A 57,246-nucleotide genomic window follows, 5' to 3' on the forward strand; every position below is an offset into this window, starting at 1 on the left:
CGTCCAGCGGCGTGAAGCGCGCGGGCGGGCGCGCCGCCGTGGTGAAAATCCCGACCTGGCGGCCGATTTCGTAGGCACTGCGGGAAATCACCTGGTTCTCGGCGATGGCGGTGACGGTGGCGCCGCTAATCGCATCCAGGCCGACGCTGCCGTCGCCGCCGCGGCCGATTTCCAGCTTGGCGTCGCCGCGCCGGCCGACATACTGGTCGATGAATGTGAGCAGCGCCGATTCCGGAATGCCGGCCAGCAGTATCGGTTCGGAATGCTTGACCACGCGCACGCCGGTGATGACGCCCTTGGTGTCCATGCCGATCAGCGTGATGACCGGCTTGCCGGAATAGGCCGGAATGTCGACCACGTCGGTGGAGAGGAAAACGTAGCCGACCACCTTGCCGTCGGCGTCCAGCGCCTGCACGTATTGGGGCGAGCCCATGCGCTTGGAGAAGCGCTGCGCCAGCGGCATCACATCGCCGCAGGCGGCGTGGGCGCACAGGTCGGAACCGTGCAGCAGTTCTTTTGGCAGTTCGGCGTCGTAGACGGTGGCGCCAGCCAGTGGCGCCGTCAGCGCGGCCAGCAGCATGGCCAGCCCTGCCAGCAGGGATTGTGAAGTAAAACGTCATGATGGGGCGCCCGGCGGCTGACGCATCAGCCGGCCGGGACTTAAGCTACAACTCAGGCTTCAACCAGGAAACGGCTGCGCATTTCCAGGTGCAGGGCGTGGCAGAAGTGCGTGCAATACAACCAGAACGCACCCGCGTGATCGGCCTTGAACGTCACCGATTTGGTTTCCTGCGGATTGACGATGAAGTTGATGTTGTAGGTTGGAATCGCGCAGCCGTGCGTCAGGTCTTCCACCTTGTCGTAGTTGGTCAGCGTCAGCGTGACCTCATCGCCTTTCCTGACCTTGATGACCGGCAGGCTGTACGCCGGCGCCTGCGACATCAGCCGCACATGGACCTTGTTGCCCTTGCGCTCGATACCGGCGGTTTCCGGCGTGACGGCGTTGGGGAAGTCGGCCATGTTGTGGATCTGGCGCGTTTTCACCACGTCGCGGCGGACGATGATGCCGTCGTGCGGTTCCGAGTAGGCGGTGTGGTCCGCGACCAGCTTCATGCTGGCGCCGCTGATGTCGATCAGCTGTTCGGTTTCCGGATGCAGCGGGCCGACCGGCAGGAAGCGGTCCTTGGAGAACTTGTTGCCCGAGTTGAGGTACTTGCCGTCCGCCTCGACCGTTTCGCCCATCGACGAGTAGTTGTGGCCCGGCTGGTAATGCACGTCGAATTTTTCCAGGATCACTTTGGCGTTCTTGTCGCCCTTGAACTGCGCGATGGCCGCCTCGACATTCCACTTGACCGACTGGCTGTCGAGGAACAGCGAGGTGTAGGCGTTGCCCTTGCCGTCGAAGGCGGTGTGCAGCGGGCCGAGGCCGATTTCCGGCTCCGCCACCACGGTGTCGCGTGGATCTTTGACGCCGCCGTCGAACCACTGCAATACCTTGCCCAGTTCGATCACGGTGGCGGTCGGCGACAGCTTGCCCGAGCAAACGAAATACTTGCCGTCAGGCGTGGCGTTGACGCCGTGCGGGTTCTTGCCGACCGGGACGTAGCAGCTGATCGCGGTCTTCGGATCCGCGTTGGCGGCTTTGCGGCCATCGACTACCGGCACTTTCGAGCTGCCGATGGTGGTGAACTTGCCGGCCTTGACCATCGCTTCGACGCGCTCGATGTGGAGGAAGACGCAGGCGTCGCGTTCGGCCGACATCATGCCGTTCAGGTCGGCGGCGTTTTCCACGTTGTATTGATTACAGGCGGCCAGCTTGCCGTCATACGAGGTGGCGCACAGGTCCATATTGCCGTCGACGCGCACCTGCCACATCACTTCCATGGTCTCGGCGCTGACGCAGCTGAACAGCGCGCCCCATTTTCCCGGGTCGTCCAGGTCGCGGCCGTCGTTCGGCAGCGGGATGTGGAATTCGGCGCCGCAGAACACGCGGGTGGTGTAGTCGATCTTCGGATCGACCGGGTCGCACTTGTCCGGGAAGATGCCGTGGAAGCCGGCCACGTTGGGCAGCTCGGTGATCTTGTCGGTTTCCATGGTGTCCATGCGGATGCGCGCCACGCGCGAGTGCAGCTTGTCGTTGATGAACAGCCAGCGGCCGTCATACGTGCCTTTCTTGTAGCTGCCGTGCACGTGGTGGGTGTCGCCGGTGGTGTATTTCAGCGAACCGTCTGGCCTGGTGCCCATGATGGCCTTGGATTCGTTGGTGATGCCCCAGCCGACCATGCAATCGATGTTGAACACGGGGATGCGCTTCAGCTCGCGGCCCGATGGCAGGCCCAGCACACGCGCCTCGCCCGAGTGGCCGGAGCTGATGAAGGCGTAGTAATCATCGAGCTGGCCCGGCGCGACTTCGCCGCCGGTATGCGCGGCCGCCGCGGCGGTCTTGCCGCCCGGCTTGGCGCCGGCCGCTGCCTCATCCTTGCAGCCGGCCAGGCCCAGCGTCACGCCGGCCAGCCCCAGTGCGGCGCTCTTGCCGAGGAAGCCACGGCGTGTCGACGTCGTGTCGTTGGTGGTGTCCATCTTCTTGCTGTCCATCTGTCGTTCTCCATCGTTGCGAATTTGCTCAACGAGTATTTTCGATGCATCTTTTCGAAAAAACGATGATGTGGATCAAGCATTTCAGGACCGTCTGCGGCGATTGCCGCAAACTTGATCCAGGCGCTGTTTCGCGTGGCGTGCGTGTCGTGCGCGCATCCATGCTAGTCTGGCCGGACCAACGTGCGCCGCCCGCTTTAGCTAACAGGAGAAGCTCATGACCACTCAGAAAACGCCGCGATCCGACGGTCTGCTGCCTGCCGACGACGAGGTGGCGGAGGAAGTCAATCTCGACCAGCAATCGGACCAGGCCCGCCGCGTCGGCAAGCCGCCGGTTATTCCCGACAAGGCGCCGGCGCAGCAGCGTCCGGCCGAGCCGTGAACATCGTCGAGTCGATGGTGAAGGAATCGTCGGCCTGCACGGCGAAGTAGTCGCGGGTTTCTTCCGGCGCGCTGCGCAGCAGGGCGCGGATGGCGGTGACGCGCTGCGCCGGCGTGCGCATGCGCGCGATCCATTCGTCGAATTTCATCTGCAATTTCCAGTCCCCCGCCTGTGCGCCGGTGAAGCCGGCCTCGCGCAGCATGGTCAGCCATTCAGAAGGGCGGTAGTCGCGCACATGCGAGCCGTCGCGCAGCAGTTCCACCGCTTGCAGCGTGGTGTCGTGCAGCGGCGATTCCGGCGCGGTGATGTCGATGATGACGAACACGCCGTTGGGTTTGAGCACGCGCCGGACTTCGCGCAGCGCGGCCGGCACGTCGAGCCAGTGGTGCGCCGAGAAGCGCGTGATGACCATGCAAAACGCCGCGTCGCCATACGGCAGCGCCGCCACATCGCCTTGCCGCGTGCGCAGGTTGTGGTGGCCGCGCTGGCGCGCGGCGTCGGCCACCACGTCCAGCATCTGCGCCGACAGGTCATAGGCGGTGACCGATTCCGCCGCCGGCGCCACCGCGAAGCTGGCGTGGCCGGCGCCGCAGCCGAGGTCCAGCACCACTGGCCGCTTCGGCAGCGCGGCGGCGGCGTCGTGCAATCGCAGCAGGTCGGCGCCTTGCGCGTGGACGCTGCTGGTGAGGTAATTGCTGGCGGTATTGCCGAACTGTTGGGCGACGACGGCTTGCTGTTGCATGATGTTTTCTCCAAAAGGTGGCTGAGTCGGTGCAGAATAGGCGGGTTTTTATCCTGTAACAAGACAAGGTTTTATCCTGGTATAAGGCAGCACCATGCAAAGCAAACTTGGCGATTTCATCCGCGCGCACCGCGAGCGCACCACACCTTCCAGCGTCGGCCTGGCCAGCGATGGCCGCCGGCGCACGCCCGGCTTGCGGCGCGAGGAACTGGCGCAGTTGTGCGACGTCAGCCCGACCTGGCTGACCTGGCTGGAGCAGGGCAGGGACGTGGCCGCCTCCGGCAAGCTGCTGGCCCGCATGGCGGAGGTATTGCAGCTCAACGCGGCCGAGCGCGCATATTTGTTCAGCCTGGCCGAGCGGCTGGACCCGCAACATGGCGAAGCAGCGCCCGATGCCGGCGAACCGCTCGGCGAGATCGTCGCCGCGATTGACGGGCCTGCCTACATACTCGATCGCCAGTGGGATGCGCTCGCGTGGAACGAGCACGCGGCAGCGCTGTTCGGCGGCTGGCTCGATGTGGAGGAGGCCGAGCCGGCGCAGCCGAACCTGTTGCGCTTCATGTTCCGCCATCCCGCCGCGCGCGGGCTGATCATCGACTGGGAAGACCGGGCGCGCCGGCTCGTGGCCGAATTCCGCGCCGACATCGGCAAGCATGCCGGCGAACCGCCGCTGGCGGCGTTGATCGCGGAACTGTCCGCGGACAGTGCAGCATTCCGCGCGCTGTGGACCTCGCAGGATGTGGTCAACCGGGAGGGCGGCCTGCGCCGTTTCCTCCATCCCCGCGCGGGCGAACTGGGCTTCAATCAGATCACCCTCCACCTGGCCAGGCGCCATGACCTGAAGCTGGTGATGTTGTTGCCGGCTTGACAGAGCACGCCGCAGTAATTAATATCCGACCGGTTGGAAATAAATTACCGAGGTGGGTATGGGACGTAAGCGGGTGATCGACCAGGAGCAAATCCTGGATGCGGCGGAGAAGGTGGTGGCGCGCGATGGCGCGGCGCGCCTGACGCTGGAGGCGGTGGCGGAGGTGGCGGGCATCAGCAAGGCCAGTGTGCTGTACGACTACAAGTCGAAGCAGGCGCTGATCGCGGCGGTGGTCGAGCGGGCGGTGCGCAACGATAACGCGTTCAACGCCAGCGTGACAGCCAGCCTCGGCGAAGTCGGCAGTCCGGCGATCCGGGGCCGCATCGCCGCGGCCGCGCAGCCGCTGCCGGAAGAGTTTCGCGCGACCGCGCTGAACCTGTGCGCGGCGCTGGCGCAGGATCGTGAGTTGCGCGCCACGGTGCAGGACAATCAGGCGGCCATCGTCAAGCAAGTGCTGGACACGGCCGAATATCCGCGCGGCGCGCTGCTGGCGTATCTGGCGCTCGAAGGGCTGAAACTGCTGGAGGCGATGGATCTGTACCATTTTCCGGCCAGGCAGCGCAAGCAGGTACTGGCCGATATCGGCGCGCTGGTGGAGGCGAAATGAGCCGTATCTTCATCACCGGTGGCAGCGGCTATGTGGGCCGCAATCTGATTCGTCACTTGGTCGCGCGCGGCGACAGCGTGGTGGCGCTGGCGCGCAGCGCGCAGGCGGCGGCGACCGTCACAGCACTGGGCGCGACCGCGCATCACGGCGACTTGCGGCAGCCTGGCCTGAGCGGCGCCATGTGCGGCTGCGATATCCTGATCCATGCCGCCGCCGACACGAATCACGGCTGGGGCACGGAGGCGCAGCGGCAAACCAATCTGGACGGCACGCGGCATGTGTTCGCGTCGGCGCGCGCGGCCGGCGTTCAGCAGGTGATCCATATCAGCACCGAGTCGGTGCTGCTGGATGGCCAGCCGTTGCGGAACGCCACCGAGGATCAGGCGTTTCCGCACAAGCCGGCCGGTGCATATTCGCGCACCAAGGCCGAGGCGGAACGCATCGCGCTATCGTACGCCAACGAGGCGATGTCGGTGGTGGTGCTGCGCCCGCGCTTTGTCTGGGGGCGCGACGACACCACCGCGCTGCCGCAGCTGAGCGCCGCCGCGCGCGAGGGCAAGCTGGCGTGGATCGACGGCGGCGGCTATCGCACGTCGACCACCCATATCGCCAACTTGTGCGCGGGCGTGGACAAGGCGCTGCAGCATGGGCGCAACGGCCAGGTGTACTTCATCACCGATGGCGAGCCGGTGGTGTTCCGCGAATTCATTACGCGCCTGCTGGCCACGCAGGGCATCACCGCGCCGGACAAGAGCGTGCCGCGCGCGCTGCTGGGCAAGATCGCCGCCATCGGCGACCTGCTGGCCGCGATCAGCCGCGGCCGCATCAAGCCGCCGATCACGCGCCAGGAGTACGCCACCATGGCGGTCGAGGTCACGCTCGACATCGGCAAGGCCCGCAAGGAACTCGGCTACGCACCCGTGATGAGCGCCGACGCCGGCCTGGCGGAGCTGCGCGGCTTGACGTAGCGCAGGCCGGTACCACCAGCGCGCGCCGGGTGCGATCGCTGTCTTCACATGGCAGCCGATGGTGGCGGCGGCCGGGCTTGCTATAATGGCAGCGACGGCGCGCCATGCGTTGTCCTGGCTCCGGTCGTCGCCACAATGACGTCCTGTTGGCCCGCCCGGGCCTGTCGTCAGGGAGCTTCCTCTGTCCACTCGTCAAGAAAATCTGCACAGCATCTATGCGATGCTGATTGCTGTCGCCATGTTCTCGTTCATGGACACCACCATGAAGCTGTTGTCGGCCCACTACCCGGCCGTGCAGGTGACGGCGCTGCGCTCGCTCAGTTCGCTGCCGCTGTTGTGCGGCTACATCCTGTATCGCCGCGCGTTCAAGGGCATCTTGCGCGTGCGCTGGCCGATGCACCTGTTCCGCGCCGGGCTCGGCATCGCCATGCTGACCACCTTCGCCTACGGCCTGAAAGCGCTGTCGCTGGCCGAGGCGTACTCGATCTTCTTCATCGCGCCGGCGCTGATCACGGCGCTGTCGGTGTGGGTGCTGAAGGAGCGCGTCGGCGCCGGCCAGTGGGTGGCGATCGCGGTCGGGCTGCTGGGCGTGCTGGTGGTGCTGCGTCCGGAAGGCGCCGGCTTCTTGTCGCTGGGCGGGCTGGCGATCCTGGCGGCGGCCGCGTGCTACGCGGTGTCGGCCATCAGCGCGCGGGTGCTGGCGCGCACCGACAGCACCGAGTCGATGATGTTCTGGCTGCTGACGCTGATGTCGGTCGGCGCCGTGGCGCTGGCGTGGCAGAGCTGGGTGCCGGTGCGCGCCGAGCACGGCTGGATCCTGCTGGCGCTGGCGCTGTCGGGCTTCTTCGGCCAGCTGGCGATCACCAAGGCCTTCAGCACCGGCAAGGCGTCGATCGTGGCGCCGTTCGAATACACGGCGCTGGCCTGGGGCGTGGCGATCGACTGGCTGTTGTGGCAAGCTTTACCGGACGGCTACACGCTGCTGGGCGCCGGCATCATCATCGCCAGCGGCATCTACCTGGTGCGGCGCGAGGCGGTGCATGTGGAAGCCGAGCATCCTTAACCGCAGTTCGCTATAATCGCCTGATGTTAAAACAACGCACTATCAAAGAACTGGTCCGCACCACGGGTGTGGGCCTGCACTCCGGCACCAAGGTCGAGCTGACCCTGCGCCCGGCCGCGCCGGATACCGGCATCGTGTTCCGCCGCGTCGACCTGTCGCCGGTGGTGGAATTCCCGTCGAGCGCGATGGCGGTGGGGGACACCCGCATGGCCTCGGTGCTGGTCAAGGACGGCGCGCGCGTGTCGACGGTCGAACACCTGATGTCGGCCTGCGCCGGGCTCGGCATTGACAATCTGTACATCGAAGTCAGCGCCGAGGAAATCCCGATCATGGATGGTTCGGCCTCGTCCTTCGTATTCTTATTGCAACAGGCGGGCGTGCTGGAGCAGCCGGCGGCGAAAAAATTCATCCGTGTGCTAAAGCCGGTGGAAATTCGCCAGGGCACGGGCGAGCAGGAAAAATGGGCGCGTTTGCTGCCGCACGACGGCTTCAAGCTCGACTTCTTCATCGAATTCAACCACCCGGCGGTGGACGGCACGCAGCAGCGCGCGACGGTCGACTTCGGCGACGTCTCGTATGTGCACGACGTGGCGCGTGCGCGCACGTTCGGTTTCATGCAGGACGTGGAAATGCTGCGCGGCATCGGCCTGGCGCGGGGCGGCTCGCTGGAAAACGCCATCGTCATGGACGAATACCGCATCCTCAACTCGGACGGGCTGCGCTACGAAGACGAGTTCGTGCGGCACAAAATCCTCGACGCCATTGGCGACCTGTACCTGATCGGCCACCCGCTGCTGGCCAGCTACGAAGCGCACAAATCCGGTCACGGCCTGAACAACCAGCTGCTGCTGGAGCTGCTCAAGCACCCGGACGCCTACGAAATCGTCACCTTCGACAGCAACGACGCCGCCCCGCAATCCTATGTGCGCCAGATGGCGCGCGAGTGGGCGCTAACTTAAAACCGGGGTCAGGTCTGACATTCGCACACGGGCTCAACTGCTACGCAGTTGAGCCCGTGTGCGAATGTCAGACCTGACCCCGGGTTAGCGGCGGCGGGCTACCATGGCTTTGACCGCTTCGATCAGCGCGCTGTTCTGCGGGCTGGCTTCCAGCGACGCGCTCAATTGATCGAATGCTTCTACCGCCGCCGGCGGCAGTTCCAGTGCGCGCATCTTTTCCTTGATTTCGACCGCCTTGGTCATCTGCACCTTGATGCGCACGCCAGTTACCTGCCAGCCGCGCCGCACCAGCGTTTCTTGTAATTTAGGTAATTGTTGCTTCAGTTTGGCCGCCAGCGCGGTGGTCGGTAGCGACAGCAGCAACTGGCCGTCCTCGAACGAGAGGATCTCGGCATGCTGGAACATGGCCGGCAGGCAGTCGGCGCAGTCTTTTTGCAGGCGCGCCATGCGCTCGACGGCCGGCAGCAGCGCCGCCATGCGGTCGTGGCGGCGCAGGAAGTCGGTGGCGCCAACCGCCGTCGGCCGCTTGAGCGAGATGTTGGAGGAGTTGAATCGCATGCGGCGAAACATATCACAGATCGTCCAGCGCCCCAAAGTCGTCACCAGCGGTTAAAATTGCTTGATTTTGTGACATTGTTCACCTTTGGGCTATTGTTATATAGGCTAATAACCCAATGTAGCACCGGACGCGTGATAAAATCATCGTCTTTTGCCATAGTCCAACTCCGAGCAGCAAGGCGCAGGGCTTTTTTAACGGCGTTTTTACAAGAATTCAAGCATGTCTTTTCTGACCAAGATTTTCGGCAGCCGCAACCAGCGCCTGCTCAAGCAATACCAAAAAACGGTACGCGAGATCAATGCGCTCGAACCGGCAATGGAAAAACTGTCGGACGCCGAGCTGCAAGCCAAGACGCCCGCCTTCAAGGAACGCCTCGCCGCCGGCGAGACGCTGGACCAGATTTTGCCGGAGGCCTTCGCGGTCTGCCGCGAGGCGTCCAAGCGCGTGATGAAGATGCGCCACTTCGATGTGCAGATGATCGGCGGCATGGTGCTGCACTACGGCAAAATCGCCGAGATGGGCACCGGCGAGGGCAAGACCCTGACCGCAACCCTGCCGGCCTACCTGAACGCGCTGTCCGGCAAGGGCGTGCACATCGTTACCGTCAATGATTACCTGGCCCAGCGCGACGCCGAGACCATGGCCAAGCTGTACGGCTGGCTCGGCCTGACCACCGGCATCAACCTGTCGCAGATGGAGCACTCGGCCAAGCAGCAGGCCTACGCCTCGGACATCACCTACGGCACCAACAACGAGTTCGGTTTCGACTACCTGCGCGACAACATGGTGTTCGACGCCAAGGACCGCGTGCAGCGCGTGCTGAACTTCGGCATCGTCGATGAAGTCGACTCGATCCTGATCGACGAAGCCCGTACCCCGCTGATCATCTCCGGCCAGGCCGAGAACCACACCGACCTGTACTACAAGATCAATGAAGTGCCGCCGCTGCTGACGCTGCAAGTGGGCGAGGAAACCGCCGACGGCAAGGGCAAGGTCGAAGTGCCGGGCGATTACACCAAGGACGAGAAGGCGCACCAGGTGCTGCTGACTGAAGCCGGCCACGAGAAGGCCGAGGCCATCCTCACCCAGATGGGCCTGCTGGCGGAAGGCGCTTCGCTGTACGATTCGGCCAACATCACGCTGGTGCACCACCTGTACGCGGCGCTGCGCGCGCACGCGCTGTACTTCAAGGATCAGCACTACGTGGTGCAGAACAATGAAGTGGTGATCGTCGACGAATTCACCGGCCGCCTGATGACCGGCCGCCGCTGGTCCGACGGCCTGCACCAGGCGGTCGAGGCCAAGGAAGGCGTGAAGATCCAGAACGAGAACCAGACGCTGGCCTCGATCACCTTCCAGAACTATTTCCGCATGTACGCCAAGCTGGCCGGCATGACCGGCACGGCCGACACCGAAGCCTATGAATTCCAGGAAATCTACGGCCTGGAAACCGTGGTGGTGCCGCCTAACCGTCCATCGGCCCGCAAGGACCGCCAGGACCAGGTGTATAAATCGGCGCAGGAAAAGTACAACGCGATGATGCTGGAAATCCGCGAGTGCTACGAGCGCGGCCAGCCGGTGCTGGTCGGCACCACCTCGATCGAGAATTCCGAGCTGCTGTCGGGCATCCTGACCAAGGCCGGCCTGCCGCACAACGTGCTGAACGCGAAACAGCACGCCCGCGAAGCGGAGATCATCGCCCAGGCCGGTTCGCCGAAAGCCATCACCATCGCCACCAACATGGCCGGTCGCGGTACCGACATCGTGTTGGGCGGTAACGTTGAAAAGCAAATCCAGTTCATCGAGGCCAATCCGGACCTGAGCGACGCCGACAAGGCCGCGCAAGCGCAATCGCTGCGCGACGGCTGGCAGGCGCTGCACGAACAAGTGGTGGCCGCCGGCGGCCTGCACATCGTCGGCACCGAGCGCCACGAGTCGCGCCGCGTCGACAACCAGCTGCGCGGCCGCGCCGCCCGCCAGGGCGACCCGGGCATGTCGCGCTTCTTCCTGTCGCTGGACGATCCGCTGCTGCGCATCTTCGCCGGCGACCGCGTGCGCGCCGTCATGGACCGCCTGAAGATGCCGGAAGGCGAGCCGATCGAGGCGGGCATCGTCTCGCGTTCGATCGAAACCGCGCAGCGCAAGGTGGAGGCGCGCAACTTCGACATCCGCAAGCAGCTGCTGGAATATGACGACGTCGCCAATGACCAGCGTAAAGTCATCTACCAGCAACGTAACGAGCTGCTGGAAGCGACCGATATTTCGGAACTGATCCAGTCGCTGCGCCACGGCGCCTTCACCGACCTGGTGCGCGAATACGTGCCGGCCGAGTCGGTCGAAGAGCAGTGGAACCTGAAAGGCCTGGAAGCGGCGCTGGCGGCCGAATGGCAGCTCGACGTGCCGCTGACCAAGATCATCGAGCAAGAGCCCAACCTGACCGACGACGAAATCGTCGAGCGCGTGCTGGCTGCCGCCGATGCGCTGTACCAGTCGAAAGTGGACATCGTCGGCAAGGAATCGTTCGCCGGCTTCGAGCGCAACGTCATGCTGCAATCGGTCGACTCGCACTGGCGCGAACACCTGGCCGCGCTCGATCACCTGCGTCAGGGCATCCACCTGCGCGGCTATGCGCAGAAGAATCCGAAGCAGGAGTACAAGCGCGAAGCGTTCGAGCTGTTCGGCCAGATGCTGGACATGATCAAGAACGAAGTCGTCAAGCTGATCATGACCGTGCGCATCCAGTCGCGTGAAGAGATCGACGCGGCCGAAGCGGCGATGCAGCAGTCGCACGTGGAAAACGTCAGCTACCAGCACGCCGACTTCAACCCGAACGCGGCGCCGGAAGAACTGCTGGCGCCGCCGCAATTCACCAACCTGCCGCCGGAACTGCAAAACCTGACCGGCGAGCAGCTGATGGAGCTGGGCCTGAAGGTCGGCCGCAACGACCCATGCCCATGCGGCAGCGGCAAGAAATACAAGGCTTGCCACGGCAAGCTGGCGTAAAGCGGCAGGCTGATAGACAATGAACCCGTAAAGTTGCAAGGCTTTACGGGTTTTTTTATGTCGATAACGGAGGCGCAGCATGAAGCAGACCCTGGACGCGGACATCGCGACTATCGCCAAGATCAGCGCTGTGCCGACGATCCTGGAGGCGGTGGCCGAGCTAACCGGGCTGGGCTTCGTCGGCATCGCCCGGGTGACGCCGTCGTCATGGCATTTGTGCGCCATGCTGGACAAGCTGAACTACGGCCTGTCGGTCGGCAGCGAGCTCGACATCAAGACCACGCTGTGCGAGGAAGTGCAGCATACCGGCTGCGCCGTCATCATCGATTCGGTACGCGACAGCGAGCAGTACCGCGACCATCACACGCCGCGCCTGTACGGTTTCCAGAGTTATTTCTCGATCGCGCTGTACCGGCCCAGCGGCGAGTATTTCGGCTCGCTGTTCGGCTTCGATCCCGAGCAGGCCGAGCTGACGCGCGAGGCCACGCGCAAGACGCTGCTGCTGTTTGCCGAGCTGATCAGTCGGCAACTGGCCAGCGAGGAGGTGCTCGACGAAGCCCAGGCCGCCCTCAGCGACGAAATGAAGACCGCCAAGCTGCGCGAGCAGTTCATCGCCGTGCTGGGGCACGACATCCGCACGCCGCTCAGCACCATCATGAACGGCACCGAGATTCTGCGTCACCGCGCGCCGGCGTCGCTGACGCCGCTGCTGGACATGATGCAGCGGAGCAGCCAGCGCATTGCCGCGCTGGTCGATGATGTCACCGATTTCGCGCGCGGGCGCATGGGCGGCGGCATCTCGCTCAACCTGCGCCACGAAAGCAATCTGGAGGCGCCGTTGCAGCAGGCCATCGACGAGCTGCGCAGCGTGTATCCGCAACGCGAGATCGTTGCCGTGCTGCCGGCCGGCATCGCCTTGCTGTGCGACGCCGCGCGGCTGGTGCAACTGCTGTCGAACCTGCTGAAGAACGCGCTCGTCCACGGCAGCCCGACGGCGCCGGTGCGGGTCGAGGTGCGTCAGGCCAACGGCATGTTTGAAATGGCGGTGACCAATAGCGGGCCGGCGATTCCGGCCGATACGCTGGCGCAGCTGTTCAAGCCGTTCTGGGGCTCGGCGACGGCGGACGGCAAGCAGGGCCTTGGCCTGGGGCTGTTCATCGCCTCGGAAATCGCGCTGTCGCATGGCGGCGTGCTGGAGGTCGTATCGAACGACGAGGCGACCACGTTTTACCTATCGTTCACACATCGCCCCTGAGCGATGATTATTCTGGGAGAAGGAATGCAGGGTGTAGAGGAGCTGATGCTGCGCGTCGCGGCATGCGAGGAAGAAAACAAGCGGCTGCGCAGGCAGGTCAAGCGCCAGGGTGTCGGTTTGCTCGGCGCCTTGCTGGTGACGCTGCTGGGCACGGCGACGGCCAGCATCGCGTTGAAGAACGAGGTGTTCGGCACGATTCAGGCGCGCGATATCACCATCGTCGACAAGAACGGCGTGGTGCGCGCGCGCATGAGCGGCGACATGCCGGACGCGGTGATGTACGGCGGCCGCGTGGCCAAGCGCGGCGGCGAGGCGGCCGGCTTCATGATCTACGATAAGGATGGCTACGAGCGTGGCGGCTACGTCACCTTCGACCACGACAACGCGATGCTGTCGCTGGACTCCAAGCACTACATGGTCGCCAGCCTGATCGCCGGGCCGGACGAGAATGGCGTCGGCGTGCTGAATCTGGCCAACAAGCAGCACGGCCTGGAGCTGCGCGTCGATGACGATGGCGGCCGCATGAGCGTCAGCAAGGGCCGCGTCGTGCAGCAGCAGACGCCGGCGATAGACGTATTGTCCAAGGAAACCTGCACGCGCTGGCGCAAGATCGAACACGAGAACCCGAATAAAAATGTCTGCCGCAGCCGCTACACCGAGGCGGCCTGCAACCGTTGCCTGGCCGGGGAATAAGCGATGCGCATTTGCCATGTTCTTTTCGCAGCATGCGTACTGATCGCGTCGCAGGCCTCCGCGCAAGCGGACTGGGAAGCAGGTGCGAAGCAGGCCGACGATGCGTATTGGGCCGCCTACAACAAAGGCGATGCCGACAAGATGAACTCCTTCCTCGCGGACGATGTCGAGTTCTATCACGACCGTGGCGGCACGCTGATCGGCAAGCAGGCGCTTGCCGCGGTCAACGACGGCATGAAGACTGCCGAGCACAAGCTGCGCCGCGCGGCCATACCTGGCAGCGTCCGCTTCTTCCCGATGCGCAATGGCGAGACGATCTACGGCGTGCTGGTCTCCGGCGAACACCAATTCTTCGTGGCGCCGAATGACAAGCCAGAGTTTCCAGTCGGCCGCGCCTACTTCACGCAGTTGATGGTGCTGCAAGACGGCGCCTGGAAAGTGTCGCGCATCTTCAGCTACGAGCACGTTGACGCGCCGGACAAGTAGCCGCGCTATGCCGCCTGCCGGTAACCGGCGTCGTTGGCGCTGGCGCTTGGCTGGATATCGGTCAGCAGCCGCACCACGGCCGGGGCATCCAGGCCGTGAATGGCGGCGTGGAAGCGGTGTACCAGTTCGCGGTTTAATTTTTCTTCCGGCGTTGTTTCATGTTGTTCTCGCAGGCGGCGGCGCGCGCGGGCCAGATGCTGGCGCGCGTTCGCTGCTCTGGCGCCGAGGATCGCCGCGATGTCGGCGTGTTCGCATTCAAATACTTCGTGCAGCACCAATGCCAGGCGCTCGGCGGGCGATAAGGCCAGCAGGCAGGCTAGCGCGTCGGCCAGTTCGGCGCGCCGTAACATGGTGTCTTCCGGCGATACAGGCGGTATGCCCGGCGTCAGCTCCGCCGCCGTGTTGGCTGCCAGCGCGTCCCGTGCCCGCTTGCGCAGGCGGTCAATCGATTGGTGGCGCACCACGGTGGTCAGCCACGCGGCCGGCGTCGCCACCGATTGCCGCTCGGCGTTGTGCCATTTCAGGAAACAATCCTGCACCACATCCTCGGCCTCCGCCTCGCTGCCGACAATGCGGGCGCTGATCGCTTTCAGGCGCGGCCGCAATTGCTCGAACAAAACCGTATCAATGGCTGGTGGCATGACGAAACTCCTCAACAGGCTGGTTCCCGCTTGACGCCCGGCGCGGGCAGGGTGTGACACGCCGGCGAAATATTTTTTCAGCCGTCACACCAAGGCCGGCCGCCGGCGTCAAACAGGTACTTTACCCTGAAAGGACCATCATGAACGCGTTAGTGCCCACCGTCATCGAACAAACCGCGCGCGGCGAGCGCGCTTTCGACATCTACTCGCGCCTGCTCAAGGAGCGCGTGATTTTCCTGGTCGGCGAGGTGACGGAGCAATCGGCCAACCTGATCGTCGCGCAGCTGCTGTTTCTGGAATCGGACAACCCGGACAAGGACATCTCGCTCTACATCAACTCGCCGGGCGGCTCGGTGTACGCCGGCATGGCGGTGTACGACACCATGCAGTTCATCAAGCCGCAAGTGTCCACGCTGTGCACCGGCTTTGCCGCCAGCATGGGTTCCATCCTGCTGGCGGCCGGCGCCACCGGCAAGCGCTACGCCTTGCCCAACGCCCGCATCATGATCCACCAGCCGCACGGCGGCTCGCAGGGCGTGGCGGCCGATATCGACATCCAGGCGCGCGAGATGCTGTACCAGCGCCACCGCCTCAACACCATATTGGCCGCGCGCACCGGCAGGCCGCTGGCGCAGATCGAGAAGGACTCCGACCGCGACAACTTCATGTCCGCCGCCCAGGCCGCCGAGTACGGCCTGATCGACCATGTGCTGGCCTCGCGTGAGACGGTGCCTGCCAGCAATTTCTAGCAAAGCTGCGCGCCCGGGGCATGAGGTATTACAATAGCGGCTCATCTTTCCACCCACTGAGATCACACATATGGCCGTCAATTCCCCTCTGCCCATCGCCTCCGAACTGAAGCCTGTCGCCGGTGTTGAAATCGGCTTTGCCGAAGCCGGTATCAAGAAGCCGAACCGCAAGGACGTGCTGGTGATGAAACTGGCGCCGACCGCGACCGTGTCTGGCGTATTCACGCTGAACCGCTTCTGCGCGGCGCCGGTGCAGATCGCCAAGGTGCACCTGGCCGCCGCCAAAACCAGCGGCAAGCCGATTGCCGCGCTGCTGGTCAATACCGGCAACGCCAACGCCGGCACCGGCGAGCTGGGCCTGTCGCTGGCCAACGAGACCTGCGTGGCGCTGGCGTCGCAGCTGGGCGTGGAGCCGGCGCAGATCCTGCCATTCTCGACCGGCGTGATCCTGGAACCGCTGCCGGCCGCCAAAGTGATCGCCGGCCTGCCGCAAGCCGTGGCCGGCCTGAAGGCCGACAACTGGTTCAACGCCGCCGAAGCCATCATGACCACCGACACGCAGCCGAAAGCCGGCTCGCGCACCGTCACCATCGGCGGCCACAGCGTGACCATGACTGGCATCTCGAAAGGCGCCGGCATGATCAAGCCGAACATGGCCACCATGCTGGGCTACCTGGCGTTCGACGCCAAGGTGGCGCAGCCGGTGCTCGACGAACTGGTCAGGCACGCGGCCAACCACTCGTTCAACTGCATCACCATCGACGGCGATACCTCGACCAACGATTCCTTCATGCTGATCGCCACCGGCGCCGGCACGCTGGAGATCAGCTCGGTCGATCAGCCGGAATACGCGCAGCTGCGCGACGCGGTGACCGAACTGTCGCTGTTCCTGGCGCAAGCCATCGTGCGTGACGGCGAAGGCGCCACCAAGTTCATGAGCATCATCGTGGAAGAGGGCGCCAGCGTGGAAGAGTGCCGCAAGATCGCCTACTCGATCGGCCACTCGCCGCTGGTGAAAACCGCCTTCTTCGCGTCCGACCCTAACCTGGGCCGCATCCTGGCCGCCATCGGCTACGCCGGCGTCGACGATCTGGATGTGTCCAAGCTGAATCTGTACCTGGACGACGTGTGGGTGGCCAAGAACGGCGGCCGCAATCCGGACTACAAGGAAGAAGACGGCCAGCGCGCGATGAAGCAGGCGGAAATCACCGTGCGCGTGAAGCTGGCGCGCGGCAACGCCTCGGCCACCGTCTACACCTGCGACCTGTCGCACGATTACGTGTCGATCAACGCCGACTACCGCTCGTAAGATGTCGGCTGCCCTCGAACAATTCCTGGCGCGCGCCGAGGCGCTGCTGGCGCGCGTGGAAGCGATCCTGCCGCCGGCCGCGCCGCAGCCGGAGTGGGAGCGCGGCCACGCGTTCCGCTGGCGCCAGCGCACCAACGGCCCGAGCTATTTGCAGGCGGTGGCGCATGTGTCCAACATCGCGCTGGACGATTTGCAGCACATCGGCCCGCAGAAAGAACAGATCGAGCAGAACACGCGCCAGTTCGTCGCCGGCAAGCCGGCCAACAACGTGCTGCTGACCGGCGCGCGCGGCACCGGCAAGTCGTCGCTGATCAAGGCCTGCCTGAACCAGTTCGCCAAGGATGGCCTGCGCCTGATCGAGGTCGACAAGGCCGACCTGGCCGAGCTGCCCGATATCGTCGACCTGGTCGCCGGGCGGCCGGAGCGCTTCATCATCTTCTGCGACGACCTGTCGTTTGAAGAGGGCGAAAGCGGCTACAAGGCGCTGAAGGTGGCGCTGGACGGCAGCATCTCGGCGCAGTCCGACAATGTGCTGATCTACGCCACCTCGAACCGCCGCCACCTGCTGCCGGAGCGCATGTCCGACAACATGAGCTACAAGCACGACGAAAACGGCGACCTGCATCCGGGCGAGACGGTGGAGGAAAAGATTTCGCTGTCCGAGCGCTTCGGCCTGTGGCTGACGTTCTATCCTTTCCGCCAGGACGATTACCTGACCATTGTGGCGCACTGGCTGTCGTCGCTGGGCTGCAGCGAGGCGCAGATCGAGGCGGCGCGCGGCGATGCCTTGCGCTGGGCCTTGCAGCGCGGCTCGCGTTCGGGCCGCGTGGCGTGGCAGTTCGCCAAGGATTACGCGGGGAAGCTGGCATGACGCACAAGCCTGTTGATGTGGCCGTCGGCATTCTGATCAAGCCGAACGGCGATGTGCTGCTGGGCCAGCGCCCGGCCGGCAAGCCGTATGACGGTTACTGGGAATTCCCGGGCGGGAAGGTCGATCCGGGCGAGACTGTTCTGCAAGCGCTGCAGCGCGAGTTCGTCGAGGAGCTGGGGCTGACCATCCACAGCGCGGAGGAGTGGTGCGGCGTCGAGTATGTTTATCCGCACGCGCATGTGCGCTTGCATTTCTTTATTAGCCGCGACTGGTCGGGCGAGCCGCAAAGCCTGGAAGGGCAGGCGTTCGCGTGGCAGGGGACGGTGGGCGTGGAGCCGCTGTTGCCGGCCACGATACCCTTGCTGGAGTGGCTGGAGCAGGTGCGCTACTGACCGGCGTCGTTGCCGCGCAGGCGGCAACCCATGCTGGGCAAGCGTTCCATGGGTCCCCGCCTGCGCGGGGACGACGGTGCTTACTCCTCGTCGTTGGGATCTTTCGGCGGGGCGGCGGCGATGGCGTACTTTTCCTCGGCCCAGGCGCCGAGATCGATTTTCTTGCAGCGTTCCGAGCAGAACGGGCGATACTTGTTTTCCGGCTTCCACTCCACTTTCGCGGAGCAGGTCGGGCATTCAACTACGGTGACCATTTCAACCTTTAGAAGTTACACAGCGTAAGCTCGAATGGTACATCATCTTCCAGCGGCTTGGGTTTCAGGTCGCCGCCCTGCGAGGTAAAGCGCACCCACAGCATGTACTTGTTGGCGGATATCTCCGGAATCGCCCCCTGCGATGCATCGAGCGTCAGCCGCAGCATCTGGTACACCTTGCCCTGCAACATCTGCTGGTAGCTGCCGGCCACCGCGATCATCTTGACCGGACCGCCGGAATCGCGCAGCAGGCGCAGCACCAGCGCCAGCGCATCGAACAGCGGCGCCAGCGGCGTGAACCAGTTGATGATGTCGTTGAAGCGCGCCTCGGCCGGGCGCTGCTGCCAGGCGTAATACGAGGGCAGGTCGAACTCGCAGGCGCCGCCGGGAATGATGGTGCGGCCGCGGATGCTCATCAGCCATTCGTTTTCGCGCACGTTCTGGCCGGTCTTGCCCTGGGCGGCCACCAGCGCGCTGCTGACGCTGTCCACTTCGGCCAGGATGGCGTCCAGCATCTGCGCTTCGACGTTGGGATTCATGCGGTAGCCCAGCAGCGTTTGGCGCTGGCGCTCCAGTTCCTGCAAAAGATCGGATTTGAGGTCGGCGCGGCCGGCCACTTCCAGCATGTCGAAGATGGTGGCCAGCGCAACGTGGTGCTGCATCGGATGTTCTTGATGCACAAAGAACTTGAATTTCTCGTACAAATCCTCCAGGCGCAACAACGTGCGGATGCGCTCGTTGAAAGGATATTCGTAGACGATCAAAATAACATCCCTCTATAGATGGATATGCAGCAATTAATTCTCGTGATTTTGAAGCAAGCCAAGCAAAATTACAAACGTTTGCGCAGGCATTATTGCCCTAATCCGCGAAATTACCAGCGAATTTGCAGATAAAGCGCGTGCAAGCGCTCGACTTGGGCCTCCAATTCAGCGATTCCTGCATTATTGACAATAACATCGTCCGCCGCCGCCAGCCTCTGCTGGCGGCTCGCTTGCGCGGCCATGATGGCGCGGACCTGCGCTTCCGGCAAATTGTTACGCGCCATCACGCGGGCAATTTGCACCTCCTCGTCACAGTCTACCGCCAGCACGCGGCTGACCCGCGCACGCCACGTAGCCGATTCGACCAGCAGCGGCACCGCGTAGATCACATAGCTGCCGCTGGCGGCGGCGGCTTCGGCCAGCGCGGCGTCGCGGATGCGCGGATGCAAAATCGCTTCCAGCCGCGCCTTGGCGCCGGCGTCGTTGAACACCAGCGCGCGCATGCGGGCGCGGTCCATGGCGCCGCTGGCGTCCGCAAATTCCGGGCCGAATCCGGCCACGATGGCTGGCATCGCCGCGCCGTTGGGCGCGGTCATGCCGTGGGCGATGAGGTCGGTATCGATGATGCTGGCGCCGCGCGCGGCAAACATCTCGGCCACCGTGCTCTTGCCGCTGCCGATGCCGCCCGTCAGGCCGATGGCGAAGGGCGGCCTGCTCATCGCTGGCCCAGGCTCATGGTCAGGCCCAGCAGCGGGCCGCCGTACAGCATGGCGATCAGGCCGGCGGCGGCCGGGTAGGGGCCGAACGGAATCGGCTGGTTGCGCGCGCGCCTGGCAAACACGATCAGGCCGATGCCGACCAGCGCGCCCACCAGCGACGACAGCAGGATGATGGCCGGCAGCATGGTCCAGCCCATCCACGCGCCGAGGCCGGCCAGCAGCTTGAAGTCGCCATAGCCCATGCCCTCCTTGCCGGTAGCCAGCTTGAACAGCCAGTACACCGACCACAGCGCCAGATAGCCGGCCGCCGCGCCCAGCACCGCGTCCTGCAGCGGCACGAAGGTGCCGTTGAGGTTGACCAGCAGGCCGGCCCAGATCAGCGGATAGGTCAGGTCGTCCGGCAGCAGCTGGGTGTCGGCGTCGATGAAGGTCATGGCGATCAGCGAGTACAGGAAGAACAGCGCCGCCAGCCCGGCGTAGCCGCTGCCGAAGCGCCACACCACCAGCGCCGACAGCGCGCCGGTGAGCAGCTCCACCAGCGGGTAGCGCGCTGAAATCTTCGCCTTGCAATTGCTGCACTTGCCGCGCAGCGCGAGGCCAGCTGAACACCGGGATGTTTTCGACGGCGCTGATCTGGTGCCGGCAATGCGGACAGGCCGAGCGCGGCGCCATCAGGTTGTAGCGGTCGCTGTGCGGCAGCGGCTGGCCGGATTCCTCGGCCACGTAGTTGTCGGACTCGCGCTGCATCATGATCGGCAGGCGGTGGATCACCACGTTGAGGAAGCTGCCGAACAGCAGGCCGAAGAGGCCGGCAATGAGGCTGATGGCGAGGTCGCCGGCGGGGGCGAACAGCAGGGTGGTTTGCAACATGGTAGGCGGGGCGGGAATAGTCACGGGGCCATATTAAAGCATTACAACAATGTTGCGCTGGCTTTTTCGGCCGGCGCTCCCTCGTCTGAGGGATAGTAAAAGCATTGGAACAATGGCAAGGTGTCAGGTCTGTCTTTCCGCTCGGAGCACTCCTTGTCGTCGTTTTTCCAGACACCGTTATTTTTGCTGCTCGGGCTGTTACTGGCATGCCTGGCCTGCGTCGTGGCCGTGCTGCGCCTGCGCCGGCTACGGCGCGGCTATGAAGACCGCTTGCGCCAGCTGGCCGAGCGCGAGCGCGTTGCCACCAGTCTGCACGACACGCTGCTGCAAAGCATGCAGGGCATGATCTTGCGCTTCCAGGGCGTGGCCCACCGGCTCGGCGACGCCAGCGCGGAGCGCGCCACCATCGAACACATCCTCGACCAGGCCGACGACGTGCTGGCCGAAGGCCGCCACCAGATCCTGGCGCTGCGCATGCCGGTGATGTATGCGGACAACCTGAGCCAGGCGTTCGCCGCCGCCGGCCAGTCCTTGCAGGAGAATTTCGACACGCCATTCCGCATGAGCGTCAGCGGCGACCCGGCCGCGGTCGATCCGGACTGCGGCGAGCTGATTTACGCCATCGGCCGCGAGCTGCTGTACAACACCTTCCAGCACGCGCAGGCCGGCGCCGTCGAGCTGGCGCTGGTGTACGGCTGCGAGTTCCTGACGCTGTGCGTGCGCGACGACGGCAGGCAGGTGGCGCAGCCGCCGCGCAACCTGGCCTGCATGCGCGAGCGCGCCGCGCGCATCGGCGGCGACATCGACCTGCTCAACGTGCCGGGGCGCGGCACCGAAGTGCTGTTCAGGGTGCCGGGCGAAATCTGCTACCAGACGCCGCGCGACACCAGCTGGCGCCACCGGCTGGCCGCATGGCTGACGCGCGCCCTAAACCACCGAACCGAGCTTGAAGATCGGCAGGTACATCGCCACCACCAGCCCGCCGATCAGCACGCCGAGGATGACCATGATGGCCGGCTCCATCAGCGCCGACAGCGAGGCCACCGCTTCGTCCACCTCGTCTTCGTAGAAATCGGCCACCTTGCCCAGCATGGCGTCCAGCGAGCCCGATTCTTCGCCGATCGACACCATCTGCGTCACCATATTGGGGAACACGTCGGCGTTCTGCATCGCCACCGTCAGGCTGGTGCCGGTGCTCACTTCGGTCTGGATGCGGCGCGTGGCGTCGAGGTAGACGGCGTTGCCGGCGGCGCCGCCCACCGAGTCGAGCGACTCCACCAGCGGCACGCCGGCGGCGAACATGGTCGACAGCGTGCGGGTCCAGCGGGCGATCGTGGCTTTGCGGATGACCTCGCCGAACACGGGCAGGCGCAGCAGCAGCTTGTCCATGAAGCGCTGCATTTGCAGCGAGCGCTGCCAGGCGCGGAAGAAAAAGTAGATGCCCGCGCCCAGCCCGCCGAAGATCACATACCACCACTGCACGAAGAATTCCGACAGCGCCATCACGAACAGCGTCGGCGCCGGCAGGTTGGCGCCGAAGCTGGAAAACACTTCCTTGAACGCCGGCACCACCCAGATCATGATGACGGCGGTGACGATGAACGCCACCGCCAGGATCGACACCGGGTAGGTCAGCGCCGACTTGATCTTGGCCTTCATGGCCTGGGTTTTTTCCTTGTAGATCGCCAGCCGCGTCAGCAGGTCTTCCAGAATGCCGGCCTGCTCGCCGGCGCCCACCAGGTTGCAGAACAGCGGATCGAAGTACAGCGGGAATTTGCGGAACGCCTGGTTCAGGCTGGTGCCGGTCTCGATGTCGGCGCGCAGCTCCATCACCAGCTTGGACACCGACGGATTGGCGTGGCCCTTGCCGACGATGTCGAACGATTGCAGCAGCGGCACGCCGGCCTTCATCATCGTCGCCAGCTGGCGCGTGAACAGCGTGATGTCCTTGTCGGTGACGCGCTTGCCCGAGCGGTAGGCCTTTTTCCTGACCTTGGTGACCAGGATGCCCTGGCGGCGCAGCGTGACATTGACCACCGCCTCGCCGCCGGCGCGCAGCTCGCCGCGCACGGTCTTGCCGGTCTTGTCCTTGCCCTCCCAGGCGAACACCGATTCCTTGACCTGGTTGCCCGCGTTGCGCGATATCGCCATGTTCGCCGTCCTATTCGTTGGTGCAGCCCAGCACTTCTTCCAGGCTGGTCAGGCCCGCCTTGACTTTGACCAGTCCGGACTTGCGCAGCGACTTCACGCCTTCCGCCTCGGACTGGGCGGCGATCTGCATCGAATTGCCATGCGCCAGGATCAGCGCCTCGATCGCCGGCGTGATCGGCATGATCTGGTAGATGCCGACCCTGCCCTTGTAGCCGCCGCCGTTGCAGCGCTCGCAGCCGACCGGGCCGTAGGGGCGCCAGGAGCCGTCGACTTCGTCCGCGCTGAAGCCGGCCTTGAGCAGCAGCTCAGGCGCGATGTCGACCGGCTGCTTGCAGCTGCATAGCCGCCGCGCCAGCCGCTGCGCCGTGATCAGGATCACCGACGAGGCGATGTTGAACGGCGCCACGCCCATGTTCATCAGCCGCGTCAGCGTGGACGGCGCGTCGTTGGTGTGCAGCGTGGAAAACACCAGGTGGCCGGTCTGCGCGGCCTTGATGGCGATGTCGGCCGTTTCGAGGTCGCGGATCTCGCCGACCATGATGATGTCCGGGTCCTGGCGCAGGAAGGACTTGAGCGCCACCGGGAAGGTCAGGCCGGCCTTGTCGTTGACGTTGACCTGGTTGACGCCGGGCAGGTTGATCTCGGCCGGGTCTTCGGCGGTGGAGATGTTGATGCCCGGCTTGTTGAGGATGTTGAGGCAGGTGTACAGCGACACCGTCTTGCCCGAGCCGGTCGGCCCGGTCACCAGCACCATGCCGTAGGGACGGGCGATGGCGTCCAGCAGCAGCGCCTGCTGCTCGGGCTCGTAGCCGAGCGAGTCGATGCCCATCTGCGCCTGCGTGGCGTCGAGTATCCGCATCACGGTCTTCTCGCCGAACAGCGTCGGCAGCGTCGAGATGCGCAGGTCGATGGTCTTGGTCGGCGAGACGATCAGGCGCATGCGGCCGTCCTGCGGCACGCGCTTTTCCGAGATGTCCAGCTTGGCCAGCACCTTGATGCGCGAGACCAGTTTTTCCTTGATCGAGATCGGCGGCTGCGCATGTTCGATCAGCACGCCGTCGACGCGGAAGCGGATGCGGTAGAACTTTTCGAAGGGCTCGAAGTGCAGGTCGGAGGCGCCGAGGGTGACGGCGTCTATCAGCATCTTGTTGAGGAAGCGCACCACCGGCGCGTCCTCGACTTCGTTGGCGGCGGCGTCGGCCGGCGCCGCCGCCGGCGCCTCGTCTTCGGCGAACTGGATCTCGCCTTCCTCGCCGGCCAGGTCGGCGATGCTTTGCTCGCTGCTCTTGTTGAGCCGGGCCAGCAGTTGCAGCAGCGCGTCGTGCGACACAATGACCGGCTCGACCGTGGATTCGGTCTGGAACTTGATCTGGTCCAGCGCCTGCGTATTGGTCGGGTCGGAAATGGCGACCGCCATCCGGTTGCCGCGCCTGGAGAGCGCGACCACGCGCTGGCTCTGCATCAGCTTGTTGTCGATGATCTTGGGCGGCAAGGCCTCGATGTTGAGCGTGCCGACGTCCATCAGGGGATAGGCGAAGGTTTCAGCGCAGAAGGCGGCCAGCGCCGCGGATTCGATCGCGCCGCTGCCCAGCAGCACATCGATGAAAGGCAGTTTTTCCAGCAGCGACTTCTTTTGCAGCGCCTCGGCCTGCACGGCGCTCAGGCGCCCGCCTTGCATCAACGCCCGAGCCAGCCCCGGCATCGGCGCGCCTGAGACTGCGTTCGGTAGGGCTGCGGCCATAGAAAGCGTCGGATCAGGTTGGAGGAGGGCTGTTCAGTAAATGATGCTCTCCGGCATTACTTTTGTAAAGCCGTCACCAACAGTGTACTCCGCTCCGTCGTCCGCGCCCACGCGTTTGCCGGCTTTTACAACGCCTCCTTGTTGCCGGCGCGCCGCAGTTTGACCACTTTGATCGCCTGGTCGTGCACCTGCACCACTTCCACGATGCACTGGCCGACCTTGATGCTGATCGGCGCGTCAGGGATTTCCTGCAACAGTTCCAGCAGCATGCCGTTCAGCGTTTTCGGGCCGTCCAGCGGGAAGTGCAGGTCGAGGCGCTTGTTGACGTCGCGCAGCGGCGTGGTGCCGTCGAGCAGGCATTCGCCGTTGGCGTCCCAGCCGAAGCTTTCAGCCTTGGAGGCGCCCGGCGTGGAGGTGGTGAATTCGCCGATCATCTCTTCGATGATGTCGTCCAGCGTGACCAGGCCCTGCACCTCGCCGTACTCGTCGACGATGATGCCGAGGCGTTCCTTGTTTTCCTGGAAGTATTGCAATTGCGTGAACAAGCGCGTGTCTTGCGGGATGAAATACGGGGTGGTCAGCAGTTCGCGGAAGTGCGCCGTGGTCAGTTCCTCTTCCTGGTTCAGCAGGGCGACCGCCTTGCGCACGTGCAGGATGCCGACGATGCGGTTGATCTCACCTTCGTAGACGGGCAGCTTGTTGTGGTAGCAGGTGGTCAGCTCGCGCTTGATTTCGTCGACCGGCAGTTCCAGGTTCAGCGCCTCGATCTGCGAGCGCGGCGTCATGATGTCTTCGACCGAGATGGTTTCCAGGTCGAACAGGTTGAGCAGGATGCTCTTGTGCTTTTGCGGAATGAAGTTGCCGCCCTCCAGCACGATCGAGCGCAGCTCTTCCGGCGACAGGCGCGGATCGTGGCGGTGCGAGCCGGCCGTGATGCCGAACACTTTCAGCAGTTGCGAGACGAACAGGTTAACGAACCAGATCATCGGCTTGGACACCGCCATCAGCGGCTTCAGCACCATGCTGGTCGGCAGCGCGATTTTTCCGGGAAGGTGGCGCCGATGACCTTGGGCGAAATTTCCGCGAACACGATTAGCAGGAAGGCCACCGCGCCGGTGGAGACGGTGATGACGTTGTCGTCGTGGCCGAAGGACTGGATGGCGATCGACGTCACCAGCGCGGTGGCGGCGGCGTTGAACAGGGTGTTGGCGATCAGCACCAGCGACAGCAGCTTGTCGGTGCGGTCGAGCAGCCACAGCGTGGTGATCGCCTTGCGGCTGCCGCGCTTGGCCTCATGGCGCAGGCGATACTTGTTGGCCGCCATCAGGGCGGTCTCGGCCATCGCGAAGAAGGCGGAACACAGGATCAGGACGAAGAGTGCAAGAAATTGCACCCAAAGGGGAACGGTATCCAAGGGGAAATGGCAGACCGGTCAGGCGCCAGCAGAATGCGATAGCGCAAATTCTAAGCCAATGATACGTTGTGTGCAACTCCGGGCGCGGCGCTGGCGTTTGTCTAGAACAGTTCGTCGAGTTGTTCGAAGAATGCGCGCTTGGCGGCGGCGTCGCTGCGCAGCAGCCGGGCGGCGGCGGCGGCGGACACCTCCTCGCGCAGGTTGCGGTGGGCGAAAGCGATGTCGAGCCAGCGGTCGGCCTTGCCGCCGCGGCCAAGGTCGATGAAGTGCAGCTCGTTGTTGTGGACGAAGATGTTGCTGTCGCCGAGGTCGCCGTGCGAGAAGACCAGTTCTTCGTCGGGGATGGTGGCATGCAGCCGGTCCAACAGGTCTTGCGGCGTATGCAGGCCGGGCCAGGGGGAGAGGTCGTAGTCTTCGTCGATCAGGCCGCGGCTGACCAGGAACGCCAGTTCGCGCAGGCGCACGGCGGCGCTGGAATCGAACGGGCAGCCGCTGATGTCGATGGCTTGCAGCTGCCGCAGCGCCTCCTGAAACACGGCCAGCGCGCGATCCTCGTCTTCCAGAAGCGCGGCTAGCGGAACACCGGGTACCGCGCGGGTGATCATGTACTCCTGCTGCGCATCCTGCGCGGTGAGCACCACTTCAGGCACATTCACTTTACCGGACAGCCATTGCAACACTGCCGCCTCGCGCAGCACGCTGTAGGTGGTGCTGGCGTAGACCGCCGGAGACGTCTTCAGAAAATACAGTTCGCTTGCGCGTTGGAAGCTGTGCACCTGGCACGGCGATTCGCCGATCTCATCGCGGTGCAGGACGGCATCGCCAATAAAGCGTTTGATGGTTGCGGACATAAGCTCAGTATCGGAACAGAAGAGGAAGGGCAGGCCGGAAGTCGTGCACCATGCCGCGCGCCTCCTCGTCAAAACTGATCTCCAGCAGATGCTCGGCGCCCTGGGCAAACCCGATGCCGCTGGCGATGGCGGCCGCCGACAGCGCGCCGGCAGAAGGCTGCGTGCAGCGCACCGCGGTAATGCGCGCGATGCCGGCTGCGTGGATGGGTGGTGGCGGCAAGGGCCTGCCACCGGCGAGACAAAACCACATCGGTTCCGCAAGCGGTGCTTCGCTGGCGATACCGATGCTCATGCCCTGTGGCAGATAGCCCGGCTTGTAATCGAAGACCGGAAATGCGCCGCCCGCGTCGTGGAAGCAGATGCCGAACGGCGAGGCATCGCTGCCGATGGTCAGCCGCTCGCTTAACATTGTCGGTGCGGTCAGCGGACTGGTAACTTCCGTTTCATCTGCAATCCATAGCAATTCAAGAAAAGCGTTGGCGAAGAAGAAGCGGCGGTTGGCCGTGCCCTGGCCCGGATGCGCGTTGCCGCTGCCTTCGGTCAGGCCGAAGGCGCGCAGCGCTGCGGCTTCCGGCGCGCCGGCGGTGGCGCGAATGAAGATGTGATCTATTTGCATAGGACCAGCGCGTGGGCGGCGATCGGCGCGCCGTTTTCCTCGCGCGCCTCCAGCGCCTGCGTGGCCAGCACGGTGAAGCCGGTATCGGCAGCCAGGCGTTGCAGGTAGCCCAGCGTGTGGGCGTAACGGTTGGATGGGCGCAGCACATAGTCAGCGCCATCGCCTGCTTCAACCGAGAAGCAGAAACGCCCGCCAGGACGCAGCGCCGCATGCACCGCGCGGAACACCGGCGCGAGATCGCCGATGTAGACGAAAACGTCGGCGGCCACCGCAAGGTCGAAGGCGGCGTCGCTGCCATCCAGATAGGTCAGCAAGTCGGCGCACGCCAGTTCGTCGTACAGGCCACGTTCGGCCGCCTTGTCCAGCATCTGCTGCGACAGATCGACGCCGTGCAGCTTGCGCGAATAGGCGCGCAGGTAAGGACCGCACAAGCCGGTGCCGCAGCCCAGGTCAACCGTCGTCAGCTCGAGCGCTGGCGCCACGTGGCGCAGCAGCGCATCCAGCACGGCGGGCGTTTTATAGCCCAGCACTTCGGTCAGATGCTGGTCGAAGTGGTTGGCGTATTGATCGAACAGCGAACGCACGTAATCGTTTGGTAGCGCGGCGGGCGTGTCGCCCTCGCCGACGGAAGCCAGTGCGAAAGCGATGGTTTCGGGATTGTCGCCATGCGCCAGCGCCGCGCGGTAGGCGGCAATCGCATCCTCGCGCCGTTCCAGCGAGCGCAGGGCGTTGCCGCGCTGGTAGTGCGCCAGCGCGTAATCCGGTTTGTGCTTCAAGGCCTGATCGTAGCTGTCCAGCGCCGCAGCGAATTCGCCTAGACGGTGCAGCGTAGCGCCTTGCGCGCTGTAGGCCTCCGCCCAGTCGGGACGCAGGTGGATGGCGCGGTCGAAACTCTCCACCGCTTCCGGCAGATAGCGCAGGCAATGCAGCGCATGGCCGCGCGCCAGCCAGGCGTCGGCATAACGGTCCTTGATGTTGAGCGCATCCTCGGCGGCCCCCAGCGCATCCAGATAGCGGCCCTGATCCTGCAACACGATGGCGCGGTTGCAGTGGGCCTCGGCATATTGCGGCTGAATCGCCAGCGCGCGCTGATAGCTGTCCAGCGCTTCATTTGGCCGTCCGAGCCGGCGCAGCGCGTTGCCGCGGTTGCTCCACGCCAGCGCATAGGAAGGAGTGAGCGCCAGCGCCCGTTCATGGCTGGCCAGTGCCTCATCGGCACGGCCGCTATCGAGCAGCGCCACGCCGAGGTTGCAATGCGCAGCAGCCTGGGCGTCGTCGACTGCGATGGCGCGCGAGATCAGGTCAATGGCGGCAGCGCTATCGCCCTGCTGGCGGGCGATCACGCCCAGCAGGTGCAGCGCGTCGAAGGAGCGCGGGTCGAGTTCGAGAACTTGCCGGTACAGCGCCTGCGCCGGTTGCAGCCGCCCCTGCTGATGCAGTTCGACGGCTTGTTGGAGTAAGGATGCGGACAGGGATACAGTCATGGTGTCCGCATCTTATCATCTCAGCTTCCCCGGTAAGTCGAATAGGCCCACGGCGACACCACCAGCGGCACGTGGTAGTTCTGGTCGGCGTGGGCGACGCCGAAGGCCAGCGTCACTTCATCGATAAAACGCGGCTCCGGCAGGGCCGTGCCCTGCGCCGCGAAATAGTCGCCGGCGCTGAAGACCAGTTCATATCTGCCCTGTTTCAGTGCGTCGCCTTCCAGCAGCGGTGCGGAACAGCGGCCGTCCGCGTTCGTCACATCCGTCTTCAGCAACTGCCGCCCTTGCGGCGATACCGCGTACAAGGCCAGCTTGACGCCGGCGCCCGGCTTGCCCAGGGTGATGTCGAGAACGTGCGTGCTGAGTTTTCCCATGGTTGGTCCTATATTTGCTTGTCACAGGTATCTATTGTGTAAATCATATACTGCCACGGATCTGGGCATATATGATTACGGTTATATTCCCCATAGACTCGCCACCGCCATGAGCACTTACGCCAACTACCCCCGCGACATGATCGGCTACGGCCGGGTGCCGCCGCATGCGCGCTGGCCCGGCCAGGCCCGCATCGCCCTGCAGTTCGTGCTGAATTACGAGGAGGGCGGCGAGAACAGCGTGCTGCATGGCGACGCCGGTTCCGAGACCTTCCTGTCCGAGATTATCGGCGCCGCTTCGTTCAGCAACCGCCACATGAGCATGGAGTCGTTGTACGAATACGGTTCGCGCGCGGGCCTGTGGCGGCTGTTGCGCATGTTCGAGGAGCGCAAGCTGCCGCTGACGGTGTTCGGCGTGTCGATGGCGCTGAAGCGCCATCCTGAGGCGGTGGCGGCGTTCCAGCAGCTGGGCCACGAGATCGCCTGCCACGGCCTGCGCTGGATCAGTTACCAGAACATCGACGAGGCGACCGAGCGCGCCCACATGAAGGAAGCGGTGGACATCATCCGCGAGCTGACCGGCAGCGCGCCGCAGGGCTGGTATACCGGCCGCGATTCGCCGCAGACGCGCCGGCTGGTGATGGAGCACGGCGGCTTCCGCTACGACGCCGATCATTACGGCGACGACCTGCCATTCTGGCAAACGGTGGACTACACTGATAGCAGCGGCCACGCGGCCAGCGCGCCGCAGTTGATCGTGCCGTACACGCTGGACACCAACGATATGCGCTTCGCCGCCGCGCAGGGTTTCAACTCGGGCACGCAGTTCTTCGATTATCTGAAGGATGCGTTTGACGTGCTGTACGCGGAGGGCGATCCGGACGGCTTGAATCAGCCGAAGATGCTGTCTATCGGCCTGCATTGCCGCATCGTCGGCCGGCCCGCACGCGCGGCTGCGCTGGCGCGTTTCCTCGACTACGTGCAGCGCCACGACAAGGTGTGGATTGCGCGCCGCATCGATATCGCCGAACACTGGCGCCAGGTTCACCCATTTGCGAAATGAGATTGTGATGTCCGACCCGATCCGCTTTTACTTCCGTGGCGCCGTGCAGGAAATCCGCGAGGCCGCACCCACCCGCACCGTGCTGCAACACCTGCGCGAGGATTTGCATTGCACAGGCGCCAAGGAAGGCTGCGCCGAGGGCGATTGCGGCGCCTGCACGGTGGTCCTCGGCAGCCTGAATGCGGCCGGGGAGCTGGAGATGAGGGCGGTGAATTCCTGCATCCAGTTCGCGCCGACGCTGGACGGCAAGGCGCTGTTCACGGTGGAGGACTTGCAGCAGCCGGACGGCGCGCTGCATCCGGTGCAGCAGGCGATGGTGGAGTGTCACGGCTCGCAATGCGGTTTCTGCACACCGGGCTTTGTGATGTCCTTGTGGGGCATGTATCTCGACAAGGACGGCCAGCCGGCAAAGCGCAAGGAGATCGACGATTGCCTGTCCGGTAACCTGTGCCGTTGCACCGGCTATCGGCCGATCATCGACGCGGCGCAGCGCATGACCGAGCTGCCTCGGGTGTCGTTCGACCGTGCCGCTTTAACGCGGCAGCTGGAAGCCCTGCGGCGCGACGCTGGCGCTACCTATACCGCGCAGGGGCAGTCGTTCCATGCGCCGCGCACGCTGGAAGAGCTGGTGACGCTGCGCGCCGCGCATCCGAAGGCGACGCTGCTGGCCGGCTCCACCGACATCGGCCTGTGGGTGACAAAGCAGATGCGCGAGCTGGGTGACATCATTTATCTCGGCCATGTGAGCGCGCTGCAAAACGTGCGGCAGCAGGACGGCATGCTGGAGATCGGCGCCGGCGTCTCGCTCAATGATGCGTATGAGGCGCTATGCGCGCTGTATCCGGCGGAGCTGGGCGAGTTGTGGCAGCGCTTTGCGTCGCTGCCGATCCGGAATGCCGGCACGCTGGGCGGCAATGTCGCCAATGGCTCGCCGATCGGCGATTCGATGCCGTGGCTGATTGCGCTGGGCAGCGAGGTGGTTCTGCAAGGTCGGTCCGGCCGCCGCATGCTGCCGCTGGAAGCGTTCTACCTCGATTATCAAAAGAAGGATTTGCAGGCCGACGAATTCGTGGCCGCCATCCGCATTCCGCCTCCGCGCGAGAACGTGCGGTTCCGTACCTACAAGCTGGCCAAGCGGTTTGACCAGGATATCTCGGCGGTGTGCGCGGCCTTCGCGTTCACGCTGGACGGCGATACTGTCGTCGATGCGCGCATCGCGTTCGGCGGCATGGCGGCGACGCCGCGCCGCGCGGCGCGCGCGGAAGCGTCGCTCACCGGCCTGCGCTGGAACGAAGCCAATCTGCGGGTGGCGATGGATCAGCTACAACAGGACTTCGCCCCGCTGTCGGACATGCGCGCATCGAGCACGTATCGCATGCAGACGGCGCAGAACCTGCTCCGCCGTTTCTGGCTGGAGACACGCACCGAAGCGCCGCTTGCAGCCAGCGCCGTCAACGCCTTCGCGTGCCGCGCGTGAAAGGGGACATCATGAATGACTGGAAAGCGGTCGGCGTATCGCGCGCGCACGAATCGGCCGAGCTGCATGTGCTCGGGCAGGCTACTTACACCGACGACATCCCGGAGCTGCAAGGCACGCTGCATGCGGCGCTGGGCTTGTCCGCCAAGGCGCATGCGCGCATCACTGCGATGGACTTGTCTCCGGTGCGCGCGGCGCCCGGCGTGGCGGCGGTGTACACCGCCGCCGATATCGTCGGCACCAACGACTGCGGACCTATCATCCACGACGATCCGATCTGGGCTGTCGAGGAAGTGATGTACGTCGGCCAGCCGATATTCATCGTGGTGGCGGACACGCACGATAACGCGCGCCGCGCCGCGCGCCTTGCGGTGGTCACTTACGAGGAACTGCCGGCCATCTTCACGCCGCAGCAAGCAAAGGCCGCCGGCTCCTACGTGCTGCCGCCAATGCAGCTGAAGCGCGGCGATTTCGAGGCCGCCTTCGGGGCAGCGCCGCGCGTGGTAAAAGGGCAGTTGTTCGTCGGCGGCCAGGAGCAGTTTTACCTTGAGGGCCAGATCGCGTATGCGATTCCCAAGGAGGACAACTGCCTGCTGGTGCAATGCTCGACGCAGCATCCGAGCGAGATGCAGCATGTGGTGGCGCATGCCATCGGCGTGCATTCGCACAAGGTGCAGGTGGAGTGTCGCCGCATGGGCGGCGGCTTTGGCGGCAAGGAGTCGCAGTCCGCCTTGTGGGCTGCTTCGGCAGGCATTGCGGCGTCCAAACTGCGCCGCCCTGTCAAGCTGCGCGCGGACCGCGATGACGATATGCTGGTTACCGGCAAGCGCCATTGCTTCTACTATGAATACGAAGTTGGCTACGACGATAACGGCAGGATTCTTGCCGCGCGGGTGGATATGACCTTGCGCGCCGGCTTCTCGGCCGATTTGTCGGGTCCCGTGGCGACGCGCGCGGTCTGCCACTTCGATAACGCCTACTACCTGTCGGATGTGGATATTCGCGCCGGCTGCGGCAAGACGAATACGCAGTCCAACACGGCCTTCCGTGGCTTCGGCGGGCCGCAAGGGGCGATCGCAATCGAGTACGTCATCGACGAGATTGCGCGCAATCTGGGACGCGATCCGCTGGATATTCGCCGGCTCAATTTTTATGGCGCCAGCGAACGCAATGTCACGCCGTATGGCCAGGAGATTGTCGATAACGTCATCGGCACGCTGACGGCGGAGCTGGAGCAGACCAGCGAGTACCGCGCGCGCCGCCAGGCCATCGCCGCTTTCAACGCCGGCAGTCCTGTGCTGAAGAAGGGCATCGCGTTCACGCCGCTGAAATTCGGCATTGCGTTCAATGTGACGCACCTGAATCAGGCGGGCGCACTGGTGCATGTGTATGTCGATGGCTCGGTGCTGGTCAATCACGGCGGCACGGAGATGGGTCAGGGCATCAACACCAAGGTGATGCAGGTAGTGGCGCACGAACTGGGCGTGGACCTGTCGCACGTGCGCATTACGGCGACGGATACCAGCAAGGTATCGAACACCTCGGCCACGGCGGCGTCCACCGGCGCGGATCTGAATGGCAAGGCGGCGCAGGATGCGGCGCGGCAGATACGCGAGCGCCTGGCCGCGCATGCGGTCAAGCTGTATGGCGAGGACGATGGACAGCCGGTGCGCTTCCAGGATAACCACGTTCACGTGAACGGCCACAAGGTGCTGTTCGCGGAGCTGGTGCAAAAGGCGTACCTGGCGCGCGTGCAGCTGTGGTCCGACGGATTTTATGCGACGCCTGGCTTGCACTGGGACCCGAAGACGATGAGCGGGCATCCGTTCTCGTATTTCGCCTACGGCGCGGCAGTGTCGGAGGTAGTGGTGGATACGCTGACCGGCGAGTGGAAGCTGCTGCGGGCGGATGTTTTGTACGATGCGGGGCGCTCGCTGAATCCGGCCATCGATATCGGTCAGGTGGAGGGCGCGTTCATTCAGGGCATGGGTTGGCTGACCACGGAGCAGCTGTGGTGGAATGCGGCGGGCAAGCTGATGACGCACGCGCCGTCCACTTACAAGATTCCCGGCATTTCGGACTGTCCGGAAGACTTCCGTGTCCGCTTGTTCGATAACGGGAATGTGGAGGATAGTATTCATCGCTCCAAGGCTGTCGGCGAGCCGCCGTTGCTGCTGCCGTTTTCGGTGTTCTTTGCGATCAGGGATGCGATTTCCGCAGTGGGCGGGCATCGCGTCAATCCGCCGCTGAATGCGCCGGCCACCAGCGAGGAGATCCTGCGGGCGGTATCGATTGTGGAAGTGATGGCGTGATGAATGCGTGGCTGACAGCGCAGACCTGTGAACCGGCCGTGCTGGTGACCGTGGCGATCGTGGAGGGCTCCGGCCCGCGCGAGCCAGGCGCCAGGATGCTGGTGACGGCGCGCGGCCAGCACGATACGATCGGCGGCGGCCATCTGGAACTGTGCGCTGTGCAGCTGGCGCGCGAGATGCTGCAAGAAGCGGCGATTGAGCGCAAGTCTGGCGTGGCCAGCGCAAGCGCGCACCACGTGTTCTCCGCCGGCGCGCCGGCGGCGCGGCTGGAGCGCTATGCGCTCGGGCCGACCCTGGGGCAGTGCTGTGGTGGCGTAGTGTATCTGGCGTTTGAGCTGCTTGGCCCTGAACTGGCCGCCGTGCTGGCAGGCCTGCGCGCGCGCCAGCGCGAAGACAACTGGCGCGTGAGCGCCATCGACGGCGCGCCAGCCGCGCTGCTGCTCGGCGCCGACGACGCGCGCGTCTGCGGGCCGTCGGCGCCGAGCAGCGGCGCGGCGGTGGCCGCGCCTGCCATTGACCGGCAACGCGGCACGCATGTGCTGCGCGATGCGGACGGGCGGCGCTGGCTGGTCGATCCTTGCCCGGCGCCGCGCGCCCACCTGGTGTTGTTCGGCGCCGGCCATGTCGGCGCTGCCATCGTGCGCCTGCTGGGCGAGCTGCCGTGCACCGTCACCTGGGTCGATGAGCGCGAAGACATGTTCCCTGCGGGCCTGCCGGCCAACGTCGCCGTCGAAGCGACCGACCTGCCGGAGGCCTGCGTGGCCGCCGCGCCGGCGAACGCCAGCTACCTCGTCATGACCCACAGCCACGCGCTGGACCAGCGCCTGACCGCAGCAATCCTGTCAAGACAACAAGTTGGCTGGTTCGGCCTTATCGGATCGCACACCAAGCGGGTACAATTCGAACGCCGCATGGCCGCGCGCGGCATCCCGCAAGACCGCATCGACAACATGGTCTGCCCCATTGGCCTGCCGGGCATCTCCAGCAAGCTCCCCGCCGCCATCGCCGCCTCAGTGTGCGCGCAATTGCTGATGGTGTGGGAGCGGCAGCAAATCGCTGCACTCAACGCGCCGGCACGGCTGGCCGTCGCAAGCTAAACTACGCATACAGATTTAAGAAAGACCTACATGACCACCAACCTGCAAGCCTACCGTGGCAGCTTGCTGCACTTTTTCGCCGATCCGGCCTTCAACGCGCAATCGCACGATTGGCACGAAGACGGCCTGCTGATCGTCGAAGACGGCAAAGTCAAAGCCGCCGGCGACTACGCCGCGCTGCATGCCACGCTCCCCGCGGGCGCCGTGGTGCACGACTACAGCGGCAAGCTGCTGATGCCGGGCTTTATCGACACCCACATCCACTACCCGCAGACCGACATGATCGCCTCGCCGTCGGAAGGCCTGCTGCCATGGCTGGAAACCTACACCTTCCCGTCCGAGCGCCAGTTCGAGGACAGCACGCACGCTGCCGGCGTGGCCGACTTTTTCCTCGACGAGCTGCTGCGCTGCGGCACCACCACTGCCATGGTCTACTGCTCGGTGCATCCGCAATCGGTGGACGCGTTCTTCGCCGCCAGCGAGCAGCGCGGCCTGCGCATGGTCGCCGGCAAGGTGATGATGGACCGGAACTGCCCCGACTTCCTGCGCGACACCGCCGAAACCAGCGCGCGCGATACCGAGGCGCTGATCCAGCGCTGGCACAAGCGCGGCCGCTCGCTGTACGCCATCACGCCGCGCTTCGCGCCGACATCGACCGAGCGCCAGCTGCAACTTGCCGGCGAACTGGCCGCCGCCTACCCGGACACCTACATCCAGACCCACGTATCGGAAAACGAAGCCGAATGCGCGTGGGTGCGCGAACTGTTCCCCAACTCGCGCAGCTACATCGACGTCTACGACAGCTACGGCATGATGCGCCCGCGCGCCATGTACGGCCACTGCATCTGGCTCAATGAGCACGATCGCCGCCGCATGGCCGAAACCCAGTCCGCTGCCGCCATCTGCCCGACCTCCAACCTGTTCCTCGGCAGCGGCCTGTTCGACTTCGAACGGGCCGCCGAAGCCGGCGTGCTGCTCTCGCTGGCCACCGACGTCGGCGCCGGCACTTCGTTCTCCATGTTGCAAACGATGAATGAAGCCTATAAAGTAGCGCGCTTGAAGGGCAGTTACCTGCCGGCTTTGCGCATGTTCTACCTGGCCACGCTGGGCGCCGCGCGTAGCATGCAGCTCGAAGGCACGATCGGCAATTTCGCAGCCGGGGCGGAGGCGGATTTCATCGTCATCGACCCGCAGGCCACGCCGCTGCTCCAGCGCCGCACCGCGCGCAGCAGCAGCCTGGAAGAGCTGCTGTTCGCACTGGCGCTGCTGGGCGACGACCGCGCCATCGCCGCCACCTATGCCGCCGGCCGCCAGGTGCATGCCCGTGAAATGAATTAACCAAGGACCCACCATGAAGAAAAACATCGCCAGCCTGAAAGCCGCCGCCCTGGCCGCCGCCGTGTTCTGCGCCATGCCGCAGGCGCACGCCGCCAACGCCAACGAGGAAGCCACCAAGCGCCACTTCGCCTCGCTGGTCGCGCCGGGCAAGGCGCCGAAACTGGCCGAGCTGACGATGTTTTTCACGCTGATGCCGAAGGGCGGCGACCTGCACCACCACTACTCGGGCGCGATCTACGCCGAGCAGTATCTGGAGTGGGTCGACAAGGAAGGCTTCTGCGTCAACAAGAGCAATTACCAGATCGACACCAGCAAGACGCTGACCAAGACCGAACAGGCCAAGCCGCTGGCCGAGCGCACCTGCCTGTCCGGCGTCGACACGCTGCAGGACAACACCTTCCTGGCCAACCTGCTGCAACGCTGGTCGGACAAGGACTTCTACAACCATGGCGCGATCCAGTCGCCGCCGGACCGCCAGTTCTTCGACACCTTCGCCTATTTCAACCCGGTGGCCTCGACCAACGCGGTGGACGGCCTGCAGCGCCTGAAGCAGCGCGCCATCCAGGAAAACGTCAGCTACATCGAAACCATCTACGAGATCGCGCCGATCGCGCAGGACGCTGACTTCGACAAGAAAGCGCTGTCCGGCGGCGTCACCGACGCCGACTTCGCCGCGCTGTCGGCCAGGCTGGAAAACGACCAGGCGTTCCAGGGCTGGATCGGCGCCTATCTGAAAAACGTGGACACGGTCAGCGCCGGCATCGACGACGCCAACTTCACGCTGCGCTACCAGCCGTTCGCGCTGCGCTTCCTGTCGCCGTCGCAGGTGTATTCGCAGATCGTGTCGAGCTTCAAGCTGGCCACCTCCAACCCGAAAATCGTCGGCGTCAATATTGTCGGTCAGGAAAGTGTGCATGTATCGATGCGCGACTACGCGTTGCACATGCAAATGTTCAAATACCTGAAATCGAAGTATCCGCAGGTGAAACTGGCGCTGCACGCCGGCGAGTTGTCGCTCGGCATGGTCGAGCCGGAAGGCCTGACCTTCCACATCAAGGACGCCATTGACGTGGCCGGCGCCAGCCGCATCGGCCACGGCATGGATATCGCCCACGAGAGCAATCCGCTGGCGATCATGAAAAAATGCGTGATCAGAACATCCCGGTCGAGGTGAATCTGAGCAGCAACGACTTCATCCTGGGCATCAAGGACCAGGCCCATCCGGTGACACTGTTCCGCAAATATGGCGTGCCGTATGTGCTGTCGACCGACGACGCCGGCGTTTCGCGTAACAACTTATCGGGCGAATACGTGCTGTACGCGGCCCGCTACCAGCCGGATTACGCGGAAGTGAAAAAACTGTCCTACGACAGTATTCGTTATTCTTTCCTCGCTGATGCGGATAAACAACGCCTGTTGAAGGCGCTTGACGGCAAATTCGCCAAATTTGAAGCGGAAATCGCCGGCGCCGGTGCACCTGCCAAACGCTAAATAAAGTATTTACCCGAAAGCAAAGCCGGCGGCTCACCCCCGCCGGCTTTGCTTTTTGTCAAAATTCCACTACATTTCTGTCGCAGTTTTACTACATTTCAAATTATTCTCCCCAATAGTTGTCATGAATAAAATTCAAGGGCAGCCGAAACTCTTATAATTCCGCCGAAATTACGCCTCTGCCAGCTCTGGAAATTGCAAATGTGCAATCGTTCCACGTTCATTTATATGTTTTTCCACTTAATTGTTTAGCAAAAACGTATTTGTCGCGGGTAGGGCGACATGCAATAGTTCTTCGCAGTTAGGGCAATTTGACAACTTTTAATGTCATACCACTGTCATTTAACGGCTTTACACTCTCGCTTTCGTGCAGAGAAAAAATTGCTCTGTACACATAATTTCAGCAGTTCTCGTTAAAGTTTTTACAATAACACTCTAAGGGGTTTTTAATGCAATCCAAACAATCTCCGGTCTTGCGCATGAGCGTAATCGCCGTAGCGGCGCACCTGGCTGCACTGGCAGCCGGTAACGCTTTCGCACAGGAAGCAGCAGTCGCTCCAGGCAAGGCCGAGGTGGTCATCACTGGTAAAAAGCTGGGTATGGGCCTGATGGTAACGGAAGACGCGCCAAAAGCACGTTCGACCATTACTGCGGAAGAATTGGAAAAGCAGCGCCCGACCGGCAATGCTTATGAAGCACTGGAAATGCTGCCAGCAGTGAACAGCTACAACTACGACGCGACCGGCCTGTTCGGCGGCGGCTTGACCCTGCGCGGCTTCAACTCCGACCAGATCGGCGCCACCATCAATGGCGTGCCAGTCAACGACTCGGGTTCGTTCGCTGTCTACCCACAAGAATACGTTGACCAGGAAAATACCTGCACCCAGACCGTGACCCAAGGTTCGACCGACGTTGACTCGCCACAAGTTGGCGCGACCGGCGGTAACTTCGGCATCACCACCTGCAACCCGGAAGACAAGCAACGCTTCCGCGTGATGCAAACCATCGGCCAACTGAACCTGACCAAGACCTACATCCGTTACGATAGCGGCCTGCTGTCTGACAACCGTTCCAAGTTCTTCATCTCCGCTTCGCACGCCGAAGCCGACAAATGGAAGGGCAAGGGCGGCGCCAAGCGCGACCACATCGACGCTGGTTTCAACTACGACTGGGATCGCTTCAACTACATCCACGCCACCGTGTTGATGAATGAAGCCATCAACCACAACTTCCTGTCGATGACGAAGGCCGAGATCGCACAGAACGGCTATTACTACGACTATTCGACCGTCTTTGCCCATAAGACCCCGGGCGCTGGCGCGCAGAACGACGTAGCGCCTTCGCCGGTCTACTATGGCCTGGCCATGAATCCGTTCCGTAACGTGATCGCTTCGGCCACCGCCAAGTTCCGCATCAACGACGATACCGACATCAAGATTGTGCCTTACTGGTGGTATGGCTACGGTACCGGCGGTACCCAGCAGCAGCTGATCACTGAAGCCAACTCGATCATCGTTAAAGACGCAGGCACCGGCGTGAAGAGCGGTTCGATCGACCTGAACGGCGACGGCGACACCTTGGATAAAGTCCTGATGGCCGAAGGTTCGTTCACCCGCACCAGCCGTCCAGGCCTGAACCTGGCTGTGACCCACAACGTGGGCAACCACAACCTGTTGTTCGGTGCTTGGGCTGAGCGCGCCAACCACGAGCAAACCTCGCCGATGGTTCGCATCGCCAACGATGGTTCGTACGATGTCTGGCTGCAGAAGGACAACATCTATCGCCCAGACGGCAGCATTCTGCAAATCTATCGCGACGTGAAGACCGTTTCGACTGCCTACCAGGCCTTCGTGCAGGACACCTACACCGCGATGGACGACCGCCTGACCGTCAACGTCGGCATCCGTACCCCGCACATCAAGCGTGACTTCACCAACTACCCGAACGAAGGCTCGCTGCCGCTGTCGGCTAAGCCATATGGCTTCGTCAAGACCTACAGCGACGTGCTGCCACAGCTGGGTGTGCGCTTCAAGCTGACCAATGATGACCAGCTGTACGCCAGCCTGGCCAAGAACATGAAGGCCCCTGGCAACTTCATCTACCTGCCGAACAACGGTAACGTGGCGCTGGTCAACGGCGTACCAACCATCGTCAGCGACGTGAAAGAAGAGACCTCGTGGAACCTGGACCTGGGCTACCGTCACCAGGACAAGGACTTCATCGCCACCTTCAACGTCTACTCGATCTACTTCAAGGACCGCCTGGCCACCGCCTACGATCCATCGACCGACACCAAGTCGACCACCAACGTCGGCAACGTGCGTAACAACGGTTTTGAAGTTGAAGTGGGTAATACCCCGATCAACGGCTGGTCGTTCTACGGCTCGCTGGGTTACTCCAAGTCGGAAATGCAGGACAACCTGAACATCGCTAAAGGCTTCGCGCCTCTGGCGACGAAAGGTAACGAGTTCCCGCTGACCCCGAAATGGAAAGTTGGCCTGAGCGCCGAGTACCAGCAAGGCGCGTTCTACAGCCGTCTGAAGGCAAAGACCACGTCGAAGCAATATTCGACCATGATGAACGACGAATCGGTTGGCGGCTACACCCTGCTGGGTATCGACGCTGGCTACACCTTCCCGAACCAGGGTTGGCTGAAGCGTCCTAAGATCACCCTGAACGTGAGCAACCTGGGCAACAAACAGTACCTGAACCCGGCCTCGCAGTCGGCGACCAACGCGCTGGCTTACCCAGGTGTCACCGCTGGCCGTATCTCGTACTACGCCGGCGCCCCACGCTTCTCGTCGATCACCTTCTCGGGCGACTTCTAAGTCCGGAACTGCGGCCTGCTTGCACGGTGGGCCGCAGCGACAAAGCGAAACAATTCAACGGGCCTTCGGGCCCGTTTTTTCGTGTACGCTAGATGCTTTGTCCGTTCGTTTTTCCTATGTATATCCCAAACAAACTCTATGGTGTGCTGCTGCTGGCCTTCGGCCTCACGCTGGCCGGTTGCGCCACCAAGCCGACGCCAGTGGCGCTGCCCCCCGGCGTGACCGAAATCCAGCTGGTGTCGCTGAACGATTTTCACGGCAATCTGGAAGCCAGTTCCTATACCTGGGACAGCGCCAAGGGCGGCGGCGAAAAAGTCATCAAGGCCGGCGGCATCGATACGCTGGGCGCGGCGCTGCAAGCGTGGCGCAAGGAGGACCCCGAGCTGCTGCTGGTCGGCGCCGGTGATCTGATCGGCGCCAGCCCCGCCATTTCGGCGATGTGGGCCGACGAGCCGACCATCGGCGCGATGAACCTGCTGGGCCTGCGCGCGACGTCGGTGGGCAACCACGAATTCGACCAGGGCCGCATCGAGCTGCTGCGCCAGCAGAAGGGCGGCTGCGTCTCGCCGCGCGCCGACAAGGCCTGCAAGTTCGAAGGCGCCTACCAGGGCGCGCAGTTCCAGTACCTGGCCGCCAATGTGATCGATATGCAGACCCGCAAGCCGGTGCTGCCCGCTTATAAAATCGAAACCGCGCACGGCGTGAAGGTCGGCTTTATCGGCACGGTGCTACGCGAGACGGCCGAATCGGCGCTGGCCTCCGGCATCGCCGGGCTGGAGTTCGTCGATGAGGCGGACGCCATCAACCGCCAGCTGCCGGCGCTGCGCGAGCAGGGCGTGAATGTGTTCGTGGTGCTGATCCACCAGGGCGGCCGCACCACCGATAAATTCGACCAGCAGGATTGCGCCAATCTGCAAGGACCGATTGTGGATGTGGTCAAGCGCCTCGATCCGGCAATCCGCCTGGTCATCAGCGGCCACTCGCATCAGGGTTATATCTGCAAGGTCGATGGCCGCCTGGTGACGCAGTCCGACATGGGCGGCCATGTGATGGGCCGCATCAAGCTGGCGGTGGACACCAATACCAACACGGTGCGCAGCGTCAGCGCCGAGCAGGAGGTGATGGTGCCGGGTAAATGGCCCGCCGATCCTGCGCTGGACGCCTACCTGAATAAAGCGCGTGAGCAGAGCGCCGCCGCGCTGGCGCGCCCGATCGCCACCATCGCCGTGCCCAAGGTGAAACGCGAAAAAGACCACAAGCGCGAGTCCGCGCTGGGCGACCTGGTGGCCGATTCGATGCTGGCCGCCGGCCGTCCATATGGCGCGCAGATCGCGCTGCAAAATCCGGGCGGCATCCGCCAGGATCTGGAAACCGCGCCGGGCAACGTCGTCACGCTGGGCCATGCGATGGCGGTTCTGCCGTTCGGGAACACGCTGGTGGCGATGAACCTGCGCGGTTCGCAGATCGTCGCGCTGCTGGAGGAACAATGGCTGGGCGGGCGCGATCAGAAGCGCGGCTTGCTGCAAGTGTCGGACGGCTTCAGCTACGCGTGGGACGAGTTCAAGCCGGAAGGCGGGCGTGTCGTGCCGGGCAGCGTGAAGCTGAACGGTGCGCAGCTGGAGATGGATTCGACTTACCGCGTGGTGACCAATAACTTCCTGGCCGAAGGCGGCGACGGCTTCCCGGCCTTCAAGCAGGGCAGCAACCGCGCGCCGACCAATATCCGCGATATCGATGCGCTTATCGAGTATCTGGCCAAGCGCGAACAGGACAGGAAGCCCGCCGGCGCGGCCGCGCCGCAGCTTCGCTACCAGAGCATGCAAAAGGATTGATGATGCGCCGTATTTTAGTTTCCGCCCTGATGGCGGCCGGTGTGCTGGCCGCGCCGGCCCACGCCGAGTTTTCGATTCCCGGCTATGAGCTGGTGCAGACCGCACCGGTCGAAACGCCGCTGCACAGCGATGACCTGCGCGGCGCCGCGCAGGTCTGGACCGAGTTGTTCGATAACGCCAGCAGCGAAATCGTCATCGGCCAGTTCTACGCGGTGATCAAGCCGGGCAGCGTGTTCGATAAAGTGGTGGAGCATCTGGAGGCCGCCGGCAAGCGCGGTGTGAAGATCCGCTTCCTGCTCGATCAAAAAGGCGTGGGCCTGTCGGAGAAGCCAACCATCGAACGTTTGAAGGCGATTCCGAATCTGGAACTGCGTGTCCTCGATTTCAATAAGCTGACCGGCAACGGCATCATTCACGCCAAGTATCTGGTGGTCGATGGCAAGGCTGCCTTCATCGGCAGCCAGAATTTCGACTGGCGCTCGTTCGAGCATATCCACGAAACCGGCTTGCGCATCACCGATCCGAAGGTGGTCGGCCAGGTGCTGGCGATCTTCAATCAGGACTGGGCGGCGCAGGCGCTCACCGCCGCCGGCAAGACGGCGCCGGCCTTCAATACGACGGCCAGCGTGCCGGACGTGCATCAAGACGCCTTCCTGCTGTCCAGCCCTCGCCAGTACAACCCGGCCGGCGTAGGCGATTCCGAGGCCGGCTTGCCGGCGCTGCTGGCCGAAGCAAAAAGCGAAGTGCGCATCCAGTTGCTGGACTACGCGCCGCTCAGCTACGGTCCGAAAGGCACGCGGCCTTATTACGCGGTGATCGACAACGCGGTGCGCGCCGCCGCCAACCGCGGCGTCAAGATCAAGCTGATGGTGTCCAACTGGAACCTTGAACAGCCGGCGCAGGTGTACCTGAAATCGCTGGCGATCCTGCCGAACGTGGAGATCCGCGTGGTGACGCTGCCGGTGGCGTCGACCGGCTTTATTCCGTTCGCGCGCGTCATTCACAGCAAGACCATGGTGATCGATAACCAGGTGGCGTGGGTTGGCACCAGCAACTGGAGCGGCGGCTACTTCGACCTGTCGCGCAATCTGGAAGTGGTGATGCGCAATGAGAAGATGGCGCAGCGCCTGGCGGCCTTGCAGGAGCAGACCTGGAATTCGTCGTATGCGCAGCCGCTCGACATCAACAAACAATATCCGAAGCCAGCGAAAGGCAGCCCTGAATGAAAAAGCTTGCATGCATAGTGGCGCTGAGCAGCGCCTTCGTTTCCATCAACGCCCACGCCTGGGGCAATGATGGCCACCGCGCCGTTGGCGCGATCGCCGATCAGCTGATCAAGGGCAGCAACGCCGAGAAGCAGGTGCAGGCCTTGCTGCTGCCCGGCGAAAGCCTGGCCGGCGTTGCCTCGTGGGCGGACTGCGTGAAAGGCACCTACTGCGGCCCGCAAACGGAGGAGATGGTGGCGTACACCACCGCCAATCCGAAGCACAGCGAGTATCACTATACCGACGTGCCGTATCAGCTGTCGCATTATGAAGACCACGGCGTCGGCACCACCGAACATGACATCGTGCAGACGCTGAAGCAGTGTATCGCGGTGCTGCAAGGGAAGGGTGACGCCACCACCAATCCGCACAACTTCACGCCGCGCCAGGCGCTGTTGATGCTGACCCATCTGACCGGCGATATCGCGCAGCCGCTGCATGTGGGCGAGGGCTATGTCGGCAAGAACGGCGGCTTTGTGGTGCCGACGCAGAAGCAGCTGGACGACAAGGAGGCCTTCGGTACGTCCGGCGGCAACAATCTGCAACTGGATGATGTGAAGCTGACCGAGAAAAGCTCGGTGCTGATTCCTGCCGCGCCGGCGGAAGACAAGCCGGCAACCACGCCTGCGCGCCCGGCGCCGACCACGCGCGCTTTCCACTCGTATTGGGATACCACGGTGGTGAATTATGCGTTCCGCCGCATTGGTGCCCGTACGCCGGAGCAGTTCGCGCAGATGGTCGTCGCCGGTAATCCGGTGGTGGCGCCGAATAGCGGCGATCCGGTGACGTGGCCTTATCAGTGGGCAGATCAGACGCTGACCGTGGCCAAGCTGGCCTATGCCGATGTGGTGCCGGGTGCGATGACGCAGCAGACCAGCAAGAAGGGTGAGACTTATTATGTGTGGCCGCTGGCGATTCCGGATAACTATCCGGTGCCTTCGTCGGCTGCCGCAAGGGCGCAGTTGATTCAGGGAGGGTATCACCTGGCCGCAGTACTGAAAGCCATCTGGCCCTAACCCGTCATTCCCGCGCAGGCGGGAATCCATAGTCAGCATGGGCTCCCGCCTGCGCGGGAGCGACGGTGATGCGCGAGAGCGACGGTTATTTCAGGGGAGGGTATTGCCTGGCCGCAGTACTGAAAGCCATCTGGCCCTAACCCGTCATTCCCGCGCAGGCGGGAATCCATAGTCAGCATGGGCTCCCGCCTGCGCGGGAGCGACGGTGATGCGTAAGAGCGCTGGTGATGCGCACGAGCGGCGTTGATGCGCACGAGCGCCGGGGTGAGGTTATTTCCCGGTGATGGGATTGAGCCAGAGTTCACTGCGCGATAGCGGCGTTTCCGGCGTCAGATGCGGATTCTTCAGGTGCAGCACGCGCCGCCTGGCCAGCCCGCCGGCCTTGATGCTCTCGCCCTTGTACTGCTGGAACAGGGCGTTGAGCGACCCATCCTTGATCATCATCTCCATGCCTTCGGTGATCCGGCGCGCCAGCACCCTGCCTTCGGCGTCGCGCCGCAGGAAGAAGTACAACGGCAACGGATATTGCAGCAGCAAGGTCGGCTCGACCGCCATCTGCGGGAACACCGGACGGCGCTCGGATAGCTCGCGCTGCGCCTCGTCGATACCGCGCGAGAACCAGTCGAAGCGGCCCGCGTTCAGCATGGCGAACAGGCCGGAATAGCTGGTTCCCTCGACCACCGTAAAGCCGGCGCCCCGCAGCAGCGGTACATCGATCCAGTCCTTGCCCTGGCCCGCGCGCAGCTCGCGCAAATCGGCCAGCGTGCTTACAGCGGCAAAGCGCGGCAGGTCCTCGCTGCGCACCAGGAATATGCGATAACCCAGCAAGCCCTTGTCGATCGGCAGCCGCACCGGCAGGAACTGCCGTTCCAGCTCGGGCGAGGTGGCGCGCGCGAAGACGTTGATACGGCCACCGGGCGTCAGCAGTTCCTGCGTCACCCGTTGCGGCGACATCGCCTGCGTCGACTGCCGCAACTCGAACCGGCCATAGCGCGCCTCGGTCTTTTGCAGCGCCATGCGCAGCACCGCCCAATCGTATTCGTAGCGGCTGTCGGCATCATCGATGCTGGTCAGTGGATAGACCACGCTGGTGGCTGCCGTGCTGCTGGCGGCCGTCAGCCAGAAAGCCGCCAGCAGCATCGACCGGCCGAAAATTCTTTTCAAAGCGTGAGACTTCGTCATCCTGGCAGTGTGCCATACAAATATTAAGCCTTGATGACCTCGATGCCGAGATCGCGGTAACGCGCCACCAGCGCTTCCGGCGCCTCGCCATGGACGATGATGGCGCTGACCTGCGACAGCGGCGCGATCTGGTAGGGCGAGGTGGTGTCCAGCTTCTCCGGCGACGCCAGCACCACCGTGCGCCGCGCCATGCCGCTGATGGCGCGCTTGACGCCCGCCTCGTCGAAGTCGCCGGTGCTGATGCCGGATTCCGGATGCACGCTGCACACGCCCATAAAGTAGATGTCGGTGCGGATCTGCGCGATGGCCTCCAGCGTCGACGGTCCCATGGCCACGATGGAATGCTTGAACAGCCGTCCGCCGATCAGGATCACCTCCACCTGCGGGTGCCCGGCCAGCTCCACTGCCACCGACGGGCTATGCGTCACCACCGTGCAGCGCAAGTCGGCTGGCAGCGCGCGCGCCAGCTGCACAGCGGTGGTGCCGCCGTCGATAAATATGATCTGGCCCGGCGCGATCATGGCGGCCGCCGCGCGCGCGATGGCGGGCTTGGCGTCGCTGGCGATCTGCTGGCGTGCGGAGAAATTGCCCATGGCCGGGGAGGGCGGCAGGTCAAGCGGCAGCGCGCCGCCATGTACCCGCTGCAGCAGGCCGTCGGCGGCCAGCTCGCGCAGGTCGCGCCGGATGGTGTCTTCCGACAGGCCGAGTTCCTCGCTGAGCGACCGGGCGACGATTTGCCCGTCCCGCTCCAGGCGGGAGAGCAGCAACTCCTTGCGTTGACGTGTCAGCATATGCATGAATTTTCTTGATATTGCACGATGTTGCATGATATCGTAAAAACGCAATCAGGAGAGAGCGCCGTGCCCGCAGACCATATCCGCATCCACCAGGTAGAAACCCTGTCCGACGACTGGTTCCTGCTGAAGAAGACCACCTTTGATTACCGCCGCCGCGACGGCAGCTGGCAGCGCCAGACGCGCGAGACGTATGACCGCGGCCACGGCGCCACCATCCTGCTGTACAACCGCGAGCAGCGCACGGTGCTGCTGGTGCGTCAGTTCCGCTTTCCGACCTATGGCGACGGCCATGACGGCTTCCTGATCGAAACCGCCGCCGGCCTGCTCGACCAGGCCAGCCCGGAGGCGCGCATCAAGGCCGAGGTGGAGGAGGAAACCGGCTACCGGGTCGGCGCGGTACGCAAGGTATTCGAAGCCTTCATGAGCCCCGGCTCGGTGACGGAGCGCCTATACTTCTTCGTGGCGGAATACGACGCCGCCTCGCGCATCGGCGAGGGCGGCGGCATCGCCGAGGAGGGCGAGGATATCGAGGTGCTGGAGCTGCCGCTGGAACGCGCGCTGCAGATGATCGCCTCGGGCGAGATCGCCGACGGTAAAACCATCATGCTGCTGCAGTACGCGGCGCTACATCTGTTATGAAAAGACTGTTGTTGATTGCACTGCTGGCGGCGGGGCAGGCCGGCGCCGCCGGCGATCCGAAGAACGGCGCCCGGCTGTTCCAGCGTTGCGCCGCATGTCACGCCGTGGGGCCGTATGCGAGCGCGGGCTACGGACCGCAGCTGAACGGCATCGTCGGCCGCAGGTCGGCATCGACCACGGATTACAAATATTCGGAAGCGATGAGGAAGTCCGGCCTGGTGTGGACCGAGAAGAATCTGGCGGCATTCCTGCGCGCCCCGCATGACGTGGTGCCCGGCACCAGCATGCGCTTCTGGGGTATCAAGGATGAACAGCAGGTCGCCGACCTGCTGTCCTATATGAAGAGCTTTTAACGCGACTTGACGAACGGCGTGCCGAGGGCCTTCGGCGCCACCGACTTGGCCATCAGGCCGGCCAGCACGATCACGGTCAGCACGTACGGCACCATCTGGATCAGCGCACCCGGCACGCGGCCGACTCCCGGCAGCTCCACGCCTTCGATCTGGATCTGCACCGCGCCGAAGAAGCCGAACATCAGGCAGCCGAGGAAGGTGTACAGCGGACGCCAGTTACCGAACACCATGGCGGTCAGCGCCAGGTAGCCGGCGCCGGCCGACATGTCGCGCAGGAAGAAGCCGCTCTGCACGATCGACAGGTAAGCGCCCGAGAAGGAGCACAGCACGCCGGCGATGATCATGGCGAAGTAGCGCTGGCGCTCGACGTTGACGCCGGCCGCGTCGGCCGCGTGCGGGTTCTCGCCGCAGGCGCGCAAGCGCAGGCCGAAGCGGCTGTGGTAGATCACCCAGTGCACCAGCGGCACCAGCAGGAAGGCCAGGTAGACCAGCACCGAGTGGCCGCCAATCAGGTGCGCGTACAGCCAGCCGATGAACGGAACATGCTCCACCGCGGCGGAACCCGGCAGCACCACGTCGAACAGGCGCGCCGAGCCCAGATCCGGCGTGCGGCCGCCTTGCTGGAAGATGTACTGCGCCACCACGAAGGTCAGGCCGCTCATGGCGATGTTGATGGCGATGCCGGCCACCAGCTGGTTGCCCTTTTGCGTGATGGCGACGTAGGCTTGCAGGGTTGCCAGCAGCACCGACACCAGGATGCCGGCCATGACGCCGTACCAAGGATTCTGCGTGGTGAAGCCGACGGCGGCCGAGACAAACGCCGACGCCAGGATCTTGCCTTCCAGGCCGATGTCGATCACGCCCGAGCGTTCGGCGAACAGGCCGGCCATGCCGGCGAAAATCAGCACCGGCGCATTGCGCACGGTGGACACCAGGATACTGCCGATATGCAGGTCGTCTAAAGTCATATCGTCCTCACTTCTTGAATTTCAGCGCTTTGGCGATGACCGGCGCGTACAGGTTTTCCATGGCGCCGCAGAACAGGATAATCAGGCCCTGGATCAGGATCACCGTTTCAGGCGGGATGTTCTGCTTTTCCAGCGACAGGTCGAAGCCGCCCTGCGTCAGCGCGCCAAACAGCACCGCCGACAGGAAGATGCCGACCGGATGCTGCCGGCCCATCAGCGCGATGGCGATGCCGATAAAGCCCGCGCCGCCGACAAAGTTCAGCGACAGGTAGTGGGTCGAACCCATGATCGAGTTGACCGAACCCAGGCCGGCCAGCGCGCCCGAGATCAGCATGACGATGATAATCATTTTGCTGATGCGGATGCCGGCGTAGTGCGCGGCGTGCTTGTTCAGGCCCGTGGCGCGCAGCTTGTAGCCCCAGGCCGAACGCGACACCACCACGCCGTAGATCACCAGCGCGATGATGGCGATGAAGAAGCTGATGTTGAGCGGCGTTTCGCCCAGCACCGGCAGCCATTCGTTCAGGCGCGGCATCTCGGCGGCGGCGCTGAAGGCGCGGCTGGCCGGATTCTGTTCGCCCGGCGGCACCAGCTTGACGATCACGGTGTTCATCAGCGAGGCGGCGATGTAGTTGAACATGATGGTGGTGACCACCACGTGGCTGCCGCGCTTGGCCTGCAGGTAGCCGGGCACGAAGGCCCACAGCGCGCCGAACAGCGCCGCGCCGAGCATGCCGACCGGGATCAGCAGCCATGGCGACAGCGTGCTGTCGAAGGCCAGCATGGCCAGCGTCAGTCCGAGGCCGGCGAAGTACATCTGGCCTTCGGCGCCGATGTTGAACAGGCCGGCCTGCATGGCGATCGATACCGCCAGGCCGGTGAAGATGAAGGTCGAGGCGTAGAACAGCGTGTAGCTCAGGCCTTCCGGATTGACGACGGCGCTGTTGATCAGGATCGCCAGCGATTCGGTCAGGCTCTCGCCGAGGAAGTGGATCACCAGCGCGGTCACCAGCAGTGCCGACAGCAGGTTCAGAACGGGCATTACAAACGCGGTTGCCCAGCGTGGCAGGTCTTTATTCATGATTTATGCATGCCCCCCATCAGCAGGCCGATACGGGTGGTGTCGAATTCTTCAATTTTCAGTTCGCCGGTGATGCGGCCGCCGCACATGACCAGGATACGGTCCGCCAGCGCGCGCACTTCTTCCAGCTCCACGGACACCAGCAGGATCGCCACGCCTTCGTCGCGCAGCTTGAGCAGCTGGGTGTGGATACTCTCGATGGTGCCGATGTCGACGCCGCGCGTCGGCTGGCCGACCAGCATCAGCTTCGGCTGCGCCAGCACTTCGCGCGCGATCACCACCTTCTGCTGGTTGCCGCCGGAGAGCAGGCCGATACGCAGGTCGTGGTTGTTCGGACGGACGTCGAAGTTGCGCATCAACTCCGCGCAGCGGGCGGCGATGGCCTTGAAGTCCAGCAGGCCCCATTTGTTTTTCAACTTGTCCTGGTAGCCGAAGATGGTGTTGTGCATGACCGAGAAGGCCTTGACCACGCCATCGCGCAAGCGGTCTTCCGGCACGTGGCCGATGCCGAGGTCGCGGAAGGTGCGCGGCAGGCCGTCGGCGTCGGTACGCTCGCCGAACGGCAGCGGCTGGCCGAGGAAATCGAGCTTGCCGGAAGTCGGCAGGCGCATGCCCGACAGGATTTCCATCAACTCGCTCTGGCCGTTGCCGGACACGCCGGCAACGGCGACGATCTCGCCGGCGCGCAGCGTGAAGCCGATATCCGCCAGCAGCTTGACGCCCTGGTCGTCCAGCAGTTGCAGGTCCTGCACTTGCAGCACCGGCGCGCCCGGATTGTACGGCGCGCGCGGCAGGTTGTTTTCGATCGGACGGCCGACCATCATGTTGGCCAGGTCTTCCTTGGTGGTGCCGGCGGTCGGCACGGCGCCGATCACGCGGCCGGCGCGCATCACGGTCACGGTGTCGGTGATGTCGAGGATCTCCTGCAGCTTGTGCGTGATCAGGATGATGGTCTTGCCCTGTTCCTTGAACAGGCGCAGGATCTCGAACAGCGACGCGGTTTCCTGCGCGGTCAGCACGGCGGTCGGCTCGTCGAGGATCAGGATGTTGGCGCTGCGGTAGATCTGCTTGAGGATCTCGACGCGCTGCTGCGCACCGACCGACAGGTCGTGAATCGTGGCCAGCGGATCGACGTCGAGCCGGTAGCGGGCGCAGATCTCGCGCAGTTCCGCTTCCACGGCGGCGCGCTTGGGCTTCAGCTTGAAGCCGCCTTCGCTGCCCAGCATGACGTTATCGAGCACGGTCATGTTCTCGACCAGCATGAAGTGCTGGTGCACCATGCCGATGCCGAGGGCGATCGCCTCCTGGCTGTTGTGGATGCGACGCGCCTGGCCATCGAGCAGGATCTCCCCGCCGTCGGCGCGGTAGTATCCGTACAGGATGCTCATCAGGGTCGATTTGCCGGCGCCGTTCTCGCCCACCAGGCCATGGATGGAACCCTTGGCGATGGCGAAACTGACGTCCGTGTTCGCTTTCACAGCTCCGAAGTGCTTGGAGATGCCGCGAAATTCTACTGCTGGCTGCATAGGATCGTTTTCGGATTAAGTAAAACGCGCCGCGCGGGGCAAACCCCGGCGGCGCGTTCGATGTTCAGACAGTTTTTAAACCGGGCAGGCAGCGCCCGAACGGATGTCGATGACCTTGACCTTGCCATCGATAATATCCTTGCGCGCGCCCAGCACGCGCTTCTCGATTTCCGGCGTGATCAGCTTGCGGTTGTTTTCGTCCAGCGCCCAGTCCACGCCGCCTTCCTTCAGGCCCTTGGCGGTGACGCCAGCCTTCCAGGTGCCGTTCTTCATCTGCATGAAGGAGTCGTACACGGCGTTGTCGACGCGCTTGACCATCGAGGTCAGGATGCTGCCTGGGTACAGGTGGTTCTGGTTCGAATCGACGCCGATCGCCAGCTTGCCCTTTTCCTTGGCCGTCTGCAGCGTGCCCAGGCCCGAGCCACCGGCCACGGCGAACACCACGTCGACGCCGCGGTCGAATTGCGAACGGGCCAGCTCACCGCCCTTGGCCGGGTTGTTCCACGAATCCGACGAGGTGCCGACCATGTTCGAGGTGACGTCGACTTTCGGGTTGACCGCCTTGGCGCCCTGCGTGTAGCCGCAGGCGAAGGTGCGGATCAGCGGGATATCGACACCGCCGATGAAGCCCAGCTTCTTCGACTTGGAGGCCATGGCCGCGGCCACGCCCACCAGGTAGGAGCCTTCCTCTTCCTTGAAGGTGATGGAGTTGACGTTGGCGCCTTGCGCCACGCCGTCGATCAGCACGAAGTGTACTTTAGGGAATTCCTTGGCGACCTTCTGCACGGCCGCTTGCTGGGCGAAGCCGATGGCGGCGATCAGGTCGAGGTTTTTGCGGGCGAGGCCGCGCATCACCTGTTCAGCCTGGGTGTCGCTGGAGGCTTGCACCTCGATGAAATTGATGTTGGTTTCTTTTTGAAGCGCGTTGCGCCTTCGAAAGCGGACTGATTGAACGACTTGTCGAACTTGCCGCCTGCGTCATACACGATGCCCAGCTTTGGGGCTGCCGCGGACGCGCTGGCAGCGACAAACAGTGCTGCAACCGTCAAACTAAGTTGTGAAAGTTTCATGAATAGGCTCCTGGAAGATCGATATTGTATATTTTTATTGGCCGTAACATGTAGTTGCTGGCCGTTTTATTCCTCTAAATCCCTGATTTCATGCAATAAGTGCTAGCAACTTGCTAAAAAATTGCCTTAAGAGCAATCCGCAAACGTTCGCCTGGTTTCGTGATGCATGTCGCAATGCAACAACAGGCGGCGCCGAATTAAAAATTTTTGTGCGCGTTGTGTTTTTGTCGCGCCGGCCGCCGCCGCGCCCCGTCCGCTCACCTGGTTTCATAGAGCGCGCCTGTAACTACGCCGCGCAGGACGGATTCATGACTATGCACCAGCGTCAATATGTACGACAAATTCGTTTTTTCTTGGCTATTTATACAAAATAGATATGAATCAACTGTGTCAAAAGTTCGGTTTCCGGCGTTTTCTTCCGTGCTAGCATGTTTGGTAATGTGTATATCGATATAACTAAAACCACTCCCCGTTATTCCCGCGAAGGCGGGAATCCATGGACAGCGTGCAGGACGCTCAGCATGGATTCCCGCCTGCGCGGGAATGACGGGGAGGGCACTTTACGGGAGCAGGACAAATGAGCAAGCAACGCAATTTCGCCGTGCGGTCGATGATCGCACTGGCCGTCGCCAGCGCTTTTCCACTGGCGCAGGCGCAGGAAACCAGCAATAAAGACCAGCTGGAAACCGTGATCGTCACCGCCCAGCGGCGCGCCGAAAACATCAAGGACGTGCCGATGTCGATCGCCACCATCAAGGGCGACAAGCTGGACACGCTGACCGCCGGCGCCGGCGACATCCGCATCCTGTCCGGCCGCACGCCGTCGCTGAACATCGAATCCGACTATGGCCGCGCCTTCCCCGCTTCTACATCCGCGGCCTGGGCAACACCGACTTCGACCTCAACGCCTCGCAGCCGGTCGGCTACGTCATGGACGACATCGTCATGGAAAACGCCATGCTGAAAGGCTTCCCGGTGTTCGACGTCGACCAGGTCGAGGTGCTGCGCGGCCCGCAGGGCACGCTGTTCGGCCGCAACTCGCCGGCCGGCGTCATCAAGTTCGACTCGGCCAAGCCGGTGTTCAAGCAGGAAGGCTATGTGCAGTTCGGCGTTGGCAACTACTCGGCCAAGACCGCCGAGGGCGCGTTCAACATCCCGGTCAGCGACACGGTCGCGCTGCGCTTCTCCGGCACCAGCCAGCACCGCGGCAACCGCGTGCACAACACCAACCCTGATGCGAGCAAGGGCACCCGCGATTTCGAAGGCTACGGCGACAACGCCTTCCGCCTGCAAGCGCTGGTCAAGCCGAACAAGGACTTCGACGCGCTGTTCAACTACCACCAGCGCAACTACCACGGCAGCGCCACGCTGTTCCGCGCGAATATCCTGAAGCAGGGCACCAACGACCTGGTGGACGGCTTCGACTACGATTCCTATCCGACCGACGGCGTCAACTACCAGAAGCTGAAAACCCAGGGCGGCAGCATCCGCCTGAAGTACAACCTGGCCGATATCACGCTGCACTCGATCACCGGCTACGAGAAGCTGGACTTCAACAGCCGCGCCGACGTCGATGGCGGCTATGGCGCCGTGTACGCGCCGCCATACGGCCCCGGCCGCATTCCGTTCGTGGTGGAAACCGCCGACCTGCTGCCGAACCACAAGCAGTTCTCGCAGGAGTTCCGCGCCGAGTCCAACTACCAGGGGCCGTTCCAGTGGATCGGCGGCCTGTACTACTTCAATGAAGCGATCCAGATCGACAGTATCAGCTTCGACAGCCTGGCGCCGGGCAATCCGCAGAACATTCCATTCGCGCGCCAGAACCAGAAGACCAAATCGTGGGCGGCCTTCGGCTCGGTCAACTACGCCGTGTCCGACAAGCTGAAACTGCGCGGCGGCCTGCGCTACACCAACGACAAGAAGGACTTCTACGCCGCGCGCACCGACTACAACGCCAGCAATGTGTTGGTCACCGTGCCGCATACGCTCGACAGCGATACCCACAACGTCAGCTGGGACGTCAGCGGCACCTACGAGCTGACCAAGGACACCAACGTCTTCGCGCGCATCGCCACCGGCTACCGCGCGCCGTCGATGCAGGGCCGCCTGAACGGCCTGGGCGACGTGCCGACCATGGCCGGCGCCGAGAAGGCGCTGTCGTATGAGGCCGGCGTCAAGCAGGACCTGTTCGACAAGCGCGCGCGCCTGAGCGCCACCGTGTTCCAGTACCGCATGAAGGACAAGCAGCTGACCGCCGGCAGCGGCGGCGTCAACATGAACCGCCTGCTGAACGCGGACAAGGTCACCGGCCAGGGTATCGAGCTGGACCTGCAAGCCAACCTTGGCTACGGTTTCAGCGGTTCGTTCGGCTACAGCTTCAACGACACCGAGATCAAGGACAAGAACGTGCGCGTGCAGTACTGCGGCAACGGCGCCAACAACCTCGGCATGGGCTGCACGCCGACCAACGTGGCCGCGCCGGGCTATCCTGGCTACGTCCTGATCGACGGCAACGACATGCCGCGCGCGCCGCGCAACCAGGCCAACTTCTCGCTGAAGTACAGCACCGAAGTGGGCAACGGCGAGCTGTACGCGATCACCGACTGGAGCTACCGCAGCAAGTACAACTTCTTCCTGTACACCGCGGTCGAGTACACCGCCAAGCCGCTGACCGAAGGCGGCCTGCGCGTTGGCTACAAGTGGGGCGACGGCAAGTATGAAGTGGCTGCCTTCGGCCGCAACATCACCGACAAGGTGGTTGCGCTCAGCGCGATCGAGTTCAACAACCTGACCGGCATGCTGAACGAACCGCGCACCTACGGCGCCACGTTCAAGATGAACTTCTAAGCTCAGATCGCATCGAGGGCGGCGCGCAGGTCGCGCCGCAGGTCTTCCACGTCCTCGATGCCGACCGACAGCCGTATCAAGCCATCACCGATCCCCAGCCGCGCGCGTTGCTCGGCGGGGATCGATGCATGGGTCATCAGGGCCGGATGTTCAATCAGGCTTTCCACCCCGCCCAGGCTCTCCGCCAGCGCGAAGATCTCGCAGCGTTCGAGGAAGCGGCGCGCGCCTGCCAGGTCCGTATCCAGATCGATCGAGATGATGCCGCCGAAGCCGTGCATCTGGCGTTTCGCCAGTTCGTGCTGCGGGTGCGAGGCCAGGCCCGGATAGTAAACCTTGCGCACTTCCTTTTGCTGTTCCAGCCAATGCGCCAGATCGAGCGCGCTTTCGCAATGGCGTTGCAGGCGGATCGCCAGCGTCTTGACGCCGCGCAGCGCCAGGAAGCTGTCGAACGGGCCGGCGATGGCGCCGACCGAATTTTGCAGGAAGGCCAGCTGCTCGCGCCACTCCCTCTGCCGTTCCTCGCCGCCGACCACGGCAATGCCGCCGATGATGTCCGAGTGGCCGTTCAGGTACTTGGTTGCCGAATGCACGACGATGTCGAAGCCCAGTTCCAGCGGGCGCTGGACGATCGGGCTGGCGAAGGTGTTGTCGGCCACGGCGATCAGATTGTGCTCGCGGCAGATGGCGGCGATGGCGCGCAGGTCGGCCAGCTTGAGCATCGGGTTGGTTGGCGTTTCCACCCACACCAGCCGCGTTTCCGGGCGGATGGCCCGGCGCAGGTTTTCCGGATCGGTCAGGTCGACATAGCTGAACTGGTGGCCGGCGCTGCGGCGGCGCACCCGCTCGAACAGGCGGTAGGTGCCGCCATACATATCGTCACCGGCGACAATGTGGGCGCCGGCGTCCAGCAATTCCAGCACGGTCGAGATGGCCGCCAGGCCGGAGGCGAAGGCGAACGCCTGCGCGCCGCTTTCCAGGTCGGCGACGCAGCGCTCCAGCGCCCAGCGCGTCGGGTTGTGCGAGCGGCCGTAGTCCAGGCCTTTGTGCACGCCGGGGCTTTCCTGCACGAAGGTGGAGGTGGCGTAGATCGGCGGCATGATGGCGCCGGTCGAGGGATCGGGCGCTTGTCCGGCGTGGATCACGCGGGTGGCGAGGTTGAGCTTGTCGGTCACGGTAAAGTCCTGCGCAAATGGTTGAGTAAGTCGAAGCGGGTAATCAGGCCGTGGAATACGCCGCCTTCCGAGATCACGGCGGTCAGGCCACGGTCCAGTGTACTGCGCAATGCTTGCAGGCTGGCGCCGGGCTGCAGCGTTTCCAGCCGTGCGGTCATGGTAGCACCAACCAGGCTGCCGAACTGGGCGGCGTCATTGTCCACCTTCAGCAGCAAATCCGATTCGTCGATGATGCCAACCAGGCGTTCGCCGTCCAGCACCGGCAGCTGCGCCAGGTCGGCCGCGCGCATGCGGTTGAAGGCCACCAGCAGCGTGTCGTCCGGCGCTACGCTGATCACTTCGCCCCGGTCGTGGCGGCGGCCGATCAGGTCGCGCAGGTCGCCGGTCGGTTCGCGGCGCAGCAGGCCCTGGTCGTGCATCCAGCCATCGTTGTAGACCTTGGACAGGTAGCGGGTGCCGGTGTCGCACACCAGCGTCACCACGCGCTTGGGCGTGCTCTGCTGGCGGCAGTA

The 57,246-nt window shown here is 63.8% G+C and carries 48 protein-coding genes and 5 pseudogenes (2 of these 53 running past the window's edge); 29 read left to right on the forward strand and 24 right to left on the reverse strand.

Going from position 1 to position 57,246, the window contains the following annotated elements; translation table 11 throughout:
* A protein-coding gene (locus tag ACRQ5J_RS06525) for a 4Fe-4S binding protein (protein ID WP_432381949.1) crosses the window boundary here: on the reverse strand, positions 1-580 show its beginning. The gene continues 1,550 nt to the left of window position 1, outside the view; only the first 580 of its 2,130 coding nucleotides appear in the window; it begins with the start codon at positions 578-580; its stop codon lies off the left edge, out of view.
* A 92-nt stretch (positions 581-672) separates the two neighbouring features.
* Positions 673-2,595, reverse strand: a complete 1,923-nt coding sequence (gene nosZ / locus ACRQ5J_RS06530; RefSeq protein ID WP_432381951.1) for a TAT-dependent nitrous-oxide reductase — start codon at positions 2,593-2,595, stop codon at positions 673-675.
* Positions 2,596-2,812: 217 nt separating this feature from the next.
* Between nosZ and ACRQ5J_RS06535 the strand changes: the two genes are divergently transcribed.
* Positions 2,813-2,977: a hypothetical protein gene (locus ACRQ5J_RS06535; protein WP_432381953.1), complete on the forward strand. Its 165-nt coding sequence runs from the start codon at positions 2,813-2,815 to the stop codon at positions 2,975-2,977.
* Here ACRQ5J_RS06535 and ACRQ5J_RS06540 read toward each other — a convergent pair.
* Positions 2,931-3,719, reverse strand: a complete 789-nt coding sequence (locus ACRQ5J_RS06540; protein ID WP_432381954.1) for a class I SAM-dependent methyltransferase — start codon at positions 3,717-3,719, stop codon at positions 2,931-2,933. The two genes, ACRQ5J_RS06535 and ACRQ5J_RS06540, sit on opposite strands and share 47 nt — an antisense overlap.
* Positions 3,720-3,813: 94 nt before the next feature.
* On the opposite strand from ACRQ5J_RS06540, the gene ACRQ5J_RS06545 reads away from it, so the two are divergent.
* The 5 genes from ACRQ5J_RS06545 to lpxC all read left to right on the forward strand — a co-directional run bounded on the left by ACRQ5J_RS06545 (position 3,814) and on the right by lpxC (position 8,184).
* Positions 3,814-4,587: a helix-turn-helix transcriptional regulator gene (locus ACRQ5J_RS06545; protein WP_432381956.1), complete on the forward strand. Its 774-nt coding sequence runs from the start codon at positions 3,814-3,816 to the stop codon at positions 4,585-4,587.
* Between the two features lie 58 nt (positions 4,588-4,645).
* Positions 4,646-5,194, forward strand: a complete 549-nt coding sequence (locus ACRQ5J_RS06550; protein WP_432381958.1) for a TetR/AcrR family transcriptional regulator — start codon at positions 4,646-4,648, stop codon at positions 5,192-5,194.
* Positions 5,191-6,162, forward strand: coding sequence for an NAD-dependent epimerase/dehydratase family protein (locus tag ACRQ5J_RS06555; protein WP_432381960.1), 972 nt, complete (start codon positions 5,191-5,193; stop codon positions 6,160-6,162). The genes ACRQ5J_RS06550 and ACRQ5J_RS06555 overlap by 4 nt, the downstream gene beginning before the upstream one ends.
* A 220-nt stretch (positions 6,163-6,382) precedes the next feature.
* A complete protein-coding gene (locus tag ACRQ5J_RS06560; protein WP_432381962.1) occupies positions 6,383-7,225 on the forward strand; it encodes a DMT family transporter in 843 nt (280 codons plus the stop codon).
* A gap of 23 nt (positions 7,226-7,248) precedes the next feature.
* On the forward strand, positions 7,249-8,184 hold the full coding sequence (gene lpxC / locus ACRQ5J_RS06565; protein ID WP_432381964.1) for a UDP-3-O-acyl-N-acetylglucosamine deacetylase: 936 nt from the start codon (positions 7,249-7,251) through the stop codon (positions 8,182-8,184).
* Between the two features lie 84 nt (positions 8,185-8,268).
* Here the strand turns inward: lpxC and ACRQ5J_RS06570 are convergent, their stop codons facing one another.
* The gene (locus ACRQ5J_RS06570) at positions 8,269-8,742 is read right to left on the reverse strand and encodes a DciA family protein (RefSeq protein WP_432381966.1); all 474 of its coding nucleotides are present in this window, start codon (positions 8,740-8,742) and stop codon (positions 8,269-8,271) included.
* A 220-nt stretch (positions 8,743-8,962) separates the two neighbouring features.
* On the opposite strand from ACRQ5J_RS06570, the gene secA reads away from it, so the two are divergent.
* The 4 genes from secA (at position 8,963) to ACRQ5J_RS06590 (ending at position 14,180) form a co-directional block, all read left to right on the forward strand.
* On the forward strand, positions 8,963-11,746 hold the full coding sequence (gene secA, locus ACRQ5J_RS06575; RefSeq protein ID WP_432381968.1) for a preprotein translocase subunit SecA: 2,784 nt from the start codon (positions 8,963-8,965) through the stop codon (positions 11,744-11,746).
* Positions 11,747-11,825: 79 nt separating this feature from the next.
* Positions 11,826-13,001 (forward strand): sensor histidine kinase, encoded by a 1,176-nt coding sequence (locus tag ACRQ5J_RS06580; protein WP_432381970.1) that lies wholly within the window; start codon positions 11,826-11,828, stop codon positions 12,999-13,001.
* A 24-nt stretch (positions 13,002-13,025) separates the two neighbouring features.
* On the forward strand, positions 13,026-13,694 hold the full coding sequence (locus ACRQ5J_RS06585; protein ID WP_432381972.1) for a hypothetical protein: 669 nt from the start codon (positions 13,026-13,028) through the stop codon (positions 13,692-13,694).
* 3 nt (positions 13,695-13,697) lie between these two features.
* Positions 13,698-14,180 (forward strand): nuclear transport factor 2 family protein, encoded by a 483-nt coding sequence (locus ACRQ5J_RS06590; RefSeq protein WP_432381974.1) that lies wholly within the window; start codon positions 13,698-13,700, stop codon positions 14,178-14,180.
* 5 nt (positions 14,181-14,185) lie between these two features.
* Here ACRQ5J_RS06590 and ACRQ5J_RS06595 read toward each other — a convergent pair whose 3' ends face one another.
* The gene (locus ACRQ5J_RS06595; RefSeq protein ID WP_432381976.1) at positions 14,186-14,821 is read right to left on the reverse strand and encodes a sigma-70 family RNA polymerase sigma factor; all 636 of its coding nucleotides are present in this window, start codon (positions 14,819-14,821) and stop codon (positions 14,186-14,188) included.
* A gap of 140 nt (positions 14,822-14,961) precedes the next feature.
* Between ACRQ5J_RS06595 and clpP the strand changes: the two genes are divergently transcribed.
* From clpP to mutT, 4 genes are all read left to right on the forward strand, one after another.
* Positions 14,962-15,570 (forward strand): ATP-dependent Clp endopeptidase proteolytic subunit ClpP, encoded by a 609-nt coding sequence (clpP, locus tag ACRQ5J_RS06600; protein ID WP_432381978.1) that lies wholly within the window; start codon positions 14,962-14,964, stop codon positions 15,568-15,570.
* A 70-nt stretch (positions 15,571-15,640) separates the two neighbouring features.
* Positions 15,641-16,879, forward strand: a complete 1,239-nt coding sequence (gene argJ, locus ACRQ5J_RS06605; RefSeq protein ID WP_432381979.1) for a bifunctional glutamate N-acetyltransferase/amino-acid acetyltransferase ArgJ — start codon at positions 15,641-15,643, stop codon at positions 16,877-16,879.
* A gap of 1 nt (position 16,880) precedes the next feature.
* Positions 16,881-17,750: an ATP-binding protein gene (locus tag ACRQ5J_RS06610; protein ID WP_432381981.1), complete on the forward strand. Its 870-nt coding sequence runs from the start codon at positions 16,881-16,883 to the stop codon at positions 17,748-17,750.
* A complete protein-coding gene (mutT, locus tag ACRQ5J_RS06615) occupies positions 17,747-18,142 on the forward strand; it encodes an 8-oxo-dGTP diphosphatase MutT (protein ID WP_432381983.1) in 396 nt (131 codons plus the stop codon). The genes ACRQ5J_RS06610 and mutT overlap by 4 nt, the downstream gene beginning before the upstream one ends.
* Positions 18,143-18,222: 80 nt before the next feature.
* On the opposite strand, the gene ACRQ5J_RS06620 is transcribed toward mutT, so the two are convergent.
* From ACRQ5J_RS06620 to ACRQ5J_RS06635, 4 genes and pseudogenes are all read right to left on the reverse strand, one after another.
* A complete protein-coding gene (locus ACRQ5J_RS06620; RefSeq protein WP_432381985.1) occupies positions 18,223-18,396 on the reverse strand; it encodes a DNA gyrase inhibitor YacG in 174 nt (57 codons plus the stop codon).
* Between the two features lie 8 nt (positions 18,397-18,404).
* Complete coding sequence (gene zapD / locus ACRQ5J_RS06625; RefSeq protein ID WP_432381987.1) at positions 18,405-19,160, reverse strand: cell division protein ZapD; 756 nt, start codon at positions 19,158-19,160, stop codon at positions 18,405-18,407.
* 110 nt (positions 19,161-19,270) lie between these two features.
* Positions 19,271-19,879, reverse strand: coding sequence for a dephospho-CoA kinase (gene coaE / locus ACRQ5J_RS06630; RefSeq protein WP_432381989.1), 609 nt, complete (start codon positions 19,877-19,879; stop codon positions 19,271-19,273).
* Positions 19,876-20,749, reverse strand: a pseudogene (locus ACRQ5J_RS06635) (prepilin peptidase). Before ACRQ5J_RS06635 ends, coaE begins: the two are co-directional and overlap by 4 nt.
* A gap of 342 nt (positions 20,750-21,091) precedes the next feature.
* On the opposite strand from ACRQ5J_RS06635, the pseudogene ACRQ5J_RS06640 reads away from it, so the two are divergent.
* A pseudogene (locus ACRQ5J_RS06640) lies at positions 21,092-21,169 on the forward strand (hypothetical protein); the annotation flags it as partial.
* 507 nt (positions 21,170-21,676) lie between these two features.
* On the opposite strand, the gene ACRQ5J_RS06645 reads toward ACRQ5J_RS06640, so the two are convergent.
* The 7 genes and pseudogenes from ACRQ5J_RS06645 to uraH form a co-directional block, all read right to left on the reverse strand.
* Complete coding sequence (locus ACRQ5J_RS06645; protein ID WP_432381991.1) at positions 21,677-22,900, reverse strand: type II secretion system F family protein; 1,224 nt, start codon at positions 22,898-22,900, stop codon at positions 21,677-21,679.
* Between the two features lie 10 nt (positions 22,901-22,910).
* Positions 22,911-24,602, reverse strand: a complete 1,692-nt coding sequence (pilB, locus tag ACRQ5J_RS06650; protein ID WP_432381993.1) for a type IV-A pilus assembly ATPase PilB — start codon at positions 24,600-24,602, stop codon at positions 22,911-22,913.
* Between the two features lie 164 nt (positions 24,603-24,766).
* A pseudogene (locus ACRQ5J_RS06655) lies at positions 24,767-26,055 on the reverse strand (HlyC/CorC family transporter).
* A 101-nt stretch (positions 26,056-26,156) separates the two neighbouring features.
* Positions 26,157-26,906: an APH(3') family aminoglycoside O-phosphotransferase gene (locus ACRQ5J_RS06660; RefSeq protein ID WP_432381995.1), complete on the reverse strand. Its 750-nt coding sequence runs from the start codon at positions 26,904-26,906 to the stop codon at positions 26,157-26,159.
* A gap of 4 nt (positions 26,907-26,910) precedes the next feature.
* Entirely contained in the window at positions 26,911-27,522 is a 612-nt protein-coding gene (locus ACRQ5J_RS06665) for a VOC family protein (RefSeq protein ID WP_432381997.1), read from the reverse strand.
* Positions 27,513-29,006, reverse strand: coding sequence for a tetratricopeptide repeat protein (locus ACRQ5J_RS06670; protein WP_432381999.1), 1,494 nt, complete (start codon positions 29,004-29,006; stop codon positions 27,513-27,515). Before ACRQ5J_RS06670 ends, ACRQ5J_RS06665 begins: the two co-directional genes overlap by 10 nt.
* Before the next feature lie 20 nt (positions 29,007-29,026).
* Positions 29,027-29,380 carry a hydroxyisourate hydrolase gene (gene uraH, locus ACRQ5J_RS06675; RefSeq protein WP_432382001.1) on the reverse strand — a complete coding sequence of 118 codons (354 nt, stop codon included), beginning with the start codon at positions 29,378-29,380 and terminating at the stop codon, positions 29,027-29,029.
* 109 nt (positions 29,381-29,489) lie between these two features.
* On the opposite strand from uraH, the gene puuE reads away from it, so the two are divergent.
* The 10 genes and pseudogenes from puuE to ACRQ5J_RS06725 all read left to right on the forward strand — a co-directional run bounded on the left by puuE (position 29,490) and on the right by ACRQ5J_RS06725 (position 45,099).
* Positions 29,490-30,443: an allantoinase PuuE gene (gene puuE, locus ACRQ5J_RS06680; RefSeq protein ID WP_432382003.1), complete on the forward strand. Its 954-nt coding sequence runs from the start codon at positions 29,490-29,492 to the stop codon at positions 30,441-30,443.
* A gap of 7 nt (positions 30,444-30,450) precedes the next feature.
* Positions 30,451-31,920, forward strand: coding sequence for a xanthine dehydrogenase small subunit (gene xdhA, locus ACRQ5J_RS06685; protein ID WP_432382005.1), 1,470 nt, complete (start codon positions 30,451-30,453; stop codon positions 31,918-31,920).
* Between the two features lie 11 nt (positions 31,921-31,931).
* Complete coding sequence (xdhB, locus tag ACRQ5J_RS06690) at positions 31,932-34,232, forward strand: xanthine dehydrogenase molybdopterin binding subunit (protein WP_432382007.1); 2,301 nt, start codon at positions 31,932-31,934, stop codon at positions 34,230-34,232.
* A complete protein-coding gene (gene xdhC, locus ACRQ5J_RS06695; protein ID WP_432382009.1) occupies positions 34,232-35,329 on the forward strand; it encodes a xanthine dehydrogenase accessory protein XdhC in 1,098 nt (365 codons plus the stop codon). The genes xdhB and xdhC overlap by 1 nt, the downstream gene beginning before the upstream one ends.
* 30 nt (positions 35,330-35,359) lie before the next feature.
* Entirely contained in the window at positions 35,360-36,667 is a 1,308-nt protein-coding gene (guaD, locus tag ACRQ5J_RS06700) for a guanine deaminase (protein ID WP_432382011.1), read from the forward strand.
* A 13-nt stretch (positions 36,668-36,680) separates the two neighbouring features.
* Positions 36,681-38,158 (forward strand): annotated as a pseudogene (locus tag ACRQ5J_RS06705) (adenosine deaminase).
* Positions 38,159-38,637: 479 nt separating this feature from the next.
* Positions 38,638-40,986 (forward strand): TonB-dependent receptor, encoded by a 2,349-nt coding sequence (locus ACRQ5J_RS06710; protein WP_432382013.1) that lies wholly within the window; start codon positions 38,638-38,640, stop codon positions 40,984-40,986.
* A 116-nt stretch (positions 40,987-41,102) separates the two neighbouring features.
* Positions 41,103-42,818: a bifunctional metallophosphatase/5'-nucleotidase gene (locus ACRQ5J_RS06715; protein ID WP_432382014.1), complete on the forward strand. Its 1,716-nt coding sequence runs from the start codon at positions 41,103-41,105 to the stop codon at positions 42,816-42,818.
* 2 nt (positions 42,819-42,820) lie between these two features.
* Positions 42,821-44,044: a phospholipase D-like domain-containing protein gene (locus tag ACRQ5J_RS06720; protein WP_432382016.1), complete on the forward strand. Its 1,224-nt coding sequence runs from the start codon at positions 42,821-42,823 to the stop codon at positions 44,042-44,044.
* Entirely contained in the window at positions 44,041-45,099 is a 1,059-nt protein-coding gene (locus tag ACRQ5J_RS06725) for a S1/P1 nuclease (RefSeq protein ID WP_432382017.1), read from the forward strand. Before ACRQ5J_RS06720 ends, ACRQ5J_RS06725 begins: the two co-directional genes overlap by 4 nt.
* Positions 45,100-45,369: 270 nt before the next feature.
* On the opposite strand, the gene ACRQ5J_RS06730 is transcribed toward ACRQ5J_RS06725, so the two are convergent.
* Both ACRQ5J_RS06730 and ACRQ5J_RS06735 read right to left on the reverse strand, forming a co-directional pair.
* Positions 45,370-46,263, reverse strand: a complete 894-nt coding sequence (locus ACRQ5J_RS06730; RefSeq protein WP_432382018.1) for a hypothetical protein — start codon at positions 46,261-46,263, stop codon at positions 45,370-45,372.
* Positions 46,264-46,304: 41 nt separating this feature from the next.
* Entirely contained in the window at positions 46,305-47,072 is a 768-nt protein-coding gene (locus ACRQ5J_RS06735; RefSeq protein ID WP_432382019.1) for a DeoR/GlpR family DNA-binding transcription regulator, read from the reverse strand.
* A gap of 69 nt (positions 47,073-47,141) precedes the next feature.
* Here ACRQ5J_RS06735 and ACRQ5J_RS06740 point away from each other — a divergent pair, with 69 nt between their 5' ends.
* A complete protein-coding gene (locus ACRQ5J_RS06740) occupies positions 47,142-47,717 on the forward strand; it encodes an NUDIX domain-containing protein (protein ID WP_432382021.1) in 576 nt (191 codons plus the stop codon).
* The gene (locus ACRQ5J_RS06745; RefSeq protein WP_432382022.1) at positions 47,714-48,070 is read left to right on the forward strand and encodes a c-type cytochrome; all 357 of its coding nucleotides are present in this window, start codon (positions 47,714-47,716) and stop codon (positions 48,068-48,070) included. The genes ACRQ5J_RS06740 and ACRQ5J_RS06745 overlap by 4 nt, the downstream gene beginning before the upstream one ends.
* Here ACRQ5J_RS06745 and ACRQ5J_RS06750 read toward each other — a convergent pair.
* From ACRQ5J_RS06750 to ACRQ5J_RS06765, 4 genes and pseudogenes are all read right to left on the reverse strand, one after another.
* Positions 48,067-49,038 carry an ABC transporter permease gene (locus tag ACRQ5J_RS06750; RefSeq protein ID WP_432382024.1) on the reverse strand — a complete coding sequence of 324 codons (972 nt, stop codon included), beginning with the start codon at positions 49,036-49,038 and terminating at the stop codon, positions 48,067-48,069. The two genes, ACRQ5J_RS06745 and ACRQ5J_RS06750, sit on opposite strands and share 4 nt — an antisense overlap.
* Positions 49,039-49,045: 7 nt before the next feature.
* Positions 49,046-50,080 (reverse strand): ABC transporter permease, encoded by a 1,035-nt coding sequence (locus tag ACRQ5J_RS06755; RefSeq protein WP_432382025.1) that lies wholly within the window; start codon positions 50,078-50,080, stop codon positions 49,046-49,048.
* 35 nt (positions 50,081-50,115) lie between these two features.
* Positions 50,116-51,645 carry an ABC transporter ATP-binding protein gene (locus ACRQ5J_RS06760; RefSeq protein WP_432382026.1) on the reverse strand — a complete coding sequence of 510 codons (1,530 nt, stop codon included), beginning with the start codon at positions 51,643-51,645 and terminating at the stop codon, positions 50,116-50,118.
* 75 nt (positions 51,646-51,720) lie between these two features.
* Positions 51,721-52,715, reverse strand: a pseudogene (locus tag ACRQ5J_RS06765) (BMP family lipoprotein).
* Positions 52,716-53,292: 577 nt separating this feature from the next.
* Between ACRQ5J_RS06765 and ACRQ5J_RS06770 the strand changes: the two are divergent.
* Together ACRQ5J_RS06770 and ACRQ5J_RS06775 are read left to right on the forward strand one after the other, a co-directional pair.
* Positions 53,293-53,679, forward strand: a complete 387-nt coding sequence (locus ACRQ5J_RS06770) for a hypothetical protein (RefSeq protein WP_432382028.1) — start codon at positions 53,293-53,295, stop codon at positions 53,677-53,679.
* On the forward strand, positions 53,595-55,562 hold the full coding sequence (locus tag ACRQ5J_RS06775) for a TonB-dependent receptor (protein WP_432383601.1): 1,968 nt from the start codon (positions 53,595-53,597) through the stop codon (positions 55,560-55,562). The genes ACRQ5J_RS06770 and ACRQ5J_RS06775 overlap by 85 nt, the downstream gene beginning before the upstream one ends.
* A gap of 2 nt (positions 55,563-55,564) precedes the next feature.
* On the opposite strand, the gene ACRQ5J_RS06780 is transcribed toward ACRQ5J_RS06775, so the two are convergent.
* Positions 55,565-56,734, reverse strand: a complete 1,170-nt coding sequence (locus tag ACRQ5J_RS06780; protein ID WP_432382030.1) for a trans-sulfuration enzyme family protein — start codon at positions 56,732-56,734, stop codon at positions 55,565-55,567.
* Positions 56,731-57,246: the final stretch of a pyridoxal-phosphate dependent enzyme gene (locus ACRQ5J_RS06785; RefSeq protein ID WP_432382032.1), read on the reverse strand. It continues 852 nt past the right edge of the window; the window shows 516 of its 1,368 coding nt (coding positions 853-1,368); the start codon falls outside the window, past its right edge — the gene reads right to left on this strand; the stop codon is at positions 56,731-56,733. Before ACRQ5J_RS06785 ends, ACRQ5J_RS06780 begins: the two co-directional genes overlap by 4 nt.

The organism is Duganella sp. P38 (assembly GCF_050859475.1).
GTDB lineage: Bacteria > Pseudomonadota > Gammaproteobacteria > Burkholderiales > Burkholderiaceae_D > Rugamonas.

Bases quoted from the DNA above. Each gene is read 5' to 3' on its own strand.
- ACRQ5J_RS06715 (WP_432382014.1), top strand. From the start codon at position 41,103: ATGTATATCCCAAACAAACTCTATGGTGTGCTGCTGCTGGCCTTCGGC.
- ACRQ5J_RS06665 (WP_432381997.1), bottom strand. From the start codon at position 27,522: ATGCAAATAGATCACATCTTCATTCGCGCCACCGCCGGCGCGCCGGAA.
- ACRQ5J_RS06610 (WP_432381981.1), top strand. From the start codon at position 16,881: ATGTCGGCTGCCCTCGAACAATTCCTGGCGCGCGCCGAGGCGCTGCTG.
- ACRQ5J_RS06710 (WP_432382013.1), top strand. From the start codon at position 38,638: ATGAGCGTAATCGCCGTAGCGGCGCACCTGGCTGCACTGGCAGCCGGT.
- ACRQ5J_RS06560 (WP_432381962.1), top strand. From the start codon at position 6,383: ATGCTGATTGCTGTCGCCATGTTCTCGTTCATGGACACCACCATGAAG.
- ACRQ5J_RS06535 (WP_432381953.1), top strand. From the start codon at position 2,813: ATGACCACTCAGAAAACGCCGCGATCCGACGGTCTGCTGCCTGCCGAC.
- ACRQ5J_RS06770 (WP_432382028.1), top strand. From the start codon at position 53,293: ATGAGCAAGCAACGCAATTTCGCCGTGCGGTCGATGATCGCACTGGCC.
- ACRQ5J_RS06555 (WP_432381960.1), top strand. From the start codon at position 5,191: ATGAGCCGTATCTTCATCACCGGTGGCAGCGGCTATGTGGGCCGCAAT.
- xdhC (WP_432382009.1), top strand. From the start codon at position 34,232: ATGAATGCGTGGCTGACAGCGCAGACCTGTGAACCGGCCGTGCTGGTG.
- guaD (WP_432382011.1), top strand. From the start codon at position 35,360: ATGACCACCAACCTGCAAGCCTACCGTGGCAGCTTGCTGCACTTTTTC.
- ACRQ5J_RS06580 (WP_432381970.1), top strand. From the start codon at position 11,826: ATGAAGCAGACCCTGGACGCGGACATCGCGACTATCGCCAAGATCAGC.
- ACRQ5J_RS06545 (WP_432381956.1), top strand. From the start codon at position 3,814: ATGCAAAGCAAACTTGGCGATTTCATCCGCGCGCACCGCGAGCGCACC.
- ACRQ5J_RS06540 (WP_432381954.1), bottom strand. From the start codon at position 3,719: ATGCAACAGCAAGCCGTCGTCGCCCAACAGTTCGGCAATACCGCCAGC.
- secA (WP_432381968.1), top strand. From the start codon at position 8,963: ATGTCTTTTCTGACCAAGATTTTCGGCAGCCGCAACCAGCGCCTGCTC.
- ACRQ5J_RS06550 (WP_432381958.1), top strand. From the start codon at position 4,646: ATGGGACGTAAGCGGGTGATCGACCAGGAGCAAATCCTGGATGCGGCG.
- ACRQ5J_RS06720 (WP_432382016.1), top strand. From the start codon at position 42,821: ATGCGCCGTATTTTAGTTTCCGCCCTGATGGCGGCCGGTGTGCTGGCC.
- ACRQ5J_RS06745 (WP_432382022.1), top strand. From the start codon at position 47,714: ATGAAAAGACTGTTGTTGATTGCACTGCTGGCGGCGGGGCAGGCCGGC.
- ACRQ5J_RS06670 (WP_432381999.1), bottom strand. From the start codon at position 29,006: ATGACTGTATCCCTGTCCGCATCCTTACTCCAACAAGCCGTCGAACTG.
- ACRQ5J_RS06725 (WP_432382017.1), top strand. From the start codon at position 44,041: ATGAAAAAGCTTGCATGCATAGTGGCGCTGAGCAGCGCCTTCGTTTCC.
- xdhB (WP_432382007.1), top strand. From the start codon at position 31,932: ATGAATGACTGGAAAGCGGTCGGCGTATCGCGCGCGCACGAATCGGCC.
- ACRQ5J_RS06590 (WP_432381974.1), top strand. From the start codon at position 13,698: ATGCGCATTTGCCATGTTCTTTTCGCAGCATGCGTACTGATCGCGTCG.
- pilB (WP_432381993.1), bottom strand. From the start codon at position 24,602: ATGCCGGGGCTGGCTCGGGCGTTGATGCAAGGCGGGCGCCTGAGCGCC.
- argJ (WP_432381979.1), top strand. From the start codon at position 15,641: ATGGCCGTCAATTCCCCTCTGCCCATCGCCTCCGAACTGAAGCCTGTC.
- mutT (WP_432381983.1), top strand. From the start codon at position 17,747: ATGACGCACAAGCCTGTTGATGTGGCCGTCGGCATTCTGATCAAGCCG.
- ACRQ5J_RS06595 (WP_432381976.1), bottom strand. From the start codon at position 14,821: ATGCCACCAGCCATTGATACGGTTTTGTTCGAGCAATTGCGGCCGCGC.
- ACRQ5J_RS06585 (WP_432381972.1), top strand. From the start codon at position 13,026: ATGCAGGGTGTAGAGGAGCTGATGCTGCGCGTCGCGGCATGCGAGGAA.
- ACRQ5J_RS06760 (WP_432382026.1), bottom strand. From the start codon at position 51,645: ATGCAGCCAGCAGTAGAATTTCGCGGCATCTCCAAGCACTTCGGAGCT.
- ACRQ5J_RS06660 (WP_432381995.1), bottom strand. From the start codon at position 26,906: ATGTCCGCAACCATCAAACGCTTTATTGGCGATGCCGTCCTGCACCGC.
- clpP (WP_432381978.1), top strand. From the start codon at position 14,962: ATGAACGCGTTAGTGCCCACCGTCATCGAACAAACCGCGCGCGGCGAG.
- ACRQ5J_RS06645 (WP_432381991.1), bottom strand. From the start codon at position 22,900: ATGGCGATATCGCGCAACGCGGGCAACCAGGTCAAGGAATCGGTGTTC.
- ACRQ5J_RS06750 (WP_432382024.1), bottom strand. From the start codon at position 49,038: ATGACTTTAGACGACCTGCATATCGGCAGTATCCTGGTGTCCACCGTG.
- lpxC (WP_432381964.1), top strand. From the start codon at position 7,249: ATGTTAAAACAACGCACTATCAAAGAACTGGTCCGCACCACGGGTGTG.
- ACRQ5J_RS06735 (WP_432382019.1), bottom strand. From the start codon at position 47,072: ATGCTGACACGTCAACGCAAGGAGTTGCTGCTCTCCCGCCTGGAGCGG.
- nosZ (WP_432381951.1), bottom strand. From the start codon at position 2,595: ATGGACAGCAAGAAGATGGACACCACCAACGACACGACGTCGACACGC.
- puuE (WP_432382003.1), top strand. From the start codon at position 29,490: ATGAGCACTTACGCCAACTACCCCCGCGACATGATCGGCTACGGCCGG.
- xdhA (WP_432382005.1), top strand. From the start codon at position 30,451: ATGTCCGACCCGATCCGCTTTTACTTCCGTGGCGCCGTGCAGGAAATC.
- ACRQ5J_RS06755 (WP_432382025.1), bottom strand. From the start codon at position 50,080: ATGCCCGTTCTGAACCTGCTGTCGGCACTGCTGGTGACCGCGCTGGTG.
- ACRQ5J_RS06570 (WP_432381966.1), bottom strand. From the start codon at position 8,742: ATGCGATTCAACTCCTCCAACATCTCGCTCAAGCGGCCGACGGCGGTT.
- ACRQ5J_RS06620 (WP_432381985.1), bottom strand. From the start codon at position 18,396: ATGGTCACCGTAGTTGAATGCCCGACCTGCTCCGCGAAAGTGGAGTGG.
- coaE (WP_432381989.1), bottom strand. From the start codon at position 19,879: ATGAGCAGGCCGCCCTTCGCCATCGGCCTGACGGGCGGCATCGGCAGC.
- uraH (WP_432382001.1), bottom strand. From the start codon at position 29,380: ATGGGAAAACTCAGCACGCACGTTCTCGACATCACCCTGGGCAAGCCG.